We start from the raw sequence: 56,923 nt of genomic DNA on the forward strand, positions 1-56,923 counted from the left end.
TCGAGGGCGGCGACGGCGGCGCCACGGCCGGCCAGCTCCTTGACGACCGCCTCCCCGATTCCCCCGGCCGCGCCGGTGACCAGGGCCACTTGTCCTTGCATCGCTGCGACCTCCGTCGTCGCTCGGTCCCGGGCGTACCCGGGAGGTGGGACGTCCGCCACTCAGCCCGCCCAGGCCGTCACGACGGATATCGCCTGGGCCGCGGTGAGACGCGGGTCGCAGTGGCTCGTGTAGACGTCCCCGACCCGTTCGACCCCGGCGGCGTGCCGCGCGCATTCGGTGACGTCGTCGGGGGTGGTCTCCAGGTGCAGGCCGCCGGCGACGCCACCGGCCGATTCGACGGCGTACCTGAAGGCACGCACCTCGCGCTCGACGGCGGGCACCAGACGCGTCTTGTGCCCCGACGGCGTGCGGATCGTGTTGCCGTGCATGGGGTCGGTGAGCCAGACGACCGGGTGGCCGGCCTTGCGGACCGCCCTCGCCAGTGCCGGCAGCCGTGCGGCGACGGTTTTCGCGCCCATCCGCGCGATGAGGGTGAGCCGGCCGGGCACGCGGTCCGCGTCGAGGCGCTTGCACAGGGCGAGCAGTTCCTCCTCGGTCGTCGTGGGCCCGACCTTGCACGCGAGGGGGTTGCTGACCTTGGCGAGCAGCGCGACGTGGGCGCCGTCGGGCCGGCGGGTGCGCTCGCCGATCCAGGGGAGGTGCGTGGAGGTGAGCAGCAGTTCGCCGGACGGCTCCTCACGCACCATGGGCACCTCGTAGTCGAGGAGGAGCGCCTCGTGGCTGGTCCACACGGTGGATTCCGCGTGCGGGCGCCGCGCGCCGTGCCAGCCGAGGTTCCGGGTGATCTCGCTGGCCGCCATGTAGCCGGTGAGCAGCCTCAGCGGGTCGGGCCGGCGGCTCTCCGGGTCGGGTTCGGGCGAGTTGACCATGTGCCCCCGGTAGACGGGCAGTTCGACGCCGTCGACGATCTCCGTGTCGTTGCTGCGCGGCTTGGCGAACTGTCCCGCGATACGGCCCACGCGGACGACCGGCCGGCGCGTGACGAGTTTCAGCGCCCCCGCGAGCAGGTCCAGTACGGCGACCTTGCGGTGCACGTGTTCGGGGGTGCTTTCGCCGGGGTCCTCCGAGCAGTCGCCGGCCTGCACGACGTGGGCCTCGCCCGCCGCCACCAGGGCGAGCTGTTCGCGCAGGGCGCGCACGTCGTCCGCGCGCACCAGCGGCGCTCTGAGGGAGAGTTCCTTGCGGACCAGCTCGGTCTGCTCGCCGTCACCCCATTTCGGCTGTTGCAGAGCGCTTCTGAGGCATATTCCGTCCAGGGTGTTGTCCACTGAAAGTCTCCGAAGGGTGCGAGGCAGATACGGCCGGACGTCTCACGGAACGTGCAAGTGGTCGGTGCTCAAACGGAAAGGCCTGCGCCGTCCGCCGCTCCTGGCGCCGGCGGTGCGGAGGTGTACGCGGGAACGAGGACCTCGCCCGGCCCGAACCGCGCGGACGGACGGCGCAGGCCCTCGGACGGCGGGCCGGACACGCCGCCGTGCAGCCAGGCGACCTTGTCGTACAGCTCGTCCTCGGACAGGGAGGAGAGCATCAGGTTGCGTGCCGTGGCCTCCTCGCCCGCCGGGTGGTAGAGCCGGCTGCCTATCTCCCTGGCGACGATCTGTGCCCTGGCCGTACGGTCGCGCCGCGCGGCGTTGTACTCGGCCAGCCGGAGGGGAACGTCGTCGGAGGTCATGCCGGCGGTCGTCTCGCCGAGGACGACGGCGTCCTCCAGGGCCATGCAGGCACCCTGGGCGGCGTACTGCAGCATCGGGTGCGCGGCGTCGCCGAGCAGGGTGACCCGGCCGGTGCACCAGTCCGCGACCGGGTCACGGTCGCACAGCACCCAGGCGCGCCACTGCTCCCCGAGTTCCAGCAGGGCGCGGGCCGTGCCGCACACGTCCGGGAACTGGCCGAGCACCCGCTCCTTGCGGACCGGCTCGGCGGCCAGGGCCTCGGGGGCGCCGTCGTCGCGCGTGGCGGCCAGGTTGAGGAACCGGCCGCCGCCGATCGCGTAGTGCACGAAGTGCCAGTCGGGGCCCGCCCAGAGGGTCACCGTGTTCCAGCGCAGCTCCCGCGGGACCCACTCCATCGGGATCACGGAACGGTAGATGGTGTGGCCGGACACGCGGGGCGGCCCGTCTCCGATCAGCTGCGCCCGGATCGGGGAGCGGATGCCGTCCGCGCCGATCAGGGCGATCCCGGAGAACCGCTCTCCGGCGCGGGTGACGGCGGTGGCACGGCCACCCGTCCACTCGTACGCCCGAACGTCCTTGCCCGGCAGCAGCTCGATGCGGTCCGAGGCGCGGCAGGCGTCCAGCAACGGCTGGTAGAGGTCGGCACGGTGCACCACGGCGTACGGGTTGGCGAACCGCTCCCGGTAGGCACCGGTGAGCGGCATCCGGGCGACCGTCCGCCCGGTCGTGCCGTCCATGAAGCGCAGTGCGTCGATGAACACGGCGCGGTCGCGGACCGCTTCACCGACACCGAGCCGGTCGAGGGCGCGGAAGGCGTTCGGGGCCAGCTGGATCCCGGCGCCGTACTCCGCGAAGGTGTCCCTGCGTTCGAGCACGGTGACCTCGTGGCCGTGCCCGGCCAGGCTCATGGCCGCGGCCAGGCCGCCGATGCCGCCACCGGCGACGACTATCTTCGACATCGCTCTTCGTCTCCTCGGTCTCTGTCCGGGATGGGCACTTCCGGCTGTGACGCCCTGTCACTCGTGGTGCGTCCGGCGGCTGCCGGTCCACCTCGCGGTCCGCGCCGGGGGGGGCGAAGGTCCGGCTGTGCCTGTGCGGCAGACGCGGGCAGGGCGTGCGTCACCTGCCCGGACCCACGCGAGGCGGTGCCGCATGTCCGGTGCGGCGCGGCGGACGGTGGCTCGGGTCGTCCCCGGGACAGACACACGCGTGGGGCGGTGGCTCGGGGACGGTCGGTGAGGACGGTTCCATGCTGTGGATTTCAGACATTCGCAGCAACGTTCGTCCGGCCACTTCGTCATGTCGGAGCGGCCCGCGCAGGTGCTCGCCGGGACGGAAGAGATGGCTCGATCCACGGGGCCGCAGGGCGCAGGGCCGCAAGGCGCAGGGCGATACAGCGACATGCCGATACGGCGACACGGCAGCACGGCGCCACGGCGAGGGCGGAGCGCGGCATCAGGGACACGTTCACGGCACATGACGTGCCCCCCGGCCAGGGGGTAGCCGGGGGGCACGGACGCGGCGCAAGGGGGGGGGGCCGCCGCGTACAGGACCGCCGGCCTGCGTGGCCGGCGGGGAACTGGCCGGATCAGGCCGGGCGCCGCTCGAGGAATTCGGCGTACGGATCGTCGCCCTTGCGGATCTTTTGCGCCAGGCCTTCGAGGACCATCAGCGTCGCCATGTGCAGACCGGGGCCGAACGTCACGCGGGCCACGCCCAGTTCGCCCAGACGGGGCAGGGACGGCGTCTGCGGCAGGTACATGATGTTGACCGGCCCGGGAATCCCCTCCACTAGGGCGGCGATCGTCTCCTCCTCGGCGGCGAAGACGGGGAACACCGAGTCGGCGCCGGCCTCCAGATAGGCGCGCCCACGCCGCACCGCCTCCTCCACCAGCTCCCCCGAGGGCGTGTCCGGCGGGAACGCGCCCGGCTCCCAGACGTCCACCCGGGCATTGACGTAGAGCGCGACCCCCGCCTCGTCCGCGGCCTGCCGTATCTCGGCCAGGAGTGCGGTCTGCGCGCCGATGCCGACCAGGTCCGTCCCCGGGTGGGCGGTGTCCTCGATGTTGCAGCCCGCCGCTCCGGCCGCGAGCAGCCGGGCCACCACCTCCTTGCCCGAGAGGCCGTATCCCGCCTCCACGTCCACGGTCACGGGGACGTCGACGGCGCGCGTGATCCGTGCGGCCGCCGCCAGCATCTGCTCGGCCGGGGCACCTTGGTGGTCGGTGAACCCGAGGCTCTCGGCGACTGCCTTGCTGCCCGTGGCGAGCGCGGGGAAGCCCGCCTTGACCAGTACCTGGGCGCTGGCCGCGTCCCACGCGTTGGGCAGGACGAACGGCCGGTCGCCGTGCAGCGCGCGCAGCCTTTCCGCCTTGGCGGCGAGCACTGCCACGTCAACCGTTGCCATGGGGTCTCCTCGATCCGGTGCTCGGCTGCTGTCCGTGCCGGCACGTCCGCGCGGCGGTGTGCCCGGGCGAGGACCGCGCCGGCCGGGCCGGCCCCCACGACGGGACAGCCCACCGGAACGCCTCACCCGGGACCACCGGCGGGGCCGCAGTCCGTCAGGTCGCGGCGGGCACGGCGGCGCGGACCGCGCTCCGCACGGCGTGCACCGGCTGCTCCGCCCTGGCGCCGAGTTGACAGACTCGCACGGGCGGGGAGCGTCGGCCGGGGCGCGCTGCCACACTCCTGCACCGTGCGAGGTACGAGTCGCTCGGGGCCGGCCACGCACGCAGCCCACCGGCCCGGCTCCGTGACGTCCGGGACAGCGGGTCACCTCGCACCAGGCCCGGGCCTCCCCTGTCGTCCCCGGGCCCTTCTTCTCGAGAGGGCAAGCCGTTGACTATCACCAGCGTGGACAACTCCGGCCAGGACGTGATCTGGGGCGGCGACCAGCTGGACCTGGACGCATATCTGCGGCGCATCGGCCACGACGGGCCGCGCACCGCGACCGCGGACACCCTGCGGGCGGTGCACCGCGGCCATCTGGCGGCGATCGGATTCGTCGCCGACGGAATCGAGCGCGACCGGCTGCCACTCGACATCAAGTCCCTTCAGGACAAGCTGGTGGACGGTGGCGAGGGCGGCTCGTGCTACGAGCACAACCTGCTGTTCGCCGCCGTGCTGACCCGGCTCGGTTTCCGGGTGACACGCCATCTGGCCCGCGTACGGCGCGGCAACACCACCGACATCCGTTTCCGGTCGCACACGACGCTCGTGGCCGAGGCCGGCGGCGAGCGGTGGCTCGCCGACGTGGGCTTCGGCGACGAGGGCCCCCTGGAGCCGATCCGGTTCGAAAACGGCGCCGCCCTGACGGTGGGCGGCTGGCACTGGCGCCTCGACGACGACGGAGCGGAGTGGGTGCTCCGCTCGCTGCACGAGGACGGCTGGTTCGACGTGTACTCCTTCACCACCGAGGCCCAGTACCCGATCGACCTCGAGGTCGCCGCGCACTTCTCGATGACCAGTCCGCGCTCGGTGTTCCGCGGCCACATCGTCGCCATGCGGGTCGGCCCCGACGTCCGTCACGTGCTGCGCGACCGGGTCCTGGAGACGCGGTACCCGGACTTCACCGGCGAGCGCAGGCTCCTTGCGGCCGAGGAGGTGGTACCGGCCCTGCGTGACGTGCTCGGGCTGACCGTCCCCGACGACCAGGCGGCCAAGGTGACCGCGCATCTGTCCCGCAACCGCTCCGCCCAGTAGCCGTCCGGCCGGCAGCGACACGCTCAGCAGCGACCCCGCCCAGCGACAAGAGGAAGTGGCATGAGGATTCTGATAGCCGGCGTCACCGGAGCGATCGGACGGCAGCTCGCGAGCCAGTTGCTCGCCGCGGGCCACGAGGTGGTGGGCCTGGCCCGGACCAGGGGCCGGGCCGCCGACCTCGAGAGCTCCGGGGTGCGCATGGTCTACGGCGACGCCCTGGACCGCGACTGGGTCATGGCCACGACGCGGCAGGCGGCACCGGACGCGGTGGTGCACCTGCTCACCGCGATCCCGGCGAACCCCGACCCCAAGCGGGTGGACCAGGAGTTCGCGCCGACCAACCGGCTGCGCACCGAGGGAACCCGCAATCTCGTGGACGCCGCCGCCGAGGCCGGCGTCAAGCGCCTCATCGTCCAGAGCATCGCGTTCGTCAACGAACCGGGCCGGGGCCCCGCCGACGAGGACGCGCCCTTCCTGAGCAACCCGCCCAAGGCGTACCGGCCGGTGCTGGAGGCGGTCCGGGACCTGGAACGCATCACGTCGGCGGCCGGTGGTCTCGTGCTGCGCTTCGGGCACCTCTACGGTCCGGGCACCGGCTTCGCCGACGACGGACCGTTCGTGGCGCAGGTGCGGGCCGGGAAGGTGCCGGTGGTCAGTGGCGGGCACTCGGTGTTCTCCTTCACCCACACCGCCGACGCGGCCTCCGCGATCGTCGCCGCGCTGACCGTCGCCACCGACGCCACGGTGCTCAACGTCGTCGACGACGACCCGGCGCCGGTGCATGTGTGGCTCCCGGAACTCGCCCGGATCCTGGGCGCGCCCAGGCCCAAGTCGGCTCCGGCCTTCCTGGCCAGACTGGCCGTCGGCGGCTGGGGTGTGCTCTATCTGACCGGCCTGCGCGGGGCCGGCAACGCCCGCGCCAAACGCGTCCTGGCCTGGGAGCCGCGCCACCCCTCGTGGCGCGAGGGCTTCGCGGCGGAGCTGGGGGCGACGGCCGACGCGTGACGCCCCGCAGCATGCCGGCGCGGTGAACAGCGGCCGGGCGACCGGACGGTCGCCCGGCCGCCGACCCATGTGCCCGGGACGCGACGGCTTCGTCCGCGGGCGACTTCGACGAGAGAAGGGCGCCGTTCGACTCGCCGGCGTGCGGCGGGCCCCGGTGAACGGTGGACCGGTGATCCCTCCGGCCGTGCCCGCCGGAGGGACGCGGGCTCCGGCGGGCACGGTCGAGGGTCGGGCCGAGTTGCGGATGGTGCGTTCCGTACGGGACCGAGCAGGACGGCGGCCCCTTCGGACGGCGCCCCACGTGCCGCTCACGCCTCGTGCCCGCCCTCGGCGCCGTTCTGCGCCGGGCGGGCGAGCCACGGTGCGTAGTACTCGCGCAGCCACCCGACGCCCTGCCGGCGCAGCCTGCTCGGGGAGGCCCCGGGGCCTCCCACGAGCCGGCCCTCGGAGGTGGTGCACCGCAGGCCGAGCACCCGGGCCGCCTGCGCGGCGACCTGGCGGTGTCCCGCCTGTGACAGACGCATCCCGCCCCCGTCCCAGGCCCGGCGGTCCTGCAGCGCGCGCAGCGACCACAGGTCGACCACCGGGCAGCCGTGCCGGTCGGCGATGGCCCGTACGTGCGCGGTGTACATGGCGGCCTTGCCGCGCAGATGCCGCAGCCCGGGAATCGCGTGTGAGTCGAACCCGGTGAACAGCAGCACCGTGCCCGCGTGGGCGCACAGTTCGCCGACCGCCTCCTCCGTGCGCTGCGCGAGGGCGTCGGGGTCGCTCCCGGGGAGGATCAGGTCGGCGTTGCCCGCGCAGAGGCTGACCAGGTCGGGGGCGGACTCCCTGACGACGGCGAGCTGTTGTGCGCCGGTCTGGTCCAGGAACCGCCCACGCGCCGGCTTGAGGTAGTGCAGCACGCCCTCGGGCCGCTCCTCGGCGAGCAGCACGGCGAGCCGGTCCGCCCAGTCGGTGGACGCGCCGTCGGTCACGGAGGCCTCACGGCCTTCGTCCAGGGCGTCGCCCAGGGCCGCGTACGACTCGATACGGCGCCCGTGTGCCCTTGTGGATGGTCTGGTCACGTCGAGACTTCTCACCTCTCGAGCCCTGGGGGCTGCTCAGCCGCCGCGGCGGCCAGGGTGGGCACGGGGACCGCTGGAGGGCTCCGGCGGCGGCCCGCGGCCCGCGCTCCGCGTCTGTGGTCAAGCGATGGTCCGGCCACCTGCCGATGAGCGGAAGGAGGCCTGGTCGGAGTCTGTCACCTAAGCGATCCCGTGAAGCCTCTTCGCTCCCCGTTCCACCGTGAAGGTGGTCCGGCCACACCCGCGCCCGGCGCCGCGGCATGCCTCGGCCTGCGGCGGCGCGGCGCCGGGCGTCCTCTGGTGGCCCGGGCACTGGAGCGTCGCTCAACGAGGTGACGGGCGCACCTCGTTCGTGACCCGGCCGGACCCCGACGGTGGATGCCAGCCGAAGGGCGGTCCGATCGGATGGGGGAGAGCTTTGTGAATGCGTCTGATCTCAGGCGGGAGACATGTGCCGAACCGGGCTTGCGGCGCCGGCTGGTCCAGGAGCGTGTGGACAGCGCGATCTGGGACGACGTCGTCACCGAGATCAGCGCGACGCTGTTCTCCACGTTCCGCAGGAAGGACCAGCGGCTGAAGGCCGAGCAGTACCTGCGCGGTCTGCTGTTCGCCAAGGGCCGCAAGTCCATCCGCAACATCGCCGCACACGTCGGCTCGGCGGCCGCCGAGCAGAGCCTGCACCACTTCATCTCCAGCTCCACGTGGGACTGGCGTCCGATACGGGCCGAGCTCGCGGCGTATCTGGAGCGGGGCGGGGCGCCGCGGGCGTGGGTGGTGGGCTCGCTGCACATTCCGAAGGCCGGGGAGCACTCGGTCGGTGTGGACCGGTTGTTCGCCCCCCAGCTGGGCCAGATGTTCCGCGGCCAGCAGGCGTCCGGCCTGTGGTTCGCCTCGGAGGAGCTGAGCGTCCCGGTCAACTGGCGTCTGCTGCTGCCCGATCAGTGGGTCAACGACCACGAGCGGCGCGAGCGGGCGGAGGTGCCGCGGGGCGCGGGGTGCGAGAGCCCCGAGGAGTGCGCTGTCGCAGTGGCCCTCGACACCGCGCGGAACTGGAACGTCACACGCCGGCCGGTCCTGCTCGACCTGCGGGGCAGCGCCGTCCGTCCCACCCTGGCACGGCTGGCGCGGGCGCGGCTGCCCGTCGTCGGCCGGATCGCCGCGTCGTGCCGCCTCACGGTGGCCGACCAGGCCCTGCCCGGGTTCGGTGCGGGGCCGCTGCCCGCGCAGCACATCCTGGAGTCGACGAAGGGGCTGCGCCGCCCGGTGCACTGGATCGACCCGGTCCAGCAGCACGCCTCGCGCACCTCCCTCGCCTCGGTGGTCCGGGTGTCGCTGCTGGACCCGCAGGCGGGGCGGCAGCGTCCGATGCTGCTCCTCGGCGAGTGGCGTGACCCGCAGCGTCCGCTGTCCGAACTGTGGTTGACCGATCTGATGAGCGCGCCGGTCGCACCGTTGCTCCGGCTGACGAAGCTGACCCGCCGAGTCGCCCGGGACTTCGCCGAGACCGGTGAGGAGGTCGGGCTGCGTGACTTCGTGGGGCGGTCGTTCCGGGGCTGGCATCGCCACATCACGCTCGCCTCGGCGGCCCACGCGGCGGCCGTGCTGGCCACCGACAGCCTCGGGCTGGAGTACGCCGCCTGACGAAAGGAGGGGCGCCCCGGGACGGCGACGGGGCGGGGGCACCCGGGCGGTGCCCCTCCCCGGGTGTCCGTCGGGGTCAGTTGCCCGGCGGCTCGATCGACTGCGGGTGACGGAAGAAGTTCCGCGGGTCCCACTTGGCCTTCACCTGCCGGAGCCGTGGGTAGTTGTCCTTGTGGTACAGCTCGTGGCAGGACGTACCGGACCTGTTGAACGTGGGGTCGCTGAGGTCGTTGTCCGGATAGTTGACGTAGCAGCCGTCGGTGACGCCGTTCGGCACCGGGACGCCGCCGGTGTCGGCGTACAGGTCCTGGTAGAGGGACCGCAGCCAGGCGACGTTCCGCTCGTCGTCCTCGGCCTTGTGCCAGTAGGACTCGAAGTACACGAGCCACAGGGCGTCACGGTGGGTGGCCGCGGTGGCCGCGTCGTCCAGCGCCGTGATCCGCCCCCGTACGGAGTTGATGACCAGGAAGCTGTACGGGTTCGGGTTGTCGGTCTTCGTCAGGTACCGGTAGATGGTCGCCACCTGATGCTCCGGGAAGGCGTCCTTCATGTACGTCGACTTGTGGGACGTGCGCAGGCTGGGGCTGGTGATCGTCTCACCGGCGGTCATGGTCTGCGCGGTGGCCTTCAAGAACGGCCGCTCCGTGATGTCGTTGGTCCGTGGCGCGACGCCCAGCGCGTCGGCCACGAACGCGATGAAGCCGTCGACCAGTTCGCGGGCGTCCGGCAGGGTCGAGTCGATCTGCGCGACCACGTTGAACGTGCCCGAGTCGGCGTGCTGCAGGAAGATCCAGTGGCCGAGGCCGAGGTAGGGCGAGTCGAGGCCGCCGTGCGCCTTGGACCAGTCGGCGTACACGGCCATGAAGTTCGCGAACGCCTCCTCGGTGATGTGCTCCCACGACCACGCCGCGAAGACGGAGAAGACGGTGGACGGCGCCTTCGGCAGCAGGTCGCCCGGGCTGCCCTCCGCTCCGCGGCTGCGCATCCAGAAGCGGGTGACGACACCGAAGTTCCCCCCGCCGCCACCTGCGACGGCCCAGGCCAGGTCGTGGTGCGGGTCTTCCGGGTCGCGGGTGGCGACGACGGCGCGCACCTCGCCCGCTGCGTCCACGGTGACGACCTCGACGGCGTAGAGGTGGTCGCTGAGGATGCCGTCCCGGCGGGAGAGGATGCCGTATCCGCCGCCGGAGAAGTGGCCGCCGGCACCCGTGGCGTAGCAGCCGCCGCCGGGAAGCGTGACCCCCCAGCCGATGTGCAGCGTCTCGTAGATCTTGAGGAGGGTGGCGCCGGGTTCCACGGCGAAGGCGCCGCGTTCCTCGTCGAAGCCGACGTGGTCCATCAGCCGCAGGTCGACGACGATCTCGGTCTCGTCGTTGAAGACGAGGTTCTCGAAGCAGTGGCCGCCGCTGCGGAGCGCGATGCGCTTGTCGTCGCGGACCGCCGTCTTGACGATCTCGACGACCTGGGCGGTGGTGGACGGAAGCCGGATCGCCTCCGGGGAGGCCACGTGCCGGTTGTTGCCGTGGCCCCTGATCATGTCCGGGTAGCGCGCGTCACCGGGCGTCACGGTGGGGATGGCGCCGGCGTGACGGCCGGGCGCCGCGCCCTCGGGGACGCCGGAAGCCGGCCGTGCGCTGGATAAGTTGGAGTTCACGTGGGTCACGCTCCCGTGTCGTGAGCCGCTCTCCGGGCGAGCTCGTCCGCTTGCTGAACCCCCAGCCTCCGCGCCGTTCGCCGGACGCCCCGGAACTCTCCGAAAGCATTTGTCAGGTACACCGATCCCGCTGCCGTCAGGCGTCGGGAACGCGCCGCCGAGGGATGCATTCAGGTCGCCCGGGCCACCGGACGCCCCCGGCGCCCGGCCCCCTCGGGTCACCGCCCCTCGTCCGCCGGCCCCCGGCGGATCACTGCCCCTCGTCCGTGTGCCGGGACCCACCCTGCCCGCGCCGGTCGCGCAGCACCCCCTGTGCCCGCAGCAGCCGCAACGCCAGCTGCACCTCCAGGGCCTGGCCCGGCTTCTGCCAGTCGGCGCCGAGGAGTTCGGTGATGCGCTCCAGGCGGCGCGAGACGGTGTTGGGGTGCACGTGCAGCGCCTCGGCGGCGTTGGTGGGACTGCTGCCCGAGGCGAAGTAGGCCTCCAGCGTGCGGGTGAGTTCGGTGAGGCGGTCCGCGTCGTAGTCCAGGACGGGGCCGATGGCCGAGTTGACGAAGCCGTCCACGTCGTAGTCGTCCGACAGCAGCAGGCCCAGGAAACCGAGGTCCTGGGCGGAGGCCGCGCAACCCGCGCCGCCGAGTGCGGTCAGCGCGTCGAGGCAGCGCATGGCCTCCCGGTACATCCGGGTGATCGAGGCGGCGCCCCAGTCGGGCCCGGCCGCGCCCACGGACACCGGGTGCCCGAGCAGCGGGGAGAGCTCGTCGGCGACGGCACGGGCCGCGGCGGAGGCGTCCGTTGCGGGCAGCAGCAGCACGATGCAGCCGCTCTGCACGGTCTTCAGACCGGACATCCGGTACGCGTAGGAGGAGGCCCACACCACGGCCCGGCCCTGCTCTCCGCCCTCGGGCCGGGCGACGACGACGACGTGCTGCTGGTCCAGGTCGATGTCGAGTCTGCGGGCCCGCTGGGCCGTCTGGTGCGGAGGGTGCGTGGAGGCCGGCGCGGCCAGCAGTTCGTCGAGGAGTTCGTCGCGCACCGGCCCCTCGGCGACAGCCGCGCTGCGCTGCATCAGCAGGTGCACCGCGAAGGCCTGCGCGGTGATCTGCAGCAGCCAGCTGTCCTGCCCCACCAGCTGGGCCACCGGCCGCAGCACCAGGACGCCGAGGTCCTCCGTACCCGCGATGACGGGGGTGACCCAGGTCCGGGCGTCGGCCTCGACGGGACCGCGCTGCGCGTGCGCCGCCAGGACGGCACGGGCCACCGCTTCCTCGTCCAGGTCGGGTATCTCTCCGCCCGCGGCCAGTATCCGGCCCGCCGGGTCACGCATCTGCAGGGTGCCGTCCAGGGCGTCGCCGGCGGCCTTGGCGACACTGGTCAGGTCCGCGCCCGCGACGAGCAGGCTCATGATCCGGCTGCATGCCTCACCGAGCTGCTCCAGGCGGGCGAGGCTGGAGCGGGTCCGGAACCCGTCGAGTTCGAGCTCCGCCACGTGTGTGCGGGCCTGCTGCAGCAGTCCGGTCTTCTCGATGGCCACGGCCGCGAGGTCGGCGAGGGAGCAGATGAGGCCGATCTCGTCGGGCGTGTAGTGGCGCACCTTGCGGTCGGCGCCGTACAGCACACCCACGGCGGTGTCGCCGCAGCGCAGCGGAACGGCCATGAGCGCGTGCAGCCCCTCCGCCTCGACCACCGCGTCGATGCTGTCGGCGTGCGTGATGGAGTCGTCGTTGAGATAGTCGGCCGTCCACAGCGGGGCCCCGGAGACCAGCGCCTGATGGCCCAGACCGCTGCCGCCCTTGACCCGGAGTCCGGTGTTGAGCGCCGTGGTGGAACCCTCCGAGGTGTGGATCACCATGTCGTTCTCCCCGTCCCCCAGGGCGACGTACGTCATGTCGAAGTGGAGCAGCAGCCTGACCCGTCGTGTGATCACGCTCAGGAGGGTGTCCAGGTCGTAGGGGAACGTGAGGTCACGCGCGGTGTCGACGAGCGCGGCGAACCCGGCCTCGCGCTGCTGGCGGCGGTCCAGGGAGGCGTGGACGTCGCGTGCGAGCTGCACGGCCCTTTCGACACGGGCGAGTTCCGCGGGGTCCGCGGGGTCACGACGCGCACGCTGCAACAGCGCCTCGAAGCGGCTCGGCGGCGCTTCCTCCGCGAGCAGAGCGAGGACCGCGAGCACGCCGTCGTCGTCTTCGGGCGCGTGAGAGCCAGACATGTGTTTCCCCCGTTTCTCAAGCCGACACTACGGCGCGGCAGAAAATAGTTCCCGCAACTTTTACACGTCAACGCTGAACAGGAGCGTTGAAGTGCCCTGGTGTTGGGAGCACCACTTCGGCGCCCTCGCGGTGTTTCGGGACCACCTTCCTGCCGGGTGCCGCTCTGCCGGAGGCTCGAGCCGCCGACGCGGAGAGTGGTCTCTCCGCCACAGGGAGGGGGCTGACCTTGCAGATCCGAAGCCACGTACGTTCGCTGGAGCGCAGCCGCATGGCCCGTACCGACAGCGGGCGGCCGGATCGTTTCACCATGCGGGGCCGTGAGTGGAGGCTGCTGCCGGACGTGTTCGCTCCGCCGTACTCGGCGTCCACGGACGCCGCCATGGAACTGCTCGGTCTCATGGCGGGCACCCAGGACCCGCGGCACGGCTCGTTCCTGGAGATCGGCTGCGGCACCGGCATCATCGCGGTGAGCGCTGCCCTGGCGGGCTGCGACCGGGTGCTGGCCACGGACATCAACCCGCACGCGGTGGACAACGCGGCGCTCAACGCGCGCCGGCACGGCGTCGCCGACCGCGTGTCCGCCCTGCACAGCGACCTGTTCGACGCGATCGACCCGGATCAGCGCTTCGACACCGTGTACTGGCACTCCAACTTCGTCCTGGCCCCGGCCGACTACCGCTACGAGTCGGTGCACGAGCGCGCCTACGTCGACCCGGGGTACGCCGCCCACCACCGATACCTGCGCGAGGCGCCGCTGTGGACGACCGCGGGCGGCTCGGCCCTGCTGCACTTCAGCGACCGCGGCGACCTGGCGCTGCTGTACGACCTCGCCGAGGCGTCCGGGCGCGAGCTGCAGGTGCTGCGCAGCATGCGCATCCGGGAGGGCCGCGACCTGGTCGAGCACGTGCTGATCAAGGTGTCGGCGACCCGGGTGGGCGAGAAGGCCGGTGCCGGTCCGCGCCCCGGGTCCGCGCCGCCGGCCCGAACGTCCGGCTGAGCCCGGCGGGCTCCGTCCGCAGGGACCTACGCACCCCCGCCCATGCCGACCTCACGTGGAAGACGGACACACCATGCGCATCCTGCTCGTCGACAACTATGACTCGTTCACCCACAATCTCGTCCACTACCTCGCCCGCATCACGGGCCAGGAGCCGGTCGTCGTACCCAACGACGACCCGCAGTGGCACATCGGGCGCCTGGCGGAGGTCGACGCCGTCGTGCTGTCGCCCGGTCCGGGCACTCCTGAACGCGCCGCCGACTTCGGGATCTGCCGTGAACTGGTGGAGCGATGCGAGCTGCCGCTGCTCGGCATCTGCCTGGGGCACCAGGGGGTGGCCCTGGCGCACGGCGCCGGCGTCGTGCGGGCGCCCGAGCCCCGCCACGGCCGCCTGTCGCCGGTGCTGCACCACGGCGACGAACTCTTCGCCGGTATCCCCTCGCCGTTCGAGGTGGTGCGCTACCACTCACTGGCCGTGACCGACCTGCCCCCGAGCCTGGAGGGCACCGCGTGGACACCGGACGGTGTCCTGATGGCCCTGCGGCATCGCGGCCGGCCGATGTGGGGCGTGCAGTTCCACCCCGAGTCGATCCTCACCCGCCATGGCAGGACGCTGCTGCACAACTTCGTCGAGCTGGCCCGCCGGTGGCACGAGGACCAGCCCGCGCGTGCGCAGCAAGCCCAGGCGGGGACGCCGGCGCGGCCGGTGGTCACCCCGCCCCGCGAACGGGCGGCGGTGCGTGAACTGCGCCTGCTGGTGGAGCGGCTGGACACCCGGTGGTCCGACGAGGCGGCCTTCGCCGAGCTGTTCGGCGCGCGCGAGCACGCCTTCTGGCTGGACAGCAGCACGGGCCAGATCTCCGGCGGCCCGCTCGGCCGCTTCTCCTTCATGGGGGACGCGTCCGGGCCGCTGGCCCGGATCGCCGAGGCCGACGTGTGGACGAACACCACCGCGGTGCGCTCCGCGGGGGGCAGCGAGGTGATCTCCGGTGACTTCCTGACGTGGCTGGACCGCGATCTCGCCGCCCTCCGCACGACGATGCCCGAGCTGCCCTTCGACTTCGCCCTCGGGTGGGTCGGCTACCTCGGCTACGAACTCAAGGCCGAGTGCGGCGGCAGCGCGGTGCACCGGTCGGAGGAGCCGGACGCCGTCATGGTCTTCGCCGACCGCGGCGTGGTGTTCGACCACGCCACCCGGACCACCTACCTGCTCGCGCTGGCGGAGGAGGGCCGCCCCGACGCCGCGCGCCGCTGGATCGAGGACACGGCGCGCACCCTGGACCGGCTGTCCGGCCGCCCGCAGGCCGACCCGCCCGTGACCGGCCCCGGTGCCGGGGTGACGCTCCGGCACGGCCAGGAGGAGTACCTCCGCATGATCGACGCCGCCCTGGAGGAGATCGCCGCGGGTGAGAGCTACGAGGTGTGCCTGACCAACATGGCCGAGGCGGAGGGCGTCTTCGATCCGTGGTCGAGCTACCGGCTGCTGCGCCGGGTCAGCCCCGCGCCGTTCGGCGCGCTGCTGGCCTTCGGGGAACTGTCGGTGCTCAGCACCTCCCCCGAACGGTTCGTGCGGGTCGGCGCTGACCGTCAGGTGGAGTCGAAGCCGATCAAGGGAACCAGGCCGCGCGGGGCCACGCGGAAGCAGGACGCCGAACTGGTGATGGAGCTGCTGACGGACGAGAAGGACCGCGCGGAGAACCTGATGATCGTGGACCTGGTCCGCAACGACCTCGGCCGGTGCGCGGAGATCGGGTCCGTGGAGGCCAAGGACATCTTCCAGGTCGAGACCTACAGGACCGTCCATCAGCTGGTGAGCACGGTCCGCGCACGGCTGCGCGAGGACCGCTCCCCCGTGGACTGTGTGCGGGCGGCGTTTCCGCCTGGCTCCATGACGGGCGCGCCGAAGATCCGGACCATGGAGATCATCGACGAGCTGGAGGCCGGGCCGCGGGGCGTGTACTCGGGGGCGATCGGCTACTTCTCGCTGTCGGGCGCGGCCGACCTCAGCGTGGTGATCCGCACGGCGGTGCTCACCCCGGGCCGGCTGCGCTACGGCGTGGGAGGCGCCGTGATCGCCCTGTCCTCGCCGGAGGCAGAGTTCGAGGAGACGGTGGTCAAGTCCAGGCCGTTGCTCGCCCTGACGGGCGGCACGTTCCCCCGGCACCGGACGCCGCTTCCGGCCCGGGGGGCGGCCGCCGGGGCCGAGGCGCCTCGGCCGCCCGCCCGGATACGGCAACCCGAGGGCGCGGTCGCGGCGCGGCCGCACCGCGCCGGATGACAGCGGCCGCACCGCGCCCGAGGGCAGGGGAACGCGGCCGGTCGACAGGGGAACCCGGCCGTGCCGCCGCTGGTGGAACCGGCGGCACGGCCCCTCGTTCCGTCTCGGCGCGAGTCCCGCGACGACGGCCTGGGGGCGAAGGCAGGCTTCTGCGGGGAGACAGCCGGATGAGGGGGGCACCGACGGCCGGCTGTCTCCCCGGCACCCTCATTCTCCGTGAGTTCCCCCGGCCGGGGCGAGGCCGCTCCCGACGCTGTGTCAGGTCGGCCGGGGCAGGGCGCCGGCCGTGGCCGGTGGCATCACTTCGCCCGGTGCAGGCTGGTGCGGGCGGCGGCGGCCACGCGCTCGGCGCTGAGACCGCTCTGCCGGTGGAGCGCCTGGTAGGGGGCGCGGACGCCGAACTGCGCGAGGCCGACGGACTGTCCGGCCCCGCCGAGCATCGCGTACCAGCCGAGCTCGATGCCCGCCTCGACGGAGATCCGGGCCCGCACCCCGGGCGGCAGCACCGCGTCGCGGTACTCCTGGCTCTGGGCCTGGAACCTCTCGGCGCAGGGCATCGACACCACGCGGGTGGCGGTGCCCTCCCGCTGCAGGATGTCCCGTGCGGCCAGGGCGACGTGCACCTCGCTCGGGTTGGCAACGAGGACGACGTCCGGCACCCCGCACTCCGCTTCGGCGAGGACGTGGCCGCCCCGCGCGACGGGGGCGTCCTCGCCGGCGTCCGCGGACCGCGTGCCGTTCGCGCCGGGGGGCTGCGAGGTGCCCGCCGCGCGGTGGCCGGTGCCGGTCCCGTGGAGAGGCGCCGTGCGGTCGGCCGCTGTCGTGCGTTCCTGGGTGTTCACTGGATGCTCAGAGCTCCTCGGCGAAGGAAGCTGACAAGGTCCTCGGCCGGACAGCGCCGTCCACTGTCCGGCCGAGGAGGCCGCCGGTCCGCTCCGGCCGCGCGCCGGGCGTCGTCCTCAGACGACGAACATCCCCTTGGCCAGCTCGGTCAGGCGGGTGGCCACGATCCGCGGACCGCCCTGGGTGAGTACGGACTCCGCGTGGAACTGCATGGAGGTGAAGTGCGGAGCGCGCAGGGCGTGCACCTCGCCCGTCCGCGGGTCACGGCTGACCTCCACCACCGTGCCGTCGGGGGCGTCGAACTTGTCGGAGGGGCTGTGCGCGGCGAACGTGTTGTAGAAGCCCACGCGCTCGGGGACGCCGAACAGGTCGATCTCCCGCTGCACACCCTGGTTGGGCGTGTCCCGGCGGCGCAGTTCGAGGCCCAGCCGGGTGCAGAGCACCTGGTGGCTCAGGCAGACGGCGAGGAACGGCTTGCGCTCGTCCAGGAGGGTGCGGATGGCCGTGCGCAGGTGGGTGATCTTGGCGTCGCCGGTGTCGCGCGGGTCGCCGGGCCCCGGACCCATCACGACGAAGTCATGGCCGTCGAAGGAGTACGGCTCGTCGAAGCGGCTCATGGTCACATCGAGCCCCAGGGACAGCAGTTGCTGCTCGATCATCGCGGTGAAGGTGTCCTCGGCGTCGACGACGAGGGCACGGCGGCCGGCGAGCGCCGGTGCGGACCGCAGGCGCCCGGCGCGGTCGGCGAGCCAGAAGTCGGCGATCGGGGCGTTGCGTTCGGCCAGCGCGGCGCGCACCCGGGGGTGGTTGGCGAAGCGTACGGGTCCACCGTCCTCCAGGGCGCCTACGAGGCCCGCGGCCTTGGCGCGCGTCTCGGCCACTTCCGAGTCCGGGTCGGAGTGGCGTACGAGAGTGGCGCCGACGCCGATGCGCAGACGGCCGTCGCCCTCGATCTCGGCGGTGCGGATCAGGATGGACGAGTCCAGGGTCCGCCCGCCCTGCGCGTCACGGCCGATGAGGGCGGCGACACCGCTGTAGTAGCCGCGGCCGTGCGGTTCGTAGCCGGCGATGACCCGGCAGGCGCTCTCCAGCGGGCTGCCGGTGACGGTCGGGGCGAACATGGTCTCGCGCAGGATGTCGCGCGGGTCGCGGTCGGTGCGTCCCTCGATGAAGTACTCCGTGTGGGCCAGACGCGCCATCTCCTTGAGGTACGGCCCCACGACGCGCCCCCCGCGCTCGCAGATCCGCGCCATCATCTTCAGCTCCTCGTCGACCACCATGTACAGCTCCTCGGCCTCCTTGCGGTCGGCCAGGAACGTCATGACGCCGTCCAGCGTGGGGCCGGAGGCCGGATAGCGGTACGTGCCGCTGATGGGGTTCATGACGGCGGTGCCGGCGGCCAGGCTGACGTGCCGCTCGGGGGAGGCGCCGACGAACGTACGGTCGCCGGTGTGCACGATGAAGGTCCAGTAGGCGCCCTGCTCACGCTCCAGCAGGCGGCGGAAGAACGCCAGGGCCCGGTGCACGCCGAAGTCGCCGATCTCGGCGGTGAAGGAGCGCTTGATGACGAAGTTGGCGCCCTTGCCGGTGCCGATCTCGTCGGTGATCACCTTGCGGACGATGTCCGCGTACGCCGTGTCGTCCACGTCGAAGTGGCTGTCCCGCAGCTCTATGGGCGCGTCGGGCACGCGCCGCAGCACCTCGGCGAGGGTGACTCGCTGCTGTTCGGTGACGGCGAGGGCGAGCAGGGGGGCACTGTCGTCGGCGCAGTCGAAGCCGCGCTCGGCGATCTGGCGGTACGGCAGCAGGGCCAGGACTTCCTGGTACGGGGTGCCGGTGGCGGCTCCCGACGCGGGCACCGGGATGTCGGCCAGGGTGCGGGCCGGTGAGACGGTGCCGAGCAGCACGTCCAGTGTGCCGGTGCCGGTGGTCTCGGGCCGGTACAGGAGGGCGAATGCCGGCGGGTCCGGTGCCAGCGCACGGCCGAGCAGGTCCGCGGCGGCGGACGCCGTGGCCGTGTTCCCGTCGTTGCCGCTCATCCGATGACCTCCTTGGTGGTGGTGACGACGGCGCAGCGCCGGGCCGCGTAGTGCAGGGCCAGCCGGTGGTCGTCCTCGGTGAAGTCCGCGACGGCGTCGGCGACCAGGAAGGTCTCGATGTCGTTGGTGAACGCCTCGACCGCGCTCATCAGGACGCCGACGTGCGCGTACACGCCGCAGACGATCAGCTGGTCACGCCGGTGCGCACGCATCCGCTCCAGCAGATCGGTCTTGAAGAACGCGCTGTAGCGCCACTTGGTGAACTGCCAGTCGCCGGGGGCGGGGGCGAGCTCGCCGGCCACTTCCCGGTCGTCAGGGGTGGTCCGCATCCCCGGTCCCCACACGTCCCGCAGGAGGCCGCGCTGTTCGGGCGTCATCCCGCCGGGCTGCGCGGTGTAGGCGACGGGGATGTCCCGTGCGGCGCAGTGGTCGCGCAGCGCGGCGGCGTTGGCGACCAGTTCCTCGCGCAGCGGGCCGGGGAAGGGCCTGAGGAAATAGCGCTGCATGTCGTGGATGAGCAGCACGGCCCGGCCGGGATCGACGGACCACTGCGGAACGCTGGCCGGCAGGGCGTGGGCGAGCGGCATCGGGTAGTTGTCGATGGACGGCAGACCGGCCATGGAGATCCTCTCGTCTTGCGTGGACCGGGTGCCCCGGGTACGGGCGGGAGTCGACGGCGAGCCTCGCGCGGGCCGTAAGGCCTCCGGACGGGCCGGGCGTCGAACTTCTCGCGCGACGGCAGGCTGTTGCGCCCGATTCTGTGGAGGGGTCCCGTGCGGGCCCAACGCGCCGCCCCGGACTACGTCAAGTGGAGAGAAGTCCATCAAGTCCCCCACCTGTTACGCCTGTCACACACCACCGCGCCCGTCGACGGCAGGTCCTCGCCGACGGCGGCGGATCAGGGCCTGCCGAGCGGCGCGGTGTGTGCCTTGCCCCCCGCCGTGCCGTAGCGCGCGGCCCCCGCCATGTGGCCGCGAGGCTCCGGCAGGGCCCGCCCGTAGAGGCGTTGCCCCGGGATCGGGACACGGAGGGAGGCCGTGGGGTGAGGTGACGGCGCCCTCTGGGTCAGCTGCTGATAGGCCACGAGGGCCTGGTCCTGGTCGGTGCACCGGTTCAGGATGGCGGGGAGCTGGTCGCGCACGCGGCCCGGGACCTGCACCAGCGGCAGGTCGGCGGCCAGCTCCCGGTGGCGGCCGAGGCGCAGTTCCGCTTCGATCCACTGCCCGAACGCGCGTTTGCGGGACAGTCGCAGGCGGGCGCTCTGGGCGGCGAGGTGCGGTCCGGCCGCCACGTCGGCGAAGGGCTCGCCCCGCCACAGCCCGAGCGCCTCGCGAAGGCGCCGCGCGGCCGTGACGAGGTCTCCCGCGGCCATGGCGCGATAGCCGGCGCCGGCGGCCCGCTCGAAGTCCCAGGCGTCGCTGGTGTCACCTCTGCTGTCGAGTCTGTACCCACCAGGTGTGTCGGCCAGGATGTCGGCGGCCTGGCGGTCGAGCCGGCCCCGCGTCGCCCCGCCGCGCTCGCGGTCGCGCAGGGCGATCGCGATGAGTTCCCGCAGTTGCCTGACGTACGTCTGGAGCATGAGCTTGGCCTGGTGGGGTGGCCGGTCGGGCCAGAGGTCCCCGATCAGCAGGTCGCTCGGGACGACGCGGCCGGCCAGCACCGCGAGGAGCGCGAGCACCTGGCGTGGCTCCGCTGCCGCGGGCGCGATGCGCGTCTGCCCCACCGTGACGGTCAGCACCCCCAGGACCTTGATGTCCATATCCCCCGTGCCCCCCTCATGCGCTGATTGCGGATCGGGCCGCACCGGCCCCATCACCAACGACTGGCAAAATAGTAGTGTGCTTTTTGTTTTTTCGAAAGGCCGGTCCCTGACCGGCCCGCCACGGCTCCGTAAAGTCGTGCCGACCGCACTGCGCCCCTGCCAGTGCCGGGTGCCAGGAAGGGGTCTCGGTGAAACAGGCACGAGCCGCCCGGACGCGCGACGCCCTGGTGCGGGCCGCCGCTTCGGAGTTCGACCGCGACGGGTACGACGGCGCCTCCCTCACCCGGATCAGCCGCACCGCCGGCGTCTCCATGGGCGCCCTCACCTTCCACTTCTCCAGCAAGGAGCAACTGGCCGACGTGGTGCGGGCCCAGGGCGAGGAGATCACCCGGAGTGTGGTGGAACGGGTGACCGAGGGCGGGGAGCCACCCCTCAACGCCGCAGTGGCACTGACGCTCGCCCTCGTCGGGCTGCTCGAGGAGGAGGTCCTCGTCCGGGCCGCCGCGCGGCTGTCGCGCGAACGGCAGACCGGCCCGCCGGACGCCTGGATCGCCATGTGGGCGCCGGTGCTGCTCGAACAGCTGCGGGCCACTCCGCCCCAGGAGCTGCGCAGCGGAGTGGACCCGGCAGCCGTCGCCTCGCTGTGCGTGCTGCTGGTGCGGGGGGCCGAGATCTGCGTGCGGGAGGACGTCACCGCCCCCGGCAGCCCGCCTCAGGACGCCGTCGGGCAACTCACCGCCGCCTGGCGGCTCATCCTGAACGGCGTCACCGCCGCGTCGGGCACCTCCGCGGACCCGTCCGGCGAACCCCACGGGAATCCTCCGTCCCGTTGCAGGGGTTGACCTGAGGGAGTCAGACGGCGCTGCATCCGCCGTCGACGGGGACCGCGCCCCCGGTGACGAACGAGGACTGGTCGCTGCACAGCCAGCCGGCGGCCCGGGCCACCTCCAGCGGATCGGCCATCCGCTTCATGACGGCGCGCGCTCCCGCGGCGGACTCGAGCTCCGGGATCTTCTTCATCGCCTGCTCGACGAGTTCGGTGCGCGTGGTTCCCACCATCAGGGCGTTGACGCGAATACCGTGCGCGCCGTACTCGGCCGCGGCCGCCCGCGTCAGGCCGAGCACGGCGTGCTTGGCGGCCACGTACGGCGCCAGCGCACCGGTCGCGAACGCCCCGGCGATACTGCAGGTGTTGACGATCGAGCCGCCGGTCTCCTGCTTCATCATGACCGGGATCTGATGCTTGAGGCAGTTCCACACACCTCGCACGTTGACGTCCATGATCTGCTCGTACACGGCGTCGTCGGTCTCGTGCAGCGTGGTGCCGAGGGTGCCCCAACCGGCGTTGTTGAAGGCGGCGTCCAGACCGCCGAAGGCATCGACGGCCAGGGAGACGGCACGTTGCACGTCCTCGGGGCGCGTGACGTCGCCCACGGCCACCTCGGCCCGCCCGCCGTCCTCGGTGATATCCGCCGCCAGCGCACGCAACAGCGCCTCCCGCCGCGCCATCACGACCACCGCGGCTCCCTGCGCCGCGAAGAGCCGCGCGGCGGCCCTGCCTATGCCGCTGGACGCGCCGGTCACCATGACCGTCTTGCCTCGCAGCAGCCCCTGCCTGTCCAGTTCGCCCAGCATGCGTCTCCCCCGGTTCCGTCTTGTCGTCGAACGTGTTGTGGCCTTCAGGTACGTGCACTCAGCCGAACGCGGACGCATGGTCGGCCGCCCAGACCGCGAACGTGGTGGGCGGTCGCCTGAGCAACCCGCCGAGGTCGCCCTCGACCTCGGCGGACTCCCCGGCCTGCCGCCGCTGCGCGGCCTCCAGCAGGGCCTGCGCCACGGGGCGGGGCAGGCGCGCGGACCATCGTGCCAGGGCCTGCTCCGGGGTGAGTTCCTCGAACCCCACCGGCCGCCCCAGCACTCGGGCGAGGGTAGCGGTCTGCGCCCGTGCCGATAGCAGCTCCGGGCCCGTCAACGCATAGGTCCTGCCTGCGTGTTCCGGTTCGGTCAGGGCGCGCACGGCGGCCTCGGCGACGTCCCGGGGGTCGACGCACGCGGTGCGCGCGTCCCCGCCCAGGGCGCGCACGACCGACTCCCGGCGTATCGAGGCGGCCCAGGAGAGGGTGTTCGACATCGGGGTGCGCATTCGCAGCACGGTCCAGGCGAGGCCCGAGGACCGCAGCAGTCGCTCACTCTCGCGGTTCCAGCGGGCGACGAGGTCGTTCGCACGGGGGTCGGCCACCGCCAGCCACGACAGTTTGACCGCCCTGCGCACCCCGGCGGCCCGTGCGGCGTCGAGGATGTGCGCGTCGTCCTGCGGGCGCAACGGGTCGGCCGTGACGACGAAGACGGCCCCGGCTCCGGTGAAGGCCCGCTCCAGGCCCGCTCCGTCCCGGTAGTCGCCGACGACGATCTCACCCCCGATCCCGAGGGCCTCGGCCTTGCCCGGGTCGCGCACCAGGGAGCGCACCGGTCCTCGCCGCGCCAGCGCGCGGGCCACGTGCCGGCCGACCGCACCGGTGGCGCCCGTCACCACCACCGCGGGGGCGGACAGTTCGCCGGCGGTCACTGCGTCCTCCCCCTCGCCGCGCCGAGTTCGACACGCTTCGCGGCGCTCGGCACGGCCACGGCGGGCAACAGGAACCGCCAGATCTCCTCCACCCGCGCGGGCAGGTCCAGGTGATCGCTTTCGAGACGGGCGTGCATCTGGGCGCCCGTGCACGCGTTGACGATGAGCCTGGCGAGCGCTTCCTCGTCCACTCCCGCGCGCAGTTCACGTCTGCCGCGCGCCACTTCGAAGTCCTCCATGAGCAACTTCGTCCACTGCTGGTGGGAGTTCTCGCTCCGCTCCAGGAAGAGGTCCTGGTCCATGACCAGGCGCGCTCCGGCGAGCAGCACGGGATTGTCGCGCAGTTGGTACGCCCATGTGAGCGTCACGTCGATGGCGTGCTGCAGCCCTTCCGACTCCAGCGGGGGCACGACGAGGTCGGGCTGGGTGGCGACGATCTCGCGCGCCAGCATCTCCTTGGACCTGAAGTGGAAGTACATGGCCCCGAGCGTCAGGCCTGCCCGCTCGGCGATCTGTGTGACGGTCGCTCCGGCGAAGCCGGACTCCGCGAAGACCTCCGCGGCCGCTCGTATCAGCGCCGCACGTGTGCGGACCGCTCTCTCCTGCTTGACAGCCCGGACACCCATGCGCAGCCTCGTTACGCCTCGACAAAAAGAAAACTCTTCTTTATTTTATGCACGCGGATCCGCGGATCCCGCAAGAGTTCAGCATGTCATCTGTCCAGCACGTCGTTCTCGGGGGAGCGAAGACGTATGGCTACCGACACCACCGGCCGGTCCGGCGCGGGCACCCGTATACCCGAAGGTTCAACCGGGTTGCTGGTACGCAAGGCAGTACGGACCGAGGCCCTGATCACCTCCTGGGACGGGATCTCCGGCGACGCGCAGACGGTCTCCGCGCACTGGCCGGCCCGGCACCCCTTCTATGTGCAGAGCGGGCGCTACTCCCCGCTCCTCGTCACGGAGACCATCCGCCAGGCACTCGCGTTGCTGTCCCACACACAGCACGACATCCCGCTGGACCACCGGCTCGGCTGGGAGCGCCTGCGCTGCGACATCGAACCCGGCGGCCTGAGGGCGGGGCACGCACCCGCCGCGATCGAACTGCTCATCACCTACACCGCGGTGACGAGGCGCCGGCTCGGCTCCGTCCACCTGACCGCGCGGGTCGTGGCCTTGCGCGACGGCGTTCGACTGGCCACCGCTGACGTGCGGTACACCACCCATCCACCGATGATCTACGACCGGCTGCGGGGCGCCTACGCCGACGCAGGCGAGGCCTTCGCCCGGGCACTGCCGCTCACCGCGCCGGTACCGCCGCCGCGCGTCGGCCGTACGGAGGAGAAGGACGTCGTCCTGACGCCGACCGGGACCGCCCACACCTGGACGCTCCGGCTCGACACCGGCCACACCGTGCTCTTCGACCACCCGCACGACCATGTGCCGGGAATGGTGCTTCTGGAGGCGGCCGGCCAGGCGGCACTGGCCGAGGCCATGCCACGCGCCTGCGTCGCCGTCTGCTTCGACACGACCTTCCAGCGCTACGTCGAGTTCGACCAGCCCTGCCTGATCACGGCGGAGCCCGCGGAACCCGACGAGCGGGGACGGGCACGTGTCGAGGTCACCGCCCTTCAGGCGGGCCGTCCGGCGTTCACCTCGACGGTGACCACGGAACCGGTCCCGCCCTCCCCGTGACCGCCGCGGGCCCCTGGCCCGCCAGGACATGGCTGACCTGTCCTGCGGCCCGGGGCCCACGGCGGAGCCCGGGGCTCAGAGTCCGTCCGCGCCGCCGAGGCCCGTGAGGGCGCCGACCGGGTCGGGGTCCGGGGTGCCTCGGGGCCACCAGTCGTCCTGGCCTGGTTCGGACTCGTAGGCGTACCACAGGGCGTCGCGGCCCAGGCGGAGCTGGACACGGCCGCCCGGGTGGGTGAGGCGGTTGCGCCAGGGGCGGAAGGCGGGCAGGTCCGCGGCGAGGAGAAGGGGGCGGGCGCGGTCGAAGCGGCCGGCCGGTGGATCCCACGCCTCTTCGAGGACGGCGAGGCCGTCGAGGCCGCCCTGCCGCCACGCGGCGACCGCCCGCGCCAGCTGGGCCGGCGTACGGCCCACGGCGGAGGCGAGCGAGGAGTACAGGGCGCGCGTGCCCGCGGTGAGGCCGGAGCCGGGGCGCGCCGCCGCGAGCCGTACCGCGTCCTGCCACAGCGTCAGCTCCGCCACCGGGTCACGGCCGGTGGCGAGCAACGCGTGGGCGCGGGCGGCGGCGTCCGTGGCCAGCTGGTCCAGCGCGAACGGGTCGGGGCCCCCCGGGGCCGCCGGGTACACCGGGGGCTGCTCGGGGTGCGGCGGAGCGGGCAACGGGCTCGGCAGGGGCGGGAGTTCACGTCGGGCCAGGGCCTCGGTCGCGCGGATGCCCGGCAGTGGGGCCGGTTCCCTCTCCTGGGCGGCACGGGCCGCACGGGTGGCGTTGCGACGGGAGAGGGCATCGAGCAGCTCGCGTTCGCCCCGGCCCCGGAGCAGAAGCAGCACGAAGGGGTCGGCGTCGAGCAGGCGTGCGGTCTGGTAGCAGAGAGCGGCGGCGTGCTTGCAGGGGTGGCCGCGGTCGGGGCAGCTGCAGCGCGGGTCGAGATCGCCGGGGCCGGGGAGCAACGGCACGTCGCCGTCGGCCAGCGACTGCGGCATCTCCCTGTCGAGCAGCGCGGCGATATGACCCGGCCGGTCGGCGGCGGCGTCCAGGAACCGCTCCCAGTCCGCGTCGTCCAGCGTCCGCAGCCGCACCTGCACCCGGTACGGCCGGGGGCGGCTGCCACGGACGTAGGCGAGGACGAGGCCGGGGGTCACCGTGATCGCGTCCACATGGCCCTGCTGGGCGTAACCACGGCCGCGCGCCAGCCGCTTGACGTCCAGCGCGCCCCGCTCCAGGGCGGTGATCCAGGCGTTGCCCCACCAGGTCTCGGCGAATGCCGCGTCGTCGTCCGAGGGGCGGGACGGGACGGCGGGGAAGGTGCGGCGCAGGTCACCGTCGCGGTGAGGGGATGCCATGGAGTGGGGTACCTGCGGGGGCGCGGCGGCGGGGGCGGGCTCCGGGGGCGGGCCGGGAGGCGGGGCGGATTCCGCGGCCGCGGCCGTCCATGCGGCCGCGGGTCCCGGATCGCCCGGGGCGGGGGGCGCGTCAGCCGGTCCCGGCGTCCTGAAGGCGTTCGCGAACAAGTCGCCCGGCGCACGCGGGCGTCGTGACCGATCCGCCGAACCGCCGGGCGTGCCCGTGCCCGTGCCCGGCGGCGTCGGCGCCGGCGGGGGGCGGTACGCCGAGCGGGGCGCAGGCTCGACGCCCGTGGTCGCGGCGTCCTCCCGCGCCTGCTGTGCCTTTCGGCGGCTCCGGGCGGCCCGCAGCGCGTCCCGCGCGACGTCCGCAGGACGCGTGGCGGCGGGTGCCGTGGCCGGCGCGTCCGCGTCAGGGACCTCGCCGGAGGGACCGGCGTCGGACTCGGCAGCGGCGTCGGCTCCGGCCGCGGCCTCGGCTCCGGCTCCGGCTCCGGCCTTGACGTCGGCTTTGGCTCCGGCTTCGGCGGCGGCTCCGGCCTTGGCATCGGCTTCGGCGGCGGCTCCCGCCTCTGCTCCGGCCTTGACGTCGGCTTTGGCTCCGGCGTCGGCGGCGGCTCCGGCCTTGGCATCGGCTTCGGCGGCGGCTCCGGCCTCTGTTCCGGCCTCTGTTCCGGCCTCCGTTCCGGCCTTGGCGTCGGCTCCAGCCTTGGCGTCGGCTCCGGCCTTGGCGTCGGCTTTGGCTGCGACGTCAGCTGCGGCCTCGGCTTTAGCTGCGGCGTCGGCGTCGGCGTCGGCGGCTTCGGCGGCGGCGGCTTCGGCTTCGGCGGCGGCGGCGTGCTGCGGACTCCTGGGGTCAGGGCGCGATGCGGCACCCGATGCCCCTGCCGCGGGGGCTCCGCCCGCCCCCGACGGCCCGGCGCCCGGTGCCTCTGCCGCGCCGGCTCCGCCGGTCCCCGTTGGCCCTGCGGCCTCCGGGACCGATCCATCCCCCGGCTCCCCGACCGCCCCGACCGCCCCGGCCTCCTCGGCGCTCCCCCGCCGCTGCGCCACCGCCTGCCTCAGCGCGGCCCGAGCGGCGTCGCCCGGCCGGGGCCCGCGGCTCGCGGGGCTGCCCGGTCCGGGGCCTGGAGCGGCGGCTTCCGGATGCCGGTCGCCGGGCCGACTCCGTCCGTCCACCGCATCGCCCTGATCCTTCGTCCCGTTCCCCTGCCCCCGAGCCGCCCACAGCGCCCGGCGCGCCACATCAGCGGGCCGCGCCTGAGCCGCCTCTTCGGCCTGCTCCGCCAAGCCGTCGGGACGTTCGGCCTCGCCCGGCACCCGTCCCTCGCCGGTGGTCCCACCGTCACTCCACGCCCGGGGGAGTCCCCGCTCCCCCGTCATGACTCCCTCCGCAGTGACACGAGGTCGGACAGCTCACGGTCCGTCAGTTCCGTGAGCGCCGCCTCGCCGGAGCCGAGGATCGCGTCGGCCAGGGCGCGCTTGGACTCCAGCATCTCCGCGATGCGGTCCTCCACCGTGCCCTCGGTGACGAGGCGGTGGACCTGCACGGGCTGGGTCTGGCCGATGCGGTAGGCGCGGTCGGTGGCCTGTTCCTCGACCGCCGGGTTCCACCAGCGGTCGAAGTGGACGACGTGGCCCGCCCGGGTGAGGTTCAGGCCGGTACCGGCGGCCTTGAGGGACAGGACCAGGACGGGGGTGGTGCCGTCCTGGAAGCGGTCCACCATGCGCTCGCGCTCCGGTACCGGTGTGCCGCCGTGCAGCAGGTCCACCGGTACGGCCCGCGCGCTCAGGTGGGCGGTGATCAGCCGGGCCATGCCGACGTACTGCGTGAAGACCAGCGCCGAGCCGTCCTCCGCCAGCAGCGTGTCCAGGAGCTCGTCCAGCAGGGCGAGTTTGCCGGAGCGGGCGGCGAGGCGGTCGCCGCCGTAGGGGCCGTGCTCCTCCTTCAGGTACAGCGCGGGGTGGTCGCAGATCTGCTTCAGCGAGGTCAGCAGTTTGAGTACCAGGCCCCGGCGGGCGATGCCCTCCGCCGTCTCGATGGCCAGCAGCGACTCGCGCACCACCGCCTCGTACAGCGCGGCCTGCTCCCGGGTGAGCGGCACCGGGTGGTCGGTCTCGGTCTTGGGCGGCAGTTCGGGGACGATGCCCGGGTCGGACTTCTTGCGGCGCAGCAGGAACGGGCGGACCAGCCGGGCGAGCCGGGCCACCGCCTCCTCGTCCTCGCCGTTCTCCACGGCACGCGCGTGCCGGGCACGGAAGGACTTCAGCGGGCCGAGCAGACCCGGTGTCGTCCAGTCCAGCAGCGCCCACAGCTCGGAGAGGTTGTTCTCGACCGGGGTGCCGGTCAGGGCGACGCGCGCGGGCGTGGGGATCGTGCGCAGGGCCTTCGCCGTCGCCGAGTACGGATTCTTGACGTGCTGTGCCTCGTCGGCGACGACCATGCCCCACTTCTGCTGGGCGAGCGTCGCCGCCGCCGAGCGCATGGAGCCGTACGTGGTGAGGACGAAGCCGCCGTCGATGCCTGCCAGGGTGCGTTCCGTGCCGTGGTGGCGGCGGACCGGGACGCCGGGGGCGAACCGCTCGATCTCCCGTTGCCAGTTGCCCAGCAGGGAGGCCGGGCAGACCACCAGGGTGGGCTCCGCGCGGGCCCGCTCGAGGTGGAGGGCGATGACGGTGACGGTCTTGCCGAGGCCCATGTCGTCGGCGAGGCAGCCGCCGAGACCGAGGGAGGTCATCAGGTCGAGCCAGGCCAGGCCCCGGAGTTGGTAGTCACGGAGGGTGGCGCTCAGGCCCTTGGGCGGGGCGGCGGGCCGTACCCCCGCGGTGAGGCGGTCCCGCAGGGCGGCGAGCGCGCCGGCCGGCACCGCCTCGACCTGCTCGCCGTCGACCTCCGCGGTACCGGTGAGCGCGACGGACAGGGCGTCCACCGGGTCGAGCAGGCCCAGTTCACGTTTGCGGGCCTTGCGCACGAGTGCCGGGTCGACCAGGACCCACTGGTCCCGCAGCCGTACGACGGGACGGTGGGCCTCGGCGAGCGCGTCCATCTCGGTCTCGCTGAGCGGCTCCCCGCCGAGCGCCAGCTGCCAGCGGAACTGGAGCAGCTCCTCGCTGTCGAAGAAGCCGGTGCCGTCGGTCGCGGAGCCCGGCGCCGGCCGGACCACCGCGGCCGCGGTCAGATCGCGCGCGAGGTCGCGGGGCCAGTGCACGGCGACGCCCGCCGCGGCCAGCCGTGCGGCCGCCGCGCCCAGCAGGTCGCCGAGCTCGGGCTCGGACAGGGCGAGCACGTCTGGCACGTCCTGTTCGGCGAGCCGGTCCAGGGGCGTCCAGACGCGCGCCGCGCGCCGGACCGCCAGCGCGGCGTCCACCCGCGCGCGGGGACCGAACTCGGTGCCGGCGTCCCCCGCCCACAGCGCCGCCGCGTCCACGACGAGCGTCGGGTCGGCGAGGCTGTGCACCTGCACGATCGCCGCGCCCGCCCGGCGCGTCCGGTCTCCGTCGTCCCCCGTCTCGAAGAGGTCGTACGCCGCCAGGTCCAGGCGCAACGAGATCCGCACCCCCGCGTCCATCCCGGCGGCGACCTCCGCGGCCCACTCGTGGGCGGCGGGCAGCCGCTGCGGCGGGAGGGCGGCGAAGGGCTTGCCGCAGGCGTGGGCGGCGGCGGGGGTGCGTGGCAGCGTGTCCGCGACCGCGTCCAGGAAGGCCCGCATCAGTGCCTCCGGCTCGGGCAGCAGCAGCGCCCCCGGGCCGGCAATCGGCACGGCGTGCCCCTCGTGGGGCAGCGCGGCGGCCACCGCGCGCAGGTGGGCGATGTCGTCGGGGTCGAGGGGGCCGGCCCGCCAGGCGTCGTGCCCGGTGGGCGTCAGGCCGGGCAGCAGGCGGCCACGGGCGGCGAGCCGCAGCGCGTGCAGGGCCGCCGCGCCCCAGCAGGCCGTGGCCGGGTGGGCGGCCGGGTCGTGCCGGGCGCGGACGAGTGACGGCAGGGCCTCGCCGACCGGCAGGGTCAGCGCCGCGGTCTCCTTGCGGCGGACACCGGCTCCATGGGGCCGTACGACGGTCAGCTGTGTGGAGGTGAGGCCTGGCACGGCCGCCGTGCCCCCGTCCGGGTCCCAGAAGGCCACGCGTCCCTCGCGGGGAACGGGCGCGGGAAGGAAGACGGCGGCCAGCCGGACCGGCACGGACCCGCGTTCGCCCATACGTCCTGCCACCTCCCGCCCGCAGATCGGATCACTTGTCTTCGACTCTACGGGCGGGGTCTGACAATCGGCTCCGGCGCACGGTCGGCGCCGGACCGGTCAGGGAGTCAGCCGCGAGACGACGTAGACCATCGGGTACGTCGGATTGCCGGTGTTCACCACGATGTCCTGGGTCGGCTTCGGATTCTTCTGCTGGTGGACCAGGCCCCAGTTGGCGCCGGGGCGGGCGCCCGTGCCGGAGAAGTTCCAGCCCGTGACGTGCCGGTCGCGTGCCCCGATGGTGATGTCGCCCTCGACCAGCTCGCTCCGCCCGACACCCACCTTCTCGAGGAAGGCGTCCAGCCCGGCGTGGGTGGTCTGGAACTGCACGTAGAGCCGGCTGGTCTTCCAGTTGTTGGTCTCGTACCAGGCGACCTTGCTGGCCGGGTGCGGTATCGGCACCTGGTACAGCCTCCGCTGCACCTTCGACGGCCAGCCCTCGGTCAGTCCCCGTGCCGAGTACTTCTCCTCCTTGTCCTTGCCGCTGGCGCGGCTCTGGTTGGCGGAGATCACCAGATAACCGGCGGGGATGCCGATGAGCAGCACGATGATGAGCAGGGTCAGTGCCCGGCGGCGGATCACATGGCGCCGGTCCTCGTCCGGCGGGGGCGCGTCGGCGGGGGTGGTCTGCTGCGGCAGCCTGGTCATGGCGCCTCCTGGCCTCGGCGGGCCTGCGCGTACCGCTCGTAGCGTTCGTACCGCTCCACCCTGCGCCGTTTGGCGCGCCGGAAGCGGCGGGCGACCAGGCGGGCGAGGTCGGCGGCGCCGACCATGCCGGCCTCGGGGCCGAGCTGGGCGCGGACGATGCGGGCCTCGGGGCGGTAGCCGCGGCCGGTGAGGTGCCGCTTGAAGGCGTCCCGGGCGGGGCCGATGAGCAGGTCGTCGGCGGCCGAGACCCCGCCGCCGATCACGAAGCAGGACGGGTCGAGGGCGGCGGCCAGGTTCGCGATGCCGACGCCGAGCCACTGGCCGATGTCCTGGAGCAGCTCGATGCACATCGCGTCGCCCTCACGGGCCAGCTCGGTGATCATCGGGCCGGTGATGTCGCCGATGCTGCCCTTGACGTGCTCGATGATCCCGTACGCCACCGGGGAGTCGGCCGCGGCCAGCTCGCGCGCCTCGCGCACCAGCGCGTTGCCCGAGCTGTACTGCTCCCAGCAGCCGCGGTTGCCGCACGGGCAGCGGTGGCCGCCGGGCACGACCTGCATGTGGCCGAACTCGCCGGCGACGCCGAACTTGCCCCGCTTGACCTGGCCGTCCTCCAGGATCGCGCCGCCGATGCCGGTACCGAGCGTGATCATGACGAGGTGGTCCTCGCCGCGGCCGGCACCGAAGCGCCACTCGGCCCAGGCGGCGGTGTTGGCGTCGTTGTCCACCAGGACCGGGACCGCGAGGCGGCAGGCGATGCGGTCGCGCAGCGGTTCGTTGCGCCAGGACAGGTGGGGTGCGAACAGCACGCGGTTGCGGTCTGCGTCGACCCAGCCGGCCGCGCCGATGCCGACGGCGTGCACGTCGTGCCGGTCGGACAGGTCCAGGACCAGCTCGACGATGGTGTCCTCGACGACCTTGGGGCTCTTGGACTTGTCCGGCGTCTCCGTGCGGAGCATCTCCAGGATGTTGCCGTCGGCGTCCACGACACCCGCCATCACCTTGGTACCGCCGATGTCGATACCGACGGTGGGCACACGGGGTGCCGTCAGGTGGGAACGGCGCTCCCGGGTGCCCACGGTGCGCAGCGCTGTCGCGCGCCGTGAGCCGATCGGGGCGCCGCCGGTCACCCGGGCGTTGCTCAGGGCCTTGGGGAAGGCGAGGTCGCGGTAGGTGCTCATCACCGGCGATTCTGCCTCACCGTGACTCAGGGTGCGGTAAGGGGATCGTCGGGGCCGCGGATCGCGTGCCGGGCGCGGCCGGTCACGACTCGCCGCACGCCTCCCCGCGCCCTCAGCTCCGCTGGAGTTCGTGACGTAGGTCGTCCAGGTCGTTTCCGCCTGCCATCTGGCGTGTCAGCTCGTCCAGCGTGATCGAGTCCCGGGTGTGGCTGCCCGCCATAGCGCCGCGCTTCAGGAGCACGAATCGGTCGCCCACCAGGTACGCGTGATGCGGGTTGTGGGTGATCAACACAACACCGAGACCCTGGTCCCGTGCCGCCGTCACATACTTCAGGACGACCCCGGACTGCTTCACGCCGAGCGCCGCCGTCGGTTCGTCCAGGACGAGGACCTTGGCGCCGAAGTGGACGGCCCGTGCGATCGCCACACACTGGCGTTCACCGCCCGAGAGCGTGCCGATGGGCTGGTCCACGTCCCGCAGGTCGATGCCCATGCGCAGGAGTTCGGAGTGGGTGGTGCGGCGCATGAGGTCGACGTCCATGCGCTTGAAGGGGCCGGTGCCCTTGCGGGGTTCTGAGCCGAGGAAGAAGTTGCGCCAGACCGGCATCAGCGGGACGACGGCCAGGTCCTGGTGGACAGTCGCGATCCCGCGGTCCAGGGCCTCGCGGGGGGAGCCGAGGCGGGTCTCCTCGCCGTCGAGGCGCAGGGTGCCGCCGTCGTGCCGGTGCAGCCCGGCGATGATCTTGATCAGGGTGGACTTGCCGGCGCCGTTGTCGCCCAGCACGCAGGTGATCTCCCCGGCGTGCACCTCCAGACCGACGCCTTCGAGGGCGCGGACGTTGCCGTAGTGCTTGCTGACGCCGGACAGCTCCACGAGTGCCGTGCGTTGTGCCGCTTGCGTCACTTGGTCGCCTCCGCGCGCTTGCGGACCCAGGCGTTGAGCAGGGTCGCGAGGAGCAGCATCGCCCCGAGGAAGAACTTGAACCAGTCGGGGTTCCACTCGGCGAAGACGATGCCCTTGCTGGTCATGCCGAAGATGAACGCGCCGACCGCGGAGCCGACGGCGCTGCCGAGGCCGCCGGTGATCAGGCAGCCCCCGATGACGGCGGCGATGATGTAGATCAGCTCGTTGCCGACGCCTTCGCCGGACTGGACGACGTCGTAGCTGAAGAGCAGGTGCTGGCCGGAGATCCAGGCACCGAACGCCACCCCCATGTAGAGGCCGATCTTGGTCCGGGCCACCGGCACACCGACCGCGCGGGCCGCGTCCTGGTTGCCGCCGACGGCGAAGATCCAGTTGCCGGCGCGGGTGCGCAGCAGGATCCAGCTGGCGAGGGCGACCAGCGCGAACCACCAAACGATCGTGATCTTGAAGTTGACGCCGCCGAGGGTGAGCGTGGAGGCGAAGACGTCGTGCGCGGAGGGGAAGCCCTCCATGTCGGCGATGGTCTTGGTGGAGACCGTGCCGGAGATCAGCTTGGTGAAGCCGAGGTTCATGCCGGTCAGCATCAGGAACGTGCCGAGCGTGATGATGAAGCTCGGCAGCCTGGTGCGGGTGAGCATGAAGCCGTTGAAGGCGCCGACGGCGAGCGTGACCAGCAGGGAGACGCCGACGCCGACCCAGACGTTCGCGGTCATCTGGAAGCTGAACATCGACGAGACCAGCGCGGACGACGTCACCATGACGCCCGCCGACAGGTCGAACTCGCCGCCGATCATCAGCAGCGCGACCGGGACCGCCATGATGCCGATCGTCGAGGACGCGTACAGGACCGTGCTCAGGCTCGACGCCTTCAGGAAGCTGTCCGCGGCCAGGGCGAAGAAGAGGAAGACGGCGGCGGCACCGACGACCGATCCCAGTTCCGGCCGGCCGAGCAGTTTCCGCAGCGGAGAGCTGTGCAGAATCCTTTCGTCAGCGAGCGCCGTCATCGGGTGCCCCGCTCGGTGTACTCCGCGAGGGCGCCCGCCTGGTCCTTGGTGATGATCTGCGGACCGGTGAGCACCGGCTTGCCGCCGCCGAGGACGTCGGCGTTGTACCGGTACAGCCACAGCAGGTCGACCGCCTCGTAGCCCTGGAGGTAGGGCTGCTGGTCGACGGCGAACCCGAGGGTGCCGTCCTTCAGCCCCGCGGCCACCTTGGCGTTCAGGTCGAAGGTGTCGATCTCGGCGTCGCTGCCGGCGCCCTGCTTGGCCTTCACGGCGGTGTCGGCGTACGGGGCGCCCAGGGTGACGACGGCGTCGACCGAGCTGTCGGACTGGAGCTTGGCCTCGATGGCGGACTGCACGTCGGGCATGCTGGTGCCGGTGACGTAGAGGTTCTGCACGGTGCCGTCGAAGGTCTCCTTCAGACCGCCGCAGCGCTGTTCGTGACCGACGTTGCCCTGCTCGTGCAGGATGCAGAGCGCCTTCTTCCGGCCGCGCTTGTTCAGTTCCTCGCCGACCGCCTGGCCGGCGATGGTCTCGTCCTGCCCGATGTGGGTGAGCGCGCCGAACTCCTCGGACTGCGCCGAGCCCGAGTTCACGGTGATCACGGGGATGCCCGCCTTGACGGCACGGGCGACGGCGGCCTTCATCGCGTCCGGCTTGGCGAGGGTGACGATGATGCCGTCCACGTTCTTGTCGACGGCCGCGTCGACGAGCTGCGCCTGCTGCTGCGCCTCGTCGTCGTGGGAGTAGAGGAAGTTGATGTTGTCCTTGACAGCGGCCTGCTCGGCGCCGCTCTGGACGATGTCCCAGAAGGTGTCGCCGTCACCCGAGTGGGTGATCATGGCGAAGGTCCAGCGCGGCGTGTCGACCGCGGCCGTCCCCTGCGCGGCCGCGGCCTTGCGGGCGTCCTCGGCGCGTTTGCCGCCGGTGCTGCTGCACCCCGCGAGCGACGCGCAGAGTGTCCCTGCCACCGCGATGCCTACCCAGGTGCGAAACCCGGTCCGAAACCGTGCCACGAGGCCGTGCCCTTCTCGCTGTGTTCTCCGGTATCCGAGGCCGGTCGTCCCACCGGCCCAAACGCCCCAGTATCGAACACAGGGATGACGCGGCCCTTGACCGGGGACCGCCACGCGGTCGCATTGTCCGGACATTGCGACGAACGACGTGCTGGGCGGACTCTCCGTCAGGGCCGTACGAGCAGCTGGAACTCGAAGGAGTAGCGGGTCGGGCGATAGGTGTGCGTCCCGTACTCGACCGCGCGGCCGGTGTCGTCGAACGTCGTGCGCTGCATGGTCAGCAGCGGAGCGCCCTCGCTCTCGCCGAGCCGCTCGGCCTCGGCGGCGGTGGCGCCGCGGGCGCCGATGGACTGACGGGCGCTGTGCAGGGTGATCCCGGCGGACCGCATCAGCCGGTACAGGCCGGTCGTCTCCAGCTGCCCCGTGTCCAGCTCGATCAGGCCGCTGGGCAGGTAGTTGCACAGGTACGCCATCGGTTCCCCGTGCGCCAGCCGCAGCCGTTCGACGCGGTGGACGTCGCTGTCCTCCGCGACCCCGAGGGCGGCCGCCACCTCGGCGGAGGCCGGGACGACCGTGTTGACCAGCACCTTCGTGGCGGGACGTTGCCCGGCCGCCTCCAGGTCGTCGTAGAGGCTGCTCAGCTCCAGCGGGCGCTTGACCTGGCTGTGCACGACCTGGGTGCCGACACCACGGCGGCGCACCAGCAGTCCCTTGTCGACCAGGGACTGGATGGCCTGGCGGACCGTGGGCCGGGACAGACCCAGCCGCGCGGCGAGCTCGATCTCGTTGCCCAGCAGGCTGCCGGGCGTGAGCGTGCCCTCCTCGATGGCGGCTTCGAGCTGCTGGGACAGCTGGAAGTACAGCGGGACGGGCGAGCTGCGGTCCACGCTCAGGTCGAGCTTCACGGTCGGGTCCACGTCTGGTTTCGGCACGGGCCTGAGCGTAGCTCCGTGACGGGTTGACGGGAAGTTGTGTAGTCCGATTGTCCGGACATAAGCATTGACAGTGCGGTGGATGCGGCTCCACTTTGTTCTCATGCGCATCGGAGTCATCGGGACGGGCCGCATCGGCACCATTCATGCGAACACGCTCAGCCGCCACCGTGACGTGGGCTCCCTGATCCTCACGGACGCGGATCCCACGCGGGCGCAGGAGCTGGCACACCGGCTCGGGGAGACCGCCGCGCCCGGCGTGGACGAGATCTTCCGCTGGGGCGTGGACGCCGTGGTGATCACGACGGCGACCGCCGCCCACGCCGATCTGATCGGCCGGGCCGCACGCGCGGGGCTCCCGGTGTTCTGCGAGAAGCCGATCGCCCTCGACCTGCCCGGCTCGCTGCACGCGATCGCCGAGGTCGAGACGGCCGGGACGGTCCTGCAGATGGGCTTTCAGCGCCGCTTCGACGCCGGCTACGGCGGCGCCCGCGAGGCGGTGCGCTCCGGACGGCTCGGCCGGCTGCACACGGTGCGCGCGATGACCTCCGACCAGGCGCCGCCGCCGGTGTCGTATCTGCCGCTGTCCGGCGGGCTGTACCGGGACACGCTCATCCACGACTTCGACGTACTGCGCTGGGTGACCGGGCACGAGGTGACGGAGGTGTACGCCGCCGGGTCCGACGCAGGTCCGCCGATGTTCCGCGAGGCCGGGGACGTCGACACCGCGGCGGTGGTCCTCACCCTCGACGACGCCACCCTGGCGACGGCGACCGCGACGCGGCTGAACGGCGCCGGCTACGACGTGCGCATGGAGCTGGCCGGGGAGCTGGACCAGGTGGTGGTGGGCCTGGACGACCGTACGCCGATCGCGTCCACCGAGCCGACCGGGCCACCGGCCGCCAGCAAGCCGTGGACCACCTTCCTGGAGCGCTTCGGACCCGCCTACGAGGCCGAACTGAACGCCTTCGTCGAGGTGGTGCGCGGCGAACGGGCGAACCCGTGCGACGGCCGCGAGGCCTTGCAGGCGCTGCGGATCGCCGAGGCCTGCGCCCTGTCACGCCGGGAGCACCGACCGGTGCGGCTCGCGGAGGTGCCGGGGGGTCAGGAGCCGGTACTGCGGTAGCCGCGGGGCCTGCCCGGCGGACCGGCCGCGAAGGCCGCGGCGCCCGTCTGCGGGACCCCGCCGACGGGACCAGGGGCGCTGTCGGGGGCTGCCGGTGCTCCGTGGCGCGGCGGGCGACCGGTGCCCCGGCCTCCCCGACACGGCAGGCGCCCCGCCGGCCGGCACCGGCCGGGGGGGCAGGCGAGGCGGTGACCGGACGCCGGGGCAGGCGAGGCGGGGCCGACCAGGCGCCGACCGCGACGCCGGGGGCAGGTGACGCGGGGCCGCGGCGATCTGGATGCCGGCGCCTGCTCGGGTGGCCGGGCCTCACCAGCGCACCGGCAGGCTTCGCATGCCGCGCATCAGCATGCCCGGCAGGTACGGGCCGGGCGGCCCGTCCAGCGCGAGGCCAGGGGCGCGCTCCAGCAGCGCGCGCAGTGCCGTGCGGGCCTCGACGCGGGCCAGGGGGGCGCCCAGGCAGTAGTGGATGCCGTGCCCGAAGGCGAGGTGGGTGCGGGGGTCGCGGCGGATGTCGAAGCGGTGCGGCTGCGTGAACCGGGCCTCGTCGTGGCCCGCCGCCGTGAGTCCGACCAGCACCGCCTCGCCCCTCGCGACGGTCGCGCCCGCGATCTCCAGCGGCTCGGCGGCGAACCGGTACGTCGCCGTCTCCACCGGCCCCTCGTAGCGCAGCATCTCCTCGATCGCGCCGTCGAGCAGGCCCATGTCGGCGCGCAGGGCGGCCAGTTGTCCGGGGTGGGTGAGCAGGGCGTGGACCCCGTTGGTGAGGAGGTTGACGGTCGTCTCGTGGCCGGCGACGAGCAGGATGTACGCCATGCCGCGCAGCTCCGTCGGGGAGAGCCGGTCGCCGTCCTCGGCGGTGGTACGGATCAGGGCGCTGAGCAGGTCGTCGGCCGGCCCGGCGCAGCGCTTGTCCTCGATGAGTTCGGTGAGGTACTCCCCGAGGCGCACCACGGCCTCGTACTCGCGGTCGCCGTCGGTGGGGGCGACCACCTCCGTCGACATCGCGCGGAACGCGGCCCGGTCCAGCTCGGGCACGCCCAGCAGCTCGCAGATGACGGTGATCGGCAGCGGGTACGAGAACGACTCCACCAGGTCGGCACGGCCGTGCGGGAGCATCGCGTCCAGCAGGCCGTCGGTGATCTGCTGGATCCTGGGGCGCAGCGCCGCCACCCGGCGGGCCGTGAACGCGCGCGTGACCAGCCCGCGCAGCCGCGAGTGCTGAGGTGGGTCGACGGCCAGCAGATGCTTCCCGATCAGCTCCTCGTCCAGGAAGGTCACCCCGAACTCGGTGGCGTCCTTGGACAGCCGCGGGTCCGCGAGCGCGGCGCGCGCCTCCTCGTACCCCACCACGAGCCAGGCCTCGCGATGGGACTCCGGCCGCGGCAGCCGGACCCTGTGCACCGGGCCACGTGCCCGCAGCGCCGCGTACACAGGGTGCGGGTCCGCCAGGAACTCCGCACCGAACTCCCCGAGATCGACCACGTCCGCCATGTCGCTCGCCTCCCGTCACCACCACAACGCACGGCACCACCGAAGGGTGCCCGACCCGGCTCCCCCGGACCGGTCAGCTGCTCCCGGTCCCGGGCACAGCTGCTGCCGGCCCGCGGGAGCCTGCCCTCCGCGAGGTAGTCGTCCACGGCGTCGCGTGTGCAGGCGCCTCAAGAGCGGCTTCCTGCAGCCCCTTTGGCGCGGGCGGTGTCACAGGCCGCGGGCGTCGGCGAGGCCGGCGGCCTCCGCGACCATCCGGACCGGGACGTGGCCGGAGCCGAAGGCGTCGTTGAAGCCCGGCACGGAGTCGACGTCGTCGCCGAAACGGCGCCGTACGGCGTCCAGCAGCACGGCGAGGGCGCCGCTCTCCAGGACCCGGTCGCCGCGCGCCTCGATCCGGACGGCTCCCTGCATGCAGCGGGCGCCTTCGGCGTCGACCAGGGCGCCGCCGCACCAGCCGTCGCAGAGCAGCCGCTGATGGGCGCGCTGCAGCAGCGCCGCGACCGGCGTCACGTACGGATCCGCGGGGCCGGTGCCGAACGGGACGGTGACGACCTCCGCCAGGTCGACCGGCTCGGTGTGCAGATGCGCGGCCCGGACCTCGTAGGCGACGGCCGCCTCGTCCAGCCGTACGGTCATCGCCGCGTCGATGAGCGCGAGGCGGTCTTCGAGGGACAGCTCCGCCGGGGGTGCTGCCGTCTCGGTCGGCCGCGGGCCGGCGGGGGCGTGGACGGAACGGTTCATCGTGAACTGCGGCTCGTCTTTCGATCGTCGGCAGGACGGCCGGCGGCCGCCACCCGGACGAGGGGTTCCCGGATGGGCGCGAGCGGCATCCCCCCGAACGGGTGGTTCGGCCTCGCTGCCCGGGAGTGGCCGGACGACTGACGACTGACGGCAGACCGCGGACCGCAGACCGCAGACCGCAGACCGCAGACGGCTGACGGCTGACGGCTGACGGCCCTCTAATGCCTGTCCCCGTCGAGAAGCCCCGCGTCGTACACCAGCAGGGCGATCTGGACGCGGTTGTTGAGGCCGAGCTTGGCGAGGATGCGGGAGACGTGGGTCTTGACGGTGGCCACGCTCATGAACAGTTCCGTGGCGATCTCGGCGTTGGCGAGGCCCCGGCCGACCGCTACGGCCACCTCACGTTCGCGGTCGTTCAGGGCGGTCACGCTCTCCCGCGCGCGGGCGCGCCGGGTGTCGGCGGCGGTACCGGCCGCGTGCTCCATCAACTGGCGGGTGACCGTGGGCGACAGCACGGGGTCACCCGCGGCGACCCGGCGCACGGCGTCGACGATCTCGCCCGGCGGGGTGTCCTTGAGGACGAATCCGGCGGCGCCCGCGCGCAGCGCCCGCAACACCTGTTCGTCGGCGTGGAAGGTGGTCAGGAGCACGACCTGCGGGGCGTCCGGGCGGGCGCGCAGCCGCTCGGTGGCGGTGAGGCCGTCGACGGCGGGCATCCGGATGTCCATCAGGACGACGTCCGGCCGCGTCCGGTCGACGAGCGCCTCGACCTCCGCGCCGTCGGCGGCCTCGCCGACGATCCGGATGTCCTCGGCGCCGCCCATCATGAAGGACAGCCCGGCCCGCACCAGCGGATCGTCGTCGACGAGAAGCACTCTGATCGCAGTCATGGCCCTCACGAAATCACGGTCGTGCCGACCAGCCGCCGGCCCGGTGCCGCCGATGTCGGGCCCGCGGCCGTACCCCGCACCGGTCGCGCAGCCGGCGCATCACCCACCTCTACCACGGGGCCGGTGGCGAAGCCCAGGTACGGTCCCCTGGCCTGAGGCGGGGGCGGGGCGGCGTTCGGTGGCCACTGGGGCTGGGTACGGATGTGGTCCCCCGGAGCTCACTGTGCTGTGCCCTCCCGGCACCTGCGCCATCGACGGCCGCACCGGCACGGGCCGGTCGCCGTCGCCGAGTCGACTGCCATGTGCCGGCAGCGACACGGGAGGATGCGTGATCACTCACCGGACGGGCGCCCCCACGGCAGCCAGGCCCGCACCTCGAAGCCCCCGTCGGCCCGTTCACCGTGCTCCAGCCGTCCCCCGGCCAGAGTGGCGCGCTCGGTCAGTCCGATCAGGCCCTGCCCGGAGCCCGGGACGTGCGGTACGTCCCCCTCGGGGGCGGGGTTGCGGATGTGGACGGTGAGGCCCTCACCGGGCGCGCCGGTCACGGACACCGTGACCTCGGCGCCGGGGGCGTGCTTGCGGGCGTTGGTCAGGCCCTCCTGGGCGATGCGGTAGGCGGTGCGGCCGGCCGACGCCGGGACGGCCGCCGGATCGGCGACCCGCAGGTCGAGCGTGACCTCGCTGCCGGCCTCTCGGGACTCGGCGACCAGCGCGTCGACGGCGGCCAGCGTCGGCTGGGGACGGCCGGTGTCGTCGGCTTCACCGGCGCGCAGGACGCCGATGATCTCCCGCAGGTCCTGCAAGGCCTCGTGCGCGCTCTCCCGGATCACCCCGGCCGCGCGAGCGACCTCCTCGCGGGGCGCGTCCGGCCGGAACTCCAAGGCTCCGGCGTGCACGCTCAGCAGGGTCAGCCGGTGGGCGAGCACGTCGTGCATCTCCCGGGCGATCGCCTCACGGGCGAGGCGCTGTGCCTGCTCGGCGCGCAGGACGGCCTCCGTCTCGGCCCGCCGGGCGCGGTCGCGCAGGCTGAACATCAGCTGCCGTTTGGACCGCACCAGCAGGCCCCATCCGACGACGCAGACGCTGAAGAGCACGGTGAACGCGACGGCCACCAGGTAGGGCAGCTCGGGTTCGGGGCGCAGCCAGAAGAAGAGGGGGACCAGCGCGAGGGAGACTCCGCCGATCCAGGCCACGTAGCGGAAGGGCCGGTGCACGGCGAGGGTGAAGAAGGCGACCAGGCCGGCGCCGCCTGCGGTGTTGGAGACGAAGCCCACCGGGATCATCGCGATCGCGAGCCCGACCGGCCAGCGACGGCGCAGCCACACCGCGGCGCAGGACAGGGCGCCCAGACACTGGTCGACGACCAGGAGCGTGGGCGGGGTGTTCTGCGGTGTCATGGAGTCCGCTGCGAGCAGGCCGACGACGATGGCCAGGAAGAAGCAGGAGAAGTCGACGAGCCAGTCGCGCGCGGTGCGCCGAGGGCGTCGCCCTTGCGGCCCGGCGTCCGGGTCGAGCGCGTGGATCAGGGCGGACGGCAACAGCCACCGGCGTCCCGCGAACGCCGGCGCCGACTGCGCCGTACTGTCACCTGTCACGGTCGACAAATCTACGCAGGGCCGGGGCCCCGCCACCTCCCCGCGCGCGGGATCGCCGACCAAAGTCGTGGCACCGGCTACTTTCGGCGCGCTCGCGCGGTCGAGATCACAGACTTCGGCGGGCCGGGCCTCACCTCGTGGCCGATGCGTGTGGGGGGTGCGCGGGGCGAGGGTCATGACCATGAGGCAGTTGCTGGAGTTCCTCGGACTGATCGCCCTCGTCCAGGGCGTCATGGGTCTGGTGCACGAGTTCACCGACTGGCACATCGGGCTGGTGCAGCGGGTCGGTTTCCTCGACGGGTACGAGATCTACGCGAGCGTCGCCCTGGTCGTGCTGGCGTCGGCACTGTTCGGCGCCGCCGAGAGCCGCAAGCCCGGCTGAGGAAGACGGGCTTACGGCCGCCCGGTCAGGCGTTCCCGGGCAGGTCGTACGAGCCGTACTCGGGGCTCCCTGCCAGGTCGTACGACTGGATGGAGACTCCGGTCGAGGTGATCAGGCCGCCGGTGTGCCGGAAGGCGGCCGGGGCGGTGCCCTCGGCGAACAGGCGGCGGCCGGCGCCGAGCACGACCGGGAACGTCAGCAGGTGCACGGTGTCGACGAGGCCGAGGTCGAGCAGGGACCGGGCGAGGGCGCCGCTGCCGTGCACCTGGAGCTCGCCCTCGGTCTTCTCCTTCAGTGCGGTGACCTCCTCGGCGAGGTCGCCGCGCAGGACGGTGGTGCCGGACCACCCGGGGCCCGTGAGGGAGGCCGAGGCGACGTACTTCGGCAGGCCGTTCAGCCGGGAGGCGACCGGGTCGCCGGGATCGGTCACCTTCGGCCAGTACGAGGCGAAGATCTCGTACGTGCGGCGGCCGAGGAGGAAGGCGCCGACGCGCCGGAAGACCTCGTCGACGAACCGGCCGAAGTCGTCGTCGCCGTACGGGACGGTCCAGCCGCCCTGCGCGAAGCCGTCGCGGGTGTCCTCCTGCGGGCCGCCCGGGGCCTGGTGGACGCCGTCGAGGCTGACGAAACCGGTGAGAACGAGCTTGCTCATGGGGGCGCCTTCTTCCCTGGAGTTTGCGGATGAGGTCCGCTGTCGTCAGGGCAGACCCCACCGGCACCCGCAACTCATCGGTGACCCGCGCGGAAGTCACGCGGCGCGCCTCAAGATGGCCACCGGCGCGCCTCGCAACGACTCACCCGGCGTGCGTCGAGAACAGTCCTCCCGCCGGGCCCTGCTTGTCGCCGCCCTGGGCCTTCCTCAGGGCGTTCGCAAGGACCTCGATGGTCATGGACTGGAGGATGACGCCGCCGTTTCCCTCCAGCGTGGCCAGGGACAGGCCCTCGCCGCCGAACACGGCGTTCATCAGGCCCTGGCGGTTCAGGCCGCCGACGCGCTGGACGCCGTACTCGATGCCCTCCTCGAAGGCCACCAGGGCGGCCGGATCATCATCATCGGCAGCTGCATGGCCCTGCGGGTGCCGGGTCCGGGTGGCACGCTCCACGCGGCCGGCAAGGCGGCGCTGACCGGGCTGACCAAGGCGCTGGCCAGGGGGCGGGCGGGCGCGGGATCACGGCGAACATCGTGCACCCCGGACCCGTCGACACCGACATGAACCCGGCCGACGGGCCGTACGCGGCAGCCCAGCCGGCGCTGACCGCGCTCGGCCGGTTCGGGACGGCCGAGGAGGTGGCCTCGACGGTCGCCCACCTCGCGAGCGCCACCTACGTCACCGGCGCCGAGTTCTCCGTCGACGGCGGGCACGCGGCGTGAGGCACGCGGGGCGCACCGGTGCTGTCCAGGCCGGGTGCGCCCCGCGAGTCGTCGGGCGGCCGGACGCCGCGTTCAGGGTCGGGCACCGGGGCCGCCGCGTCCGGGGTGGGAGTCAGCATCCCCGGCCGAGGTCGGATCGCCCCGGCCAGGGATCGCATCAGCCCCGCCCGCGAGGGGTCGGCCACCCCGGCCAGGAGGGACATCAGCCGGGCCGCACAGGTGGACATCAGCCGCCCCTGCCCAGGGGGCTGGTCGACCCCCGGTCAGGGATGGCACCAGACCCCGGTCAGGGGTTCGTCGGCCGGCCGAGGTGGGTGCGCCGCCCGTTTCTCGGCCGGCCGGCCGAGGTGGGTGCGCCGCCCGTTTCGGCGACCGCAGGCCGCGCTTCGGGGTGTGGCCTCAGCCTCCCAGTTCCTGGTGGCGGGCCGCCAGCCGGGCCGCGCCCTCCTGGGTCAGGGAGCCGAACAGGCGCAGGCGGGAGATGCCGCCGTCCGGGAAGATGTCCACGCGCGCGTGCGTGCCGACGGCGGCGCCCTTGAGTACGAAGCGGTGGTTGGTGTCGGGCTGGAGACGGGTGCGGGGCAGCACCTCGGTCCACTCGCCGTCCTCGCCGTCCTTGACGGAAACCGACGCCCAGCCGGCGCTGTTGCCCTTCAGATACGCGGTGTCGATCTCGATGGCGCGGAACTGGGCCTGGGCCACCAGCCGGTAGCGGATCCAGTCGTGTCCCTGGTCGCGGCGGCGGCGGGTCTCCCAGCCGTCGTCCATCTTGCGGGAGCGGCCCGGCTGGATGGTGTTGGTGGCCGGCGAGTAGAAGCGGTCGGAGGCGTCCTCGACCTGACCGCCGTTCTCCAGGGCGACCACGTCGAAGTTGCCGAGCACCGACAGCCAGTCGGGGTCAGGTGCCACCTCGCCGAACACACGCAGCCGCGCGATGCCGCCGTCGGGGTGCTGGTTGACGCGCAGGTGTGTGAAGCGCTGCTCGGCCTCGACGGTGAAGCCGTTCGCCGCGTGGCCGCCGACCGGCGTGCGCGGCACCAGCGTCGTCCACTTCACCTCGTCGGCCAGCAGTTCCGCGGGAGACGGGGAGCCCGGCAGCGACGTGCCCTCGATGGACACGGACTGCGGGTAGTTGCCGCGGAAGTGGGCGGTGTCGACCACGATCCCGCGGATCACGCCGGGCGCGCCGAGGCGGACCAGCGCCCAGTCGTGGTCCTCCGCGGTCGGCCAGGGGTGCTCTGCGCAGGTCCCCCGGCGCCGCCGGGTCTCCCAGCCGTCCATGATCTTGCCCTTGTGCCCGAAGTGCTCGGGGTCGAACTCGGCGCGCCCGGGCACCAGCAGGTTCTCGCGCTGGGCGAAGAACTCGTCGTTGGCGGCGATGACTCCGGCACCGAGCGTGCGGTCGGCGAGGTTGGCGTACTGGGTGAAGGGGAAGTCGGCGGTGCGGTAGTCCGCGTACGGGTCGCCGCCTCCGTAGGGGCTCGCGTCGCCGGTGAAACTCGGTGTCGCCGTCACGGTGATCAGATCTGCCTTTCAGACGTCGGGATTCAGGGGAGGCGGGTGAGCAGTCGCCCCTTCGGTTCGGTGAACTCGCCGTCCGCCACGATGCGTTCGCCGCGCAGCCAGGTGGACTTGACGACGCCGCTGAGGGTGCGTCCGGCGTACGCCGTGACGCGGTTGCGGTGCTGGAGGGCGACGGGGTCCACGGTGAAGGTCCGGTCGGGCGCGAGGACGGCGAAGTCGGCGTCCCGGCCGGCCTCGATCGCGCCCTTGTGGGTGAGACCCACGAGTTCCGCGGTCCGCGTGGACATCCAGCGGACCACGTCCTCCAGGGTGTGGCCGCGCTCGCGTGCCGCCGTCCAGACCGCGGGCAGGCTCAGCTGGAGTCCGGAGATGCCGCCCCAGGCGGTGGCGAAGTCGTTGGTCTTCAGGTCGGCGGTCGACGGGGAGTGGTCGGTGACCACGCAGTCGATCGTGCCGTCGGCCAGCGCCTGCCACAGCAGGTCCTGGTTGGCGGCCTCGCGGATCGGCGGGCAGCACTTGAACTCGCTGGCGCCGTCAGGGATTTCCTCGGCGGTCAGGGTCAGGTAGTGCGGGCACGTCTCGACGGTGACGCGTACGCCCTCGGCGCGGGCCGCGGCGATCAGCGGCAGCGCGTCGCTGGAGGACAGGTGCAGCACGTGCACGCGCGCGTGGAGGAGTTTCGCCTGTGCGATCAGCGTGGCGATCGCGGTGTCCTCCGCGTCGCGCGGCCGGCTGGCGAGGAAGTGGGCGTACTCGGGCCCGCCCTGCTGCGGCGCGGCGGCGAGGTGGTGCGGGTCCTCGGCGTGCACGATCAGCAGGCCGCCGAAGCCGGCGATCTCGGCCATGGACCGGGCGAGCTGCTCCTGGTCGAGGTGCGGGAACTCCTCGACCCCGGACGGCGACAGGAACGCCTTGAAGCCGAAGACCCCGGCTTCGTGCAGCGGGCGCAGGTCCTTGACGTTGTCCGGCAGCGCGCCGCCCCAGAAGCCGACGTCGATGTGCGCCTTGGCCCGCGCCACGTCCTGCTTGGTCCGCAGGTGGCCGACGGCCGTGGTCGGCGGCAGCGAGTTGAGCGGCATGTCGACGAGGGTGGTGATGCCGCCGGCCGCCGCGGCGCGCGTGGCTGTCCAGAAGCCCTCCCACTCGGTGCGGCCGGGGTCGTTGACGTGCACGTGGGTGTCGACGAGGCCGGGCAGCAGGACGTCGTCGCCGAAGTCCTCCACCCGGGCGCCTCCGGCCGGGGCGTCGTGCGGCAGTACGGCGGTGATCCTCCCGCCGGCGACCGCGACGGACGCGGGGCGAGTCCCCTCGGGCGTGATCACGCGCGTCGAGCGCAGCACCAGTTCAGCGTCGGACACCCGGACCCCTCTCTCTGCCGCCGTCCGCTTCCCTGAGAATGGGAAACGGGACCTACTTCCGCCTGACGGAATTCAACGTTCTGTTGAAGGAGTCTTCACTCCCGCCCGCACACCGTCAAGAGGCACACTTCTCCACAGTGCGCTTCCGGCGCCACTCTGGACGTTTCCACAAAGCGGAATTACAATTCCAGCAAGCAGAACGTAGCTACGCACAAGCGGGCAGTCCACAGGCTGCCGGGTAGGCTTCTGCCCTCCTGTCAGCCTCGAAAGGAACGCGCCGTGCCGACGTCCAGCGCCAGCACCACCGACGCCGTCAAGTCCGCGGGCGGTGGCGTCCAGTCCCTCGAGCGCGCCTTCGACCTGCTGGAGCGGATGGCCGACGCGGGCGGCGAGGTGGGTCTGAGCGAGCTGTCCGCGAGCAGTGGGCTGCCGTTGCCGACGATCCACCGGCTGATGCGCACCCTGGTCGCCTGCGGATACGTCCGCCAGCAGCCGAACCGGCGCTACGCGCTCGGCCCGCGGCTGATCCGGCTCGGCGAGTCCGCCTCCCGCCTGCTCGGCACCTGGGCCCGCCCCTACCTCGCCCGGCTGGTCGAGGTGACCGGCGAGACGGCCAACATGGCACTGCTCGACGGGGACGAGATCGTCTACGTCGCCCAGGTGCCGTCCAAGCACTCGATGCGCATGTTCACGGAGGTCGGCCGGCGGGTCCTGCCGCACTCCACGGGCGTGGGCAAGGCACTGCTGGCGAGCTTCCCGGACGAGGAGGTGCGCTCCCTGCTGATGCGCACCGGGATGCCCGCCGCGACGGAGAAGACGATCACCACGCCGGACGGCTTCCTGGCGGCGCTCGACGACGTCCGCCGGACCGGCTACGCCGTCGACGACAACGAGCAGGAGATCGGGGTCCGCTGCCTGGCGGTGTCGGTGCCCGACTCCCCCACCGCCGCCGCGATCTCCATCTCGGGACCGGCCGGCCGGGTGACGGAGGCGGCGACGGAGCGGATCGTGCCGGTGCTCCAGCAGATCGCAGTGGAACTCTCCGAGGCACTGATCACCCAGAACCCCGCCTGACGGCACGACAGTTCCAGGCCGACCGGCACGCACCCCCTGGCCGCCCGGCAACCGGCCGAGCCCCGGACCGACCCGGCCTCGCGCACGGCACCCGAACCCAGCAGGCCCCGAACCGCTCCCGGCAGCCCGGAACCACCCCGCAGGCCCGTGTCCCGGCCCCGGTGGGCCCCCGTCGGCCTAGTCCCTCCCCGGCGGCTCGCCGAACAGGTCCACCGCGGCCCGGACGTCCGACAGCCCTCGTGACAGTGCGCTCACCGAGCCGATCGCGCCGGCGATCAGCAGCAGCGAGCGGCGCAGGCGCGGGATCTCGGGCCTGCCGTCGGCGGTCATCGCCGCGAGTACCGCGAGTTCGTCCTCGGCGACGGCACGGTCGGGGAACTCCACGGGGAGCGTGGCAAGTTCACGGCGCAGCCGGGAGACGGCGGACCGCAGTCCCGCCACCCTCGGATCCTCGTCGCTGCCGGTCACTGGCCTCTGCCCCAAGCTCCGCAACACAGCTCTCCCCCCTGGCACACCGTTGTGCACAGCCTCACCCTGCTCCCCCGTGCGCCTCAAGGCGCCGGTCGCGCGCCGGGGACGCGGGCCAGTAAACGCCACCGGGTGCCGATCCGCCACCACGCGGACCGAAATTCAGCCCCCTGGGACCGCCCCGTCCGCGTGCGGTCAGGTATGCAGGAACCATGACGGATCACAACGAGCCCCCGGTCGCCGCACTCCTGCTCGCCGCGGGCGGCGGACGCCGGCTCGGCGGCCGGCCGAAGGCGCTGCTCGAACACCGGGGGCGCCCGCTGGTCGAGCACGCGGTGGCGGTGCTGCGCTCGGCTGGCTGCGCGCGCGTGCATGTGGTCCTGGGGGCGCGCGCCGACGCCGTACGGCAGCGGGCGGAGCTGTCCGGCTGTGTGCTGGTGGACAACCCGGACTGGGAGCGGGGCATGGGCTCCTCGCTGCGCGCCGGGCTGGATTCGCTCGCCGGGACGGGCGCGCGGGCGGCGCTGGTGTCGCTCGTCGACCAGCCCGGGATCGGGCCGGAGGCGGTCGCCCGCGTGCTGGCCGGCTGCAGGGACGAGTCCTCGCTCGTCTCGGCCGCCTACGACGGCGTGCGCGGCCATCCCGTGCTCTTCGGGGCAGCGCACTGGGCGGGCGTCGCGGCGACCGCGACCGGGGACCGGGGCGCACGCTCCTACCTGAAGGAGCACGAGGCCGGAATCCGCCTCGTGGAGTGCGGGGACGTGGCGCGGCCGTACGACATCGACACGGCGGCCGATCTGCGCCACCTTGAGTGAGCGGGATGGCACCCAGCGCCACCTTGCCTCGACTCAGAGAATCTCGACATCAACAGACCATTGAAGTTCCACAATGAGGAAACTAATATCCACTGACCAGAGGCACCCGACCGCACAGCGGGTGCGACATATCCCATATGCGCCATCTGGCACCCGGTGCCACCGCTGAAGGAAGTGACAGCTCATGTCCGCACCAGCGCCGTCTCCGCCGGCCATCGTCGACGCCGAGCCCCTGCCCCGGCAGGAAGAGGTCCTCACCGACGCGGCGCTCGCCTTCGTGGCCGAGCTGCACCGCCGGTTCACGCCCCGGCGTGACGAGCTCCTCGCCCGCCGCGCGGAACGCCGCGCCGAGATCGCCCGCACCTCCACGCTCGACTTCCTCCCGGAGACCGCACAGATCCGCGAGGACCCCACCTGGCGCGTCGCGCCCGCCCCGGCCGCGCTGAACGACCGCCGGGTCGAGATCACCGGACCCACCGACCGCAAGATGACGATCAACGCCCTGAACTCGGGCGCGAAGGTCTGGCTCGCGGACTTCGAGGACGCCTCCGCGCCCACCTGGGAGAACGTCGTCACCGGCCAGCTCAACCTGATCGACGCCTACACCCGGAACATCGACTTCACCGATCCCGCGTCCGGAAAGTCGTACGCGCTCAAGGCCGAGGCGGAGCTGGCCACGGTCGTCATGCGCCCGCGCGGCTGGCACCTGAACGAGCGCCATCTGCAGGTGGACGGGCAGCAGGTCCCGGGCGCGCTCGTCGACTTCGGCCTGTACTTCTTCCACAACGCCCAGCGCCTGCTCGACCTCGGCAAGGGCCCGTACTTCTACCTGCCGAAGACCGAGTCCCACCTGGAGGCCCGTCTCTGGAACGAGGTGTTCGTCTTCGCCCAGGACTACGTCGGCATCCCGCAGGGCACCGTCCGCGCCACCGTCCTGATCGAGACGATCACGGCCGCGTACGAGATGGAGGAGATCCTCTACGAACTGCGCGACCACGCCGCCGGGCTGAACGCCGGCCGCTGGGACTACCTCTTCTCCATCGTCAAGAACTTCCGCGACGGCGGCCCGAAGTTCGTGCTGCCGGACCGCAACGCGGTCACGATGACCGCCCCGTTCATGCGCGCGTACACCGAGCTCCTCGTCCGCACCTGCCACAAGCGTGGCGCACATGCGATCGGCGGCATGGCGGCGTTCATCCCGTCCCGCCGGGACGCCGAGGTCAACAAGGTCGCCTTCGAGAAGGTCCGGGCCGACAAGGACCGCGAGGCGAACGACGGCTTCGACGGCTCCTGGGTCGCCCACCCCGACCTGGTCCCGATCGCCCTGGAGTCCTTCGACAAGGTCCTCGGCGACAAGCCGAACCAGAAGGACCGGCTGCGCGAGGACGTCGAGGTCAGGGCCGAGGACCTTATCGCCGTGGACTCCCTGGACGCCAAGCCCACCTACGCCGGTCTCGTGAACGCCGTGCAGGTCGGCATCCGCTACATCGAGGCCTGGCTGCGCGGTCTGGGCGCCGTCGCCATCTTCAACCTGATGGAGGACGCCGCCACCGCCGAGATCTCCCGTTCGCAGATCTGGCAGTGGATCAACGCGGGTGTGGTCCTCGACAACGGCGAGCGGGTCACCGCCGAGCTGGCCCGCAAGGTCGCCGCCGAGGAACTGGCGGCGCTGCGCGCCGAGATCGGCGAGGAGGCGTTCGCGGCCGGCAACTGGCAGCGGGCGCACGATCTGCTGCTGACCGTCTCCCTCGACGAGGACTACGCCGACTTCCTGACGCTGCCGGCGTACGAGCAGCTCAAGGGCTGAGCCCGGAGCACGCGGCGCTCACCTGTCCGAGTGGCCCAGGGACTTCCCCGGGGCCACTCGGTCGCGTACGAGCCGCTTGACCGCCGTGGGCTCGGGGAAGCCCTGCTCGCGGCGGTCCCAGACCACCTCGTCGTTCACGCGGACGACGAACACCCCGCCCGTGCCGGGCTTCAGCGCCAGCTCGGTCAGCTCGGCCTCGAACGTCGTCAGCAGTTCCTGCGCCAGCCAGGCGGCACGGGGCAGCCACTTGCACTGGGTGCAGTACTCGATCTGGACGCGCTGGATCCCGGACGTCATCCCAGGTGCACCGACCAATCCTGTTCCGCGGCGGGTTTGCCGTGCAGGTCGGGGACCTGCTTGAGCCATTGCGGCCTGCCTTGCCGTGTCCTCGCCGCGCGCACGGCCTCCTCGGCGGCGATCTCCTCGCGGGTGGGGAAGTTTGTGGGCAGCCAGGCCCCGGAGGCCCGCACGCGCGCGTGCAGGTAGCCCACGTACGCGTCCCGGGCCGCGTCGGGCGTGGCGAAGTCCGGGTCCCCCGCCAGCCAGGCGTCCGGCACCTCGGCGAGGACCGCGCGCAGCAGTTCCTCGCTCACGCGTGGGGCCAGTTCGGCGTCGGCGGCCCGTACGTCGGGCGCGTAGTGGCCGAGGGCGTGGTGGCGGAAGTCGTACGCCTTCCCCGGGGCGGAGGTGTCCCAGCGGTGGTGGAAGACGAGGGCGGCGCCGTGGTCGATCAGCCACAGGCGTGGGGGTGCGACGCCCAGGGTGGGCCAGACCATGAGGTTGGAGCTGTGCACCGTGCGGTCGACGTTGACGGTCAGGGCGTCGAGCCAGACGATGCGTCCGGCCTCCAGCGGATGGACCGGGAAGACCCTCGCGACCTCCGGCGTGAAGTCCCGCGCCCCCGGCAGATAGTCCATGCCGAGGTTGACCCCGCCGCTCGCCGTGTGCAGATCGCGCACCTCCTGGTGCTCCTCGTGCCCGGCGATCGCCGGGTCGAAGTGCACCAGGACCAGCTCCGGGAAACGCAGCCCCAGCGCCCGCGCCAGCTCGCCGACGACGACCTCGGCGACCAGTGCCTTGCGGCCCTGCGCGGAGCCGGTGAACTTCACGACGTAGGTCCCGCAGTCGTCGGCCTCGACGATGCCGGGGACGGAGCCGCCGGAGCGCAGGGGCTCGATGTAGCGGGTCGCGGTGACTTCTCTCAGCATCTTCCAAGGCCCAACCGGTTGGTTACCTTACATTCCCGAGGACTGGTGGGGATTCGGCTGGCATCCCCGTGTCCCGGTCTCCAGCAGTCCGTCGGTCGCGGTGCCGCCCATACTTCCGGTGTCCGGCATGAAGTGAGCATATTAACCAAGCGTGACACCCGGGGCGCGGGTCAGGATCCGTCCACCGCGCGAAGCGACGGCGCCCACGTGAGACTGAAAGCGTGGCCGAACAGGGACGACGCGGGAGCGAACGGGCCATGACCGATCGACCGGCTGAAGACGACGGCGTCGCGGACGCGGGAGCCCCGGAGGCGCAGGGCTGGGCATCGCTCCTGGTCGACGAGTCAGGCCGGGTGGTCGAATGGGATCAGGCCGCCGAACGGCTGCTGGGCCACCGGGCACAGGATGTCGTGGGCCGGCCCCTCGGCGAGCTTCTGCCCGACTCCGCACCTGGAATGCCGGTGGTGGCCGAGGTCCTGGTCAGCCACGCGGACGGAGGCACCGTCGACTGCAGGACGCGCGTGCGCGCCGTACCGGAACACCGTGCAGGCACGGCGTGGCGAGTGGAACTCGCGCCCGGCGTCCAGGGCGGCTCCGCCCTGGACAGAGCGCTGCTCGACGCGCTCTTCACGCGGTCCCCGATCGGGCTGTTCGTGCTCGACCCCCAGCTGCGCCTGGTGCGGTTCAACGCCGCCGCCGAGGGGATGCCGGGGCTCCGCGCGACGCAGGCTCTGGGCCTGACCCCCAGTCAGGCGTGGCCCGGCTTCGCCGCGCGCGCCGTCGAACAGGCGATGAGCAAGGTGCTGGAGACCGGCGAGCCCGTCATCGGATTCGAAAAGCGTGGCCGGCCGCCCGGTGACCCGGACCGCGAGCACGTCTACTCGGCGGCCGTGTTCCGACTCCAGGACGAGGACGGCCGCGTACTCGGGGTGGCGGACACCGTGGTCGACGTCACCGACCGGTATGAGGCCCAGCAGCGGCTGGCTCTGGCCGCCGAGGCCGGAACCCGCATCGGCACCACTCTCGACGTACTGCGCACCGCCGCGGAGCTGGCCGAGTTGGTGGTGCCACGGCTGGCCGACAGCGTCGCCGTGGATCTGCTGGAGCCGGTCCTCAGTGGTCAGGATCCGCCTCGAACCTCGGACGGAGAGGACCTGTTGCGCGCCGCGTCGCGATCGAGCCGTACCGACGCCGAGCCCGGCGTGTACGCCGTCGGTGAGACGAGTCGCTACCCCGGCACGGCGCCGGCCGTCCAGGTCCTCATGGACCACCGTCCTCGTCTCGTGACACGGGTGGAGGCCGGCAGCGCATGGGTGACGGCGGATCCCGTCCGTGGCCGGCGCATGCTCGAAGAGGGCGTGCACTCCCTGATGGTGGTCCCGCTGACCGTCCGCGACCGCGCCCTGGGCCTGGCGGCCTTCTACCGGTGGGAGCGCCGCGCGGCCTTCGACGAGGACGACCTCGCCCTGGCCCAGGACCTGGCCGGACGAACGGCCATGGCCCTGGACAACGCCCGCTGCTACGTCCGTGAGCACAACGCCGTGGTCACCCTGCAGCGCGGCCTCCTGCCGCACGCGCTGCCCGCTCCCAGCACGGTCCACGCGTCCCATCACCTGGTGCTGTCCGGCGCGGGCGGCGACTGGACGGACGTCCTCACCCTGCCAGGGGCCCGCGCGGCCCTCGTGGCGGGTCGCGTTCCAGGACGGGGCATGCACACGGCGGCCGCCATGGGACGACTGCGCACCGCGGTGAGAACCCTGGCGGGCCTCGACCTGGCCCCGGACGAGATCATGGCCCGCCTCGACGATCTCGTACGGCAGACGGACACCGAGAGCCCCGACCCGGCAGCCGACGGCCTCGCCGGAACGACATGTCTCTACGTGGTGCACGAACCCTTGAACGGCAGGTGCACGGTGGCCGCCGCGGGACCGGCGGGGCTGGCGGTGGTCCGCCCCGGCGGCGGCGTGACCTTCCCGGACATCGTTTCCGGAGAGCCGCTGGGCAGGCCGGGACCGCCCTTCGCCAAGAACAGGACGGACCTGCCGGACGGGAGCCGGCTGGTGCTGTACACCCCGGGCCTGCTGCAGTCGTTCCCTGACGCGGTGTCCCAGGCCACCCTCGCGCGGCTGCTGGCCTCCTCGACCGAGTCCCCCGAGGATCTGTGCCTGAGCCTCACCGAGAAACTGGTGCCGGCCGATCCCCCCGACGACGCCGCGGTCCTGGTGGCCGACACCCGGGCCATGGATCCCACTCGGGTCGCCGAGTGGGAGTTGTCCCCCGACCCCGCGGCCGTGGCCACCGCTCGCACCGTCGCCTCCCAGAAGCTCCACACCTGGGCCCTGGACGACGAGGCGTTCGCCACCGAGCTGATCGTCAGCGAGCTGGTCACCAACGCCATACGGTATGCCCGGCCACCCATTCGCCTGCGCCTGATCCACGACCGGCGGCTGACGTGTGAAGTGTCCGACGGCAGCACCGCCGCACCGCACCTGCGGCATGCCAGGACGTTCGACGAAGGCGGGCGCGGCCTCCTCCTGGTCTCCCAGTTCGCCGAGAGATGGGGCACCCGCCAGGAGGAAGCCGGCAAGACCATCTGGGCCGAGCAGCCCCTCGCGCCGGTGGGGTGATCCCGCCCGCGGGCGGTGTGCCGGCTCAACCAATCGCGCGACGAACCTCGGTGGTGACCCGGCCGGCCGGGCGCCGGCGTCCGGTCCGCGACCGTGGCGGCCCTACTCCTGGAGGGCGCGGCGCAGTACGGCTTCTACGGGGGAGCGAGGCCGAGCCGACCTCTTGAGGACTCGTTCGCGAGGCCCCAGGACGTCCGGAACGCGGTCACGTTCCGGCTGCCGCGGCAGGAGGTCGGCGCGGAGCGAACCGCCTTGTGGGGGAGTTGCCCGGCGGCGGCCACCGCTTCCACGCGGTGACCGGTGATCGCCGTGTCGAGGCCGTCGGCGCCGCCGGTGCCCTGATCGACCCGCGGTCCGCGCGCAGGCGCCGGCACGCGGCAGGCCTCGATCACTCAGGTGAAGCGCCAGTGAGCAAGGGCCGCCCCGAGTCGGCCGACGTGTAGGGGGTACGCGAGCGGAGCCTCCCCGGAACGGGGCTCGATTTGGATTCAGTCCAAAAGTTGCCGACGTCATGGCAGCGGAGTTGACTGGCCCGGGGTGGACGAAGCGACCTGTAACGCCTCAGGACGGAGGACGCTCATGACTCAGGAGCCTCAGACGGCCCCGTACACCACCAACAACCACGGCATCCCGGTGGAGAGCGACGAGCACTCGCTCACCGTGGGAGCCGACGGCCCCATCCTGCTCCAGGATCACTACCTGATCGAGAAGATGGCCCAGTTCAACCGCGAACGGGTGCCCGAGCGGGTGGTGCATGCCAAGGGCAGCGGGGCGTACGGGTTCTTCGAAGTGACCAACGACGTCAGCCAGTTCACCAAGGCCGACCTGTTCCAGCCCGGTAAGCGCACCCAGATGCTGGCGCGCTTCTCGACCGTCGCCGGTGAGCAGGGGTCGCCGGACACCTGGCGCGACCCGCGCGGCTTCGCCCTGAAGTTCTACACCGAGCACGGCAACTACGACATGGTCGGCAACAACACGCCGATCTTCTTCGTGCGCGACACGATCAAGTTCCAGGACTTCATCCGCTCCCAGAAGCGCCACCCGGTGACCGGGCTGCGCAGCAACGACATGCAGTGGGACTTCTGGACCCTCTCCCCCGAGTCCGCGCACCAGGTGACGTGGCTGATGGGCGACCGGGGCATCCCGAAGACCTACCGCCACATGAACGGCTACTCGTCGCACACCTACATGTGGATCAACGGCGGCGGCGAGCGGTTCTGGGTGAAGTACCACTTCAAGACCGACCAGGGCATCGACTTCCTGACCCAGCAGGAGGCCGACGAGCTGGCCGGGGCCGACGCGGACAAGCACCGCCGCGACCTGTTCGAGGCGATCGAGTCCGGGAACGCGCCGAGCTGGACCCTGAAGGTCCAGATCATGCCGTTCGAGGACGCCGCGGACTACCGCTTCAATCCCTTCGACCTCACCAAGGTGTGGCCGCACGGCGACTACCCGCTGATCGACGTCGGCCGGATGGTCCTCGACACCAACCCGGAGGACTACTTCGTCCACATCGAGCAGGCCGCGTTCGAGCCGTCCAACCTGGTGCCGGGCATCGGCCCCTCGCCGGACAAGATGCTGCTCGGCAGGCTGTTCTCGTACCCGGACACCCACCGGTACCGGATCGGGCCGAACTACGCGCAACTCCCGCCGAACCGGCCGCACTCCCCGGTGAACTCGTACGCCAAGGACGGCCCGATGCGCTACGAGCCGTCCCGGGCGTCGATGCCGTACGCGCCGAACTCCTACGGCGGCCCCGCCGCGGACTTCGGCCGCTTCGGCGACGCCGCGAGCTGGCACACCGCCGGTGAGCTGGTCCGTGAGGCGACCAAGCCGCACGCCGAGGACGACGACTGGGGCCAGGCCGGCACCATGGTCCGCGAGGTCCTGGACGACGCGGCCCGGGACCGGCTGGTCTCCAACGTCAGCGGCCATCTGCTCCAGGGCGTCTCCCGCCCGGTGGTCGACCGCG

46 protein-coding genes and 2 pseudogenes (2 of these 48 only partly in view) are annotated in these 56,923 nt (G+C 72.7%); 15 read left to right on the top strand and 33 right to left on the bottom strand.

The annotated features are described in order from the left end of the window. From ACGF8A_RS24700 to ACGF8A_RS24715, 4 genes are all read right to left on the bottom strand, one after another. On the bottom strand, positions 1–101 hold the 5' end (the start) of the coding sequence (locus ACGF8A_RS24700) for a 2,3-dihydro-2,3-dihydroxybenzoate dehydrogenase (RefSeq protein ID WP_393111668.1). The gene continues 670 nt to the left of window position 1, outside the view; the window shows 101 of its 771 coding nt (coding positions 1–101); it begins with the start codon at positions 99–101; the stop codon falls past the left edge of the window. Positions 102–161: 60 nt separating this feature from the next. Continuing rightward, positions 162–1,331, bottom strand: a complete 1,170-nt coding sequence (locus ACGF8A_RS24705; RefSeq protein WP_393111670.1) for a 3-deoxy-7-phosphoheptulonate synthase — start codon at positions 1,329–1,331, stop codon at positions 162–164. A 68-nt stretch (positions 1,332–1,399) separates the two neighbouring features. Further along, entirely contained in the window at positions 1,400–2,695 is a 1,296-nt protein-coding gene (locus tag ACGF8A_RS24710) for a 3-hydroxybenzoate 6-monooxygenase (RefSeq protein WP_393111672.1), read from the bottom strand. 629 nt (positions 2,696–3,324) lie between these two features. Continuing rightward, positions 3,325–4,143: an isocitrate lyase/phosphoenolpyruvate mutase family protein gene (locus ACGF8A_RS24715; RefSeq protein WP_393111675.1), complete on the bottom strand. Its 819-nt coding sequence runs from the start codon at positions 4,141–4,143 to the stop codon at positions 3,325–3,327. A gap of 431 nt (positions 4,144–4,574) precedes the next feature. On the opposite strand from ACGF8A_RS24715, the gene ACGF8A_RS24720 reads away from it, so the two are divergent. Both ACGF8A_RS24720 and ACGF8A_RS24725 read left to right on the top strand, forming a co-directional pair. After that, a complete protein-coding gene (locus ACGF8A_RS24720; RefSeq protein ID WP_393111678.1) occupies positions 4,575–5,438 on the top strand; it encodes an arylamine N-acetyltransferase in 864 nt (287 codons plus the stop codon). A 60-nt stretch (positions 5,439–5,498) separates the two neighbouring features. Then, positions 5,499–6,443, top strand: coding sequence for an NAD-dependent epimerase/dehydratase family protein (locus ACGF8A_RS24725; RefSeq protein WP_393111680.1), 945 nt, complete (start codon positions 5,499–5,501; stop codon positions 6,441–6,443). A gap of 308 nt (positions 6,444–6,751) precedes the next feature. On the opposite strand, the gene ACGF8A_RS24730 is transcribed toward ACGF8A_RS24725, so the two are convergent. Next, positions 6,752–7,510, bottom strand: coding sequence for an SGNH/GDSL hydrolase family protein (locus ACGF8A_RS24730; RefSeq protein ID WP_393111682.1), 759 nt, complete (start codon positions 7,508–7,510; stop codon positions 6,752–6,754). A 492-nt stretch (positions 7,511–8,002) separates the two neighbouring features. Between ACGF8A_RS24730 and ACGF8A_RS24735 the strand changes: the two genes are divergently transcribed. Continuing rightward, the gene (locus ACGF8A_RS24735) at positions 8,003–9,151 is read left to right on the top strand and encodes an IS701 family transposase (protein WP_393111684.1); all 1,149 of its coding nucleotides are present in this window, start codon (positions 8,003–8,005) and stop codon (positions 9,149–9,151) included. A gap of 76 nt (positions 9,152–9,227) precedes the next feature. On the opposite strand, the gene ACGF8A_RS24740 is transcribed toward ACGF8A_RS24735, so the two are convergent. Together ACGF8A_RS24740 and ACGF8A_RS24745 are read right to left on the bottom strand one after the other, a co-directional pair. Beyond that, a complete protein-coding gene (locus ACGF8A_RS24740) occupies positions 9,228–10,805 on the bottom strand; it encodes an FAD-binding protein (RefSeq protein WP_393111687.1) in 1,578 nt (525 codons plus the stop codon). A 250-nt stretch (positions 10,806–11,055) separates the two neighbouring features. Next, a complete protein-coding gene (locus tag ACGF8A_RS24745; RefSeq protein ID WP_393111690.1) occupies positions 11,056–13,014 on the bottom strand; it encodes a helix-turn-helix domain-containing protein in 1,959 nt (652 codons plus the stop codon). A 227-nt stretch (positions 13,015–13,241) separates the two neighbouring features. Here ACGF8A_RS24745 and ACGF8A_RS24750 point away from each other — a divergent pair, with 227 nt between their 5' ends. Both ACGF8A_RS24750 and pabB read left to right on the top strand, forming a co-directional pair. After that, a complete protein-coding gene (locus ACGF8A_RS24750; RefSeq protein WP_393111693.1) occupies positions 13,242–14,012 on the top strand; it encodes a methyltransferase domain-containing protein in 771 nt (256 codons plus the stop codon). A 73-nt stretch (positions 14,013–14,085) separates the two neighbouring features. After that, entirely contained in the window at positions 14,086–16,290 is a 2,205-nt protein-coding gene (gene pabB, locus ACGF8A_RS24755; protein ID WP_393111696.1) for an aminodeoxychorismate synthase component I, read from the top strand. A gap of 299 nt (positions 16,291–16,589) precedes the next feature. Here the strand turns inward: pabB and ACGF8A_RS24760 are convergent, their stop codons facing one another. The 4 genes from ACGF8A_RS24760 to ACGF8A_RS24775 all read right to left on the bottom strand — a co-directional run bounded on the left by ACGF8A_RS24760 (position 16,590) and on the right by ACGF8A_RS24775 (position 20,931). Then, on the bottom strand, positions 16,590–17,132 hold the full coding sequence (locus tag ACGF8A_RS24760; RefSeq protein WP_393111698.1) for a transketolase C-terminal domain-containing protein: 543 nt from the start codon (positions 17,130–17,132) through the stop codon (positions 16,590–16,592). 117 nt (positions 17,133–17,249) lie between these two features. Next, a complete protein-coding gene (locus tag ACGF8A_RS24765; RefSeq protein WP_393111700.1) occupies positions 17,250–19,172 on the bottom strand; it encodes an anthranilate synthase family protein in 1,923 nt (640 codons plus the stop codon). Next, a complete protein-coding gene (locus ACGF8A_RS24770) occupies positions 19,169–19,792 on the bottom strand; it encodes an isochorismatase family protein (protein WP_393111703.1) in 624 nt (207 codons plus the stop codon). Before ACGF8A_RS24770 ends, ACGF8A_RS24765 begins: the two co-directional genes overlap by 4 nt. Positions 19,793–20,070: 278 nt before the next feature. After that, entirely contained in the window at positions 20,071–20,931 is an 861-nt protein-coding gene (locus tag ACGF8A_RS24775) for a BTAD domain-containing putative transcriptional regulator (protein ID WP_393111705.1), read from the bottom strand. 191 nt (positions 20,932–21,122) lie between these two features. Between ACGF8A_RS24775 and ACGF8A_RS24780 the strand changes: the two genes are divergently transcribed. After that, a complete protein-coding gene (locus ACGF8A_RS24780) occupies positions 21,123–21,776 on the top strand; it encodes a TetR family transcriptional regulator (RefSeq protein WP_393111707.1) in 654 nt (217 codons plus the stop codon). A 10-nt stretch (positions 21,777–21,786) separates the two neighbouring features. On the opposite strand, the gene ACGF8A_RS24785 is transcribed toward ACGF8A_RS24780, so the two are convergent. From ACGF8A_RS24785 to ACGF8A_RS24795, 3 genes are read right to left on the bottom strand one after another with little or no spacing between them, the layout of a single operon-like run. Next, on the bottom strand, positions 21,787–22,569 hold the full coding sequence (locus ACGF8A_RS24785) for an SDR family NAD(P)-dependent oxidoreductase (protein WP_393111709.1): 783 nt from the start codon (positions 22,567–22,569) through the stop codon (positions 21,787–21,789). Positions 22,570–22,627: 58 nt separating this feature from the next. Continuing rightward, entirely contained in the window at positions 22,628–23,500 is an 873-nt protein-coding gene (locus tag ACGF8A_RS24790) for an NAD(P)H-binding protein (RefSeq protein ID WP_393111711.1), read from the bottom strand. Continuing rightward, positions 23,497–24,126 carry a ScbR family autoregulator-binding transcription factor gene (locus ACGF8A_RS24795; protein WP_393111713.1) on the bottom strand — a complete coding sequence of 210 codons (630 nt, stop codon included), beginning with the start codon at positions 24,124–24,126 and terminating at the stop codon, positions 23,497–23,499. The genes ACGF8A_RS24790 and ACGF8A_RS24795 overlap by 4 nt, the downstream gene beginning before the upstream one ends. A gap of 126 nt (positions 24,127–24,252) precedes the next feature. Here ACGF8A_RS24795 and ACGF8A_RS24800 point away from each other — a divergent pair, with 126 nt between their 5' ends. Continuing rightward, on the top strand, positions 24,253–25,194 hold the full coding sequence (locus ACGF8A_RS24800; RefSeq protein WP_393111715.1) for a ScbA/BarX family gamma-butyrolactone biosynthesis protein: 942 nt from the start codon (positions 24,253–24,255) through the stop codon (positions 25,192–25,194). 75 nt (positions 25,195–25,269) lie between these two features. Here ACGF8A_RS24800 and ACGF8A_RS24805 read toward each other — a convergent pair whose 3' ends face one another. The 8 genes from ACGF8A_RS24805 to ACGF8A_RS24840 form a co-directional block, all read right to left on the bottom strand. Next, positions 25,270–27,714: an SWIM zinc finger family protein gene (locus tag ACGF8A_RS24805; RefSeq protein ID WP_393111717.1), complete on the bottom strand. Its 2,445-nt coding sequence runs from the start codon at positions 27,712–27,714 to the stop codon at positions 25,270–25,272. A gap of 200 nt (positions 27,715–27,914) precedes the next feature. Continuing rightward, complete coding sequence (locus ACGF8A_RS24810; RefSeq protein WP_393111719.1) at positions 27,915–30,731, bottom strand: DEAD/DEAH box helicase; 2,817 nt, start codon at positions 30,729–30,731, stop codon at positions 27,915–27,917. 99 nt (positions 30,732–30,830) lie between these two features. After that, complete coding sequence (locus ACGF8A_RS24815) at positions 30,831–31,418, bottom strand: sugar kinase (protein WP_393111721.1); 588 nt, start codon at positions 31,416–31,418, stop codon at positions 30,831–30,833. Then, on the bottom strand, positions 31,415–32,599 hold the full coding sequence (locus tag ACGF8A_RS24820) for an ROK family glucokinase (protein WP_393111723.1): 1,185 nt from the start codon (positions 32,597–32,599) through the stop codon (positions 31,415–31,417). The genes ACGF8A_RS24815 and ACGF8A_RS24820 overlap by 4 nt, the downstream gene beginning before the upstream one ends. Positions 32,600–32,711: 112 nt before the next feature. Further along, positions 32,712–33,503, bottom strand: coding sequence for an ATP-binding cassette domain-containing protein (locus ACGF8A_RS24825; RefSeq protein WP_393111725.1), 792 nt, complete (start codon positions 33,501–33,503; stop codon positions 32,712–32,714). Further along, positions 33,500–34,528, bottom strand: coding sequence for an ABC transporter permease (locus ACGF8A_RS24830; protein WP_393111727.1), 1,029 nt, complete (start codon positions 34,526–34,528; stop codon positions 33,500–33,502). The genes ACGF8A_RS24825 and ACGF8A_RS24830 overlap by 4 nt, the downstream gene beginning before the upstream one ends. Continuing rightward, positions 34,525–35,502, bottom strand: coding sequence for a sugar ABC transporter substrate-binding protein (locus tag ACGF8A_RS24835; protein ID WP_393111830.1), 978 nt, complete (start codon positions 35,500–35,502; stop codon positions 34,525–34,527). Before ACGF8A_RS24835 ends, ACGF8A_RS24830 begins: the two co-directional genes overlap by 4 nt. 206 nt (positions 35,503–35,708) lie before the next feature. Then, the gene (locus tag ACGF8A_RS24840; RefSeq protein ID WP_393111832.1) at positions 35,709–36,446 is read right to left on the bottom strand and encodes a GntR family transcriptional regulator; all 738 of its coding nucleotides are present in this window, start codon (positions 36,444–36,446) and stop codon (positions 35,709–35,711) included. A gap of 130 nt (positions 36,447–36,576) precedes the next feature. Between ACGF8A_RS24840 and ACGF8A_RS24845 the strand changes: the two genes are divergently transcribed. Further along, on the top strand, positions 36,577–37,599 hold the full coding sequence (locus ACGF8A_RS24845) for a Gfo/Idh/MocA family oxidoreductase (protein WP_393111729.1): 1,023 nt from the start codon (positions 36,577–36,579) through the stop codon (positions 37,597–37,599). A 306-nt stretch (positions 37,600–37,905) separates the two neighbouring features. Here the strand turns inward: ACGF8A_RS24845 and ACGF8A_RS24850 are convergent, their stop codons facing one another. From ACGF8A_RS24850 to ACGF8A_RS24865, 4 genes are all read right to left on the bottom strand, one after another. Next, positions 37,906–39,090 (bottom strand): cytochrome P450, encoded by a 1,185-nt coding sequence (locus ACGF8A_RS24850; RefSeq protein ID WP_393111731.1) that lies wholly within the window; start codon positions 39,088–39,090, stop codon positions 37,906–37,908. A 207-nt stretch (positions 39,091–39,297) separates the two neighbouring features. Continuing rightward, the gene (locus ACGF8A_RS24855; protein ID WP_393111733.1) at positions 39,298–39,831 is read right to left on the bottom strand and encodes a hypothetical protein; all 534 of its coding nucleotides are present in this window, start codon (positions 39,829–39,831) and stop codon (positions 39,298–39,300) included. A gap of 218 nt (positions 39,832–40,049) precedes the next feature. Further along, the gene (locus ACGF8A_RS24860; protein WP_393111735.1) at positions 40,050–40,721 is read right to left on the bottom strand and encodes a response regulator; all 672 of its coding nucleotides are present in this window, start codon (positions 40,719–40,721) and stop codon (positions 40,050–40,052) included. Between the two features lie 332 nt (positions 40,722–41,053). Then, entirely contained in the window at positions 41,054–42,325 is a 1,272-nt protein-coding gene (locus ACGF8A_RS24865) for a sensor histidine kinase (RefSeq protein ID WP_393111737.1), read from the bottom strand. 172 nt (positions 42,326–42,497) lie between these two features. Between ACGF8A_RS24865 and ACGF8A_RS24870 the strand changes: the two genes are divergently transcribed. Next, positions 42,498–42,698, top strand: coding sequence for a hypothetical protein (locus ACGF8A_RS24870; RefSeq protein ID WP_393111739.1), 201 nt, complete (start codon positions 42,498–42,500; stop codon positions 42,696–42,698). A 25-nt stretch (positions 42,699–42,723) separates the two neighbouring features. Here ACGF8A_RS24870 and ACGF8A_RS24875 read toward each other — a convergent pair whose 3' ends face one another. Further along, positions 42,724–43,350 carry a dihydrofolate reductase family protein gene (locus ACGF8A_RS24875; protein WP_393111741.1) on the bottom strand — a complete coding sequence of 209 codons (627 nt, stop codon included), beginning with the start codon at positions 43,348–43,350 and terminating at the stop codon, positions 42,724–42,726. Between the two features lie 142 nt (positions 43,351–43,492). Further along, a pseudogene (locus ACGF8A_RS24880) lies at positions 43,493–43,744 on the bottom strand (AIM24 family protein); the annotation flags it as partial. On the opposite strand from ACGF8A_RS24880, the pseudogene ACGF8A_RS24885 reads away from it, so the two are divergent. Continuing rightward, positions 43,730–44,070, top strand: a pseudogene (locus ACGF8A_RS24885) (SDR family oxidoreductase); the annotation flags it as partial. The pseudogenes ACGF8A_RS24880 and ACGF8A_RS24885 sit on opposite strands and share 15 nt — an antisense overlap. Positions 44,071–44,469: 399 nt before the next feature. Here the strand turns inward: ACGF8A_RS24885 and alc are convergent. Then, positions 44,470–45,585, bottom strand: coding sequence for an allantoicase (gene alc, locus ACGF8A_RS24890; RefSeq protein ID WP_393111743.1), 1,116 nt, complete (start codon positions 45,583–45,585; stop codon positions 44,470–44,472). A 32-nt stretch (positions 45,586–45,617) separates the two neighbouring features. Continuing rightward, a complete protein-coding gene (gene allB, locus ACGF8A_RS24895) occupies positions 45,618–46,952 on the bottom strand; it encodes an allantoinase AllB (protein ID WP_393111745.1) in 1,335 nt (444 codons plus the stop codon). Between the two features lie 279 nt (positions 46,953–47,231). On the opposite strand from allB, the gene ACGF8A_RS24900 reads away from it, so the two are divergent. Next, positions 47,232–48,026 carry an IclR family transcriptional regulator gene (locus tag ACGF8A_RS24900; protein WP_393111747.1) on the top strand — a complete coding sequence of 265 codons (795 nt, stop codon included), beginning with the start codon at positions 47,232–47,234 and terminating at the stop codon, positions 48,024–48,026. A gap of 177 nt (positions 48,027–48,203) precedes the next feature. On the opposite strand, the gene ACGF8A_RS24905 is transcribed toward ACGF8A_RS24900, so the two are convergent. Continuing rightward, the gene (locus ACGF8A_RS24905) at positions 48,204–48,521 is read right to left on the bottom strand and encodes a DUF5955 family protein (protein ID WP_393111749.1); all 318 of its coding nucleotides are present in this window, start codon (positions 48,519–48,521) and stop codon (positions 48,204–48,206) included. Between the two features lie 185 nt (positions 48,522–48,706). Between ACGF8A_RS24905 and ACGF8A_RS24910 the strand changes: the two genes are divergently transcribed. After that, on the top strand, positions 48,707–49,309 hold the full coding sequence (locus ACGF8A_RS24910; protein ID WP_393111751.1) for an NTP transferase domain-containing protein: 603 nt from the start codon (positions 48,707–48,709) through the stop codon (positions 49,307–49,309). A 184-nt stretch (positions 49,310–49,493) separates the two neighbouring features. Further along, a complete protein-coding gene (gene aceB / locus ACGF8A_RS24915; RefSeq protein WP_393111753.1) occupies positions 49,494–51,116 on the top strand; it encodes a malate synthase A in 1,623 nt (540 codons plus the stop codon). A gap of 18 nt (positions 51,117–51,134) precedes the next feature. Here the strand turns inward: aceB and ACGF8A_RS24920 are convergent, their stop codons facing one another. Continuing rightward, positions 51,135–51,413: a SelT/SelW/SelH family protein gene (locus tag ACGF8A_RS24920; protein ID WP_365443867.1), complete on the bottom strand. Its 279-nt coding sequence runs from the start codon at positions 51,411–51,413 to the stop codon at positions 51,135–51,137. Then, complete coding sequence (locus ACGF8A_RS24925) at positions 51,410–52,324, bottom strand: HipA family kinase (protein WP_393111755.1); 915 nt, start codon at positions 52,322–52,324, stop codon at positions 51,410–51,412. The genes ACGF8A_RS24920 and ACGF8A_RS24925 overlap by 4 nt, the downstream gene beginning before the upstream one ends. Positions 52,325–52,581: 257 nt before the next feature. On the opposite strand from ACGF8A_RS24925, the gene ACGF8A_RS24930 reads away from it, so the two are divergent. Both ACGF8A_RS24930 and ACGF8A_RS24935 read left to right on the top strand, forming a co-directional pair. Next, positions 52,582–54,951, top strand: a complete 2,370-nt coding sequence (locus ACGF8A_RS24930; RefSeq protein ID WP_393111757.1) for a SpoIIE family protein phosphatase — start codon at positions 52,582–52,584, stop codon at positions 54,949–54,951. A gap of 579 nt (positions 54,952–55,530) precedes the next feature. Continuing rightward, on the top strand, positions 55,531–56,923 hold the 5' portion of the coding sequence (locus ACGF8A_RS24935; protein WP_393111759.1) for a catalase. It continues 71 nt past the right edge of the window; 1,393 of the gene's 1,464 nt are visible here — the first part of the coding sequence; the start codon lies at positions 55,531–55,533; its stop codon lies off the right edge, out of view.

Origin of the sequence: Streptomyces sp. NPDC047706, from assembly GCF_043204795.1 — a bacterium.
Classification (GTDB): Bacteria; Actinomycetota; Actinomycetes; order Streptomycetales; family Streptomycetaceae; genus Streptomyces.

What these genes read in the sequence shown, in the direction of transcription:
- ACGF8A_RS24710 (WP_393111672.1), bottom strand. Translation starts at nt 2,695, where the DNA reads ATGTCGAAGATAGTCGTCGCCGGTGGCGGCATCGGCGGCCTGGCCGCG.
- ACGF8A_RS24820 (WP_393111723.1), bottom strand. Translation starts at nt 32,599, where the DNA reads ATGAGCACCTACCGCGACCTCGCCTTCCCCAAGGCCCTGAGCAACGCC.
- ACGF8A_RS24725 (WP_393111680.1), top strand. Translation starts at nt 5,499, where the DNA reads ATGAGGATTCTGATAGCCGGCGTCACCGGAGCGATCGGACGGCAGCTC.
- ACGF8A_RS24855 (WP_393111733.1), bottom strand. Translation starts at nt 39,831, where the DNA reads ATGAACCGTTCCGTCCACGCCCCCGCCGGCCCGCGGCCGACCGAGACG.
- ACGF8A_RS24800 (WP_393111715.1), top strand. Translation starts at nt 24,253, where the DNA reads ATGGCTACCGACACCACCGGCCGGTCCGGCGCGGGCACCCGTATACCC.
- ACGF8A_RS24770 (WP_393111703.1), bottom strand. Translation starts at nt 19,792, where the DNA reads ATGGCCGGTCTGCCGTCCATCGACAACTACCCGATGCCGCTCGCCCAC.
- ACGF8A_RS24845 (WP_393111729.1), top strand. Translation starts at nt 36,577, where the DNA reads ATGCGCATCGGAGTCATCGGGACGGGCCGCATCGGCACCATTCATGCG.
- ACGF8A_RS24775 (WP_393111705.1), bottom strand. Translation starts at nt 20,931, where the DNA reads ATGGACATCAAGGTCCTGGGGGTGCTGACCGTCACGGTGGGGCAGACG.
- ACGF8A_RS24815 (WP_393111721.1), bottom strand. Translation starts at nt 31,418, where the DNA reads ATGACCAGGCTGCCGCAGCAGACCACCCCCGCCGACGCGCCCCCGCCG.
- ACGF8A_RS24850 (WP_393111731.1), bottom strand. Translation starts at nt 39,090, where the DNA reads ATGGCGGACGTGGTCGATCTCGGGGAGTTCGGTGCGGAGTTCCTGGCG.
- ACGF8A_RS24810 (WP_393111719.1), bottom strand. Translation starts at nt 30,731, where the DNA reads ATGGGCGAACGCGGGTCCGTGCCGGTCCGGCTGGCCGCCGTCTTCCTT.
- ACGF8A_RS24795 (WP_393111713.1), bottom strand. Translation starts at nt 24,126, where the DNA reads ATGGGTGTCCGGGCTGTCAAGCAGGAGAGAGCGGTCCGCACACGTGCG.
- ACGF8A_RS24765 (WP_393111700.1), bottom strand. Translation starts at nt 19,172, where the DNA reads ATGAGCGGCAACGACGGGAACACGGCCACGGCGTCCGCCGCCGCGGAC.
- pabB (WP_393111696.1), top strand. Translation starts at nt 14,086, where the DNA reads ATGCGCATCCTGCTCGTCGACAACTATGACTCGTTCACCCACAATCTC.
- ACGF8A_RS24745 (WP_393111690.1), bottom strand. Translation starts at nt 13,014, where the DNA reads ATGTCTGGCTCTCACGCGCCCGAAGACGACGACGGCGTGCTCGCGGTC.
- ACGF8A_RS24910 (WP_393111751.1), top strand. Translation starts at nt 48,707, where the DNA reads ATGACGGATCACAACGAGCCCCCGGTCGCCGCACTCCTGCTCGCCGCG.
- ACGF8A_RS24925 (WP_393111755.1), bottom strand. Translation starts at nt 52,324, where the DNA reads ATGCTGAGAGAAGTCACCGCGACCCGCTACATCGAGCCCCTGCGCTCC.
- aceB (WP_393111753.1), top strand. Translation starts at nt 49,494, where the DNA reads ATGTCCGCACCAGCGCCGTCTCCGCCGGCCATCGTCGACGCCGAGCCC.
- ACGF8A_RS24875 (WP_393111741.1), bottom strand. Translation starts at nt 43,350, where the DNA reads ATGAGCAAGCTCGTTCTCACCGGTTTCGTCAGCCTCGACGGCGTCCAC.
- ACGF8A_RS24860 (WP_393111735.1), bottom strand. Translation starts at nt 40,721, where the DNA reads ATGACTGCGATCAGAGTGCTTCTCGTCGACGACGATCCGCTGGTGCGG.
- ACGF8A_RS24785 (WP_393111709.1), bottom strand. Translation starts at nt 22,569, where the DNA reads ATGCTGGGCGAACTGGACAGGCAGGGGCTGCTGCGAGGCAAGACGGTC.
- ACGF8A_RS24715 (WP_393111675.1), bottom strand. Translation starts at nt 4,143, where the DNA reads ATGGCAACGGTTGACGTGGCAGTGCTCGCCGCCAAGGCGGAAAGGCTG.
- ACGF8A_RS24920 (WP_365443867.1), bottom strand. Translation starts at nt 51,413, where the DNA reads ATGACGTCCGGGATCCAGCGCGTCCAGATCGAGTACTGCACCCAGTGC.
- ACGF8A_RS24830 (WP_393111727.1), bottom strand. Translation starts at nt 34,528, where the DNA reads ATGACGGCGCTCGCTGACGAAAGGATTCTGCACAGCTCTCCGCTGCGG.
- ACGF8A_RS24870 (WP_393111739.1), top strand. Translation starts at nt 42,498, where the DNA reads ATGAGGCAGTTGCTGGAGTTCCTCGGACTGATCGCCCTCGTCCAGGGC.
- ACGF8A_RS24930 (WP_393111757.1), top strand. Translation starts at nt 52,582, where the DNA reads ATGACCGATCGACCGGCTGAAGACGACGGCGTCGCGGACGCGGGAGCC.